The sequence below is a fragment of the Larkinella insperata genome (genome assembly GCF_026248825.1).
In the GTDB taxonomy this organism is placed as follows: Bacteria; Bacteroidota; Bacteroidia; order Cytophagales; family Spirosomataceae; genus Larkinella; species Larkinella insperata.
On sequence record NZ_CP110973.1, the window covers coordinates 6,002,403 to 6,060,073 of the forward strand.

At 54.6% G+C, this 57,671-nt stretch carries 46 protein-coding genes (2 of these 46 cut by a window edge); 27 read left to right on the forward strand and 19 right to left on the reverse strand.

Annotated features, from left to right (window positions below; translation table 11 throughout):
• The 4 genes from OQ371_RS24155 to OQ371_RS24170 form a co-directional block, all read left to right on the forward strand.
• Window positions 1-196 carry the 3' portion of a dicarboxylate/amino acid:cation symporter gene (locus OQ371_RS24155; RefSeq protein WP_265990977.1) on the forward strand. The gene continues 1,055 nt to the left of window position 1, outside the view, so the window shows 196 of its 1,251 coding nt (coding positions 1,056-1,251); the start codon falls outside the window, past its left edge; its stop codon occupies window positions 194-196.
• Between the two features lie 122 nt (window positions 197-318).
• A complete protein-coding gene (locus tag OQ371_RS24160) occupies window positions 319-756 on the forward strand; it encodes a chromate transporter (protein ID WP_265990979.1) in 438 nt (145 codons plus the stop codon).
• Window positions 757-952: 196 nt separating this feature from the next.
• Window positions 953-1,867 (forward strand): ABC transporter ATP-binding protein, encoded by a 915-nt coding sequence (locus OQ371_RS24165; protein ID WP_265990980.1) that lies wholly within the window; start codon window positions 953-955, stop codon window positions 1,865-1,867.
• 110 nt (window positions 1,868-1,977) lie between these two features.
• Complete coding sequence (locus OQ371_RS24170) at window positions 1,978-3,309, forward strand: ABC transporter permease (protein ID WP_265990981.1); 1,332 nt, start codon at window positions 1,978-1,980, stop codon at window positions 3,307-3,309.
• Window positions 3,310-3,379: 70 nt separating this feature from the next.
• On the opposite strand, the gene OQ371_RS24175 is transcribed toward OQ371_RS24170, so the two are convergent.
• Genes OQ371_RS24175 through OQ371_RS24185 form a run of 3 tightly spaced genes read right to left on the reverse strand, consistent with a single transcriptional unit; the run spans window position 3,380 to window position 5,973 of the window.
• Window positions 3,380-4,153: a LytR/AlgR family response regulator transcription factor gene (locus tag OQ371_RS24175; RefSeq protein ID WP_265990982.1), complete on the reverse strand. Its 774-nt coding sequence runs from the start codon at window positions 4,151-4,153 to the stop codon at window positions 3,380-3,382.
• 5 nt (window positions 4,154-4,158) lie between these two features.
• Complete coding sequence (locus tag OQ371_RS24180; protein ID WP_265990983.1) at window positions 4,159-5,193, reverse strand: sensor histidine kinase; 1,035 nt, start codon at window positions 5,191-5,193, stop codon at window positions 4,159-4,161.
• 12 nt (window positions 5,194-5,205) lie between these two features.
• Window positions 5,206-5,973, reverse strand: a complete 768-nt coding sequence (locus OQ371_RS24185; RefSeq protein ID WP_265990984.1) for a head GIN domain-containing protein — start codon at window positions 5,971-5,973, stop codon at window positions 5,206-5,208.
• A gap of 230 nt (window positions 5,974-6,203) precedes the next feature.
• On the opposite strand from OQ371_RS24185, the gene OQ371_RS24190 reads away from it, so the two are divergent.
• Window positions 6,204-6,689 carry a DUF4494 domain-containing protein gene (locus OQ371_RS24190; protein ID WP_265990985.1) on the forward strand — a complete coding sequence of 162 codons (486 nt, stop codon included), beginning with the start codon at window positions 6,204-6,206 and terminating at the stop codon, window positions 6,687-6,689.
• Window positions 6,690-6,748: 59 nt separating this feature from the next.
• Here the strand turns inward: OQ371_RS24190 and OQ371_RS24195 are convergent, their stop codons facing one another.
• Window positions 6,749-10,270 carry a CRTAC1 family protein gene (locus OQ371_RS24195; protein WP_310586598.1) on the reverse strand — a complete coding sequence of 1,174 codons (3,522 nt, stop codon included), beginning with the start codon at window positions 10,268-10,270 and terminating at the stop codon, window positions 6,749-6,751.
• 519 nt (window positions 10,271-10,789) lie between these two features.
• Between OQ371_RS24195 and OQ371_RS24200 the strand changes: the two genes are divergently transcribed.
• From OQ371_RS24200 to kynU, 9 genes are all read left to right on the forward strand, one after another.
• Window positions 10,790-14,032, forward strand: coding sequence for a SusC/RagA family TonB-linked outer membrane protein (locus OQ371_RS24200; protein WP_265990987.1), 3,243 nt, complete (start codon window positions 10,790-10,792; stop codon window positions 14,030-14,032).
• Window positions 14,033-14,078: 46 nt separating this feature from the next.
• Window positions 14,079-15,827, forward strand: a complete 1,749-nt coding sequence (locus OQ371_RS24205) for a RagB/SusD family nutrient uptake outer membrane protein (RefSeq protein ID WP_265990988.1) — start codon at window positions 14,079-14,081, stop codon at window positions 15,825-15,827.
• 176 nt (window positions 15,828-16,003) lie between these two features.
• Window positions 16,004-16,465: a hypothetical protein gene (locus OQ371_RS24210; protein ID WP_265990989.1), complete on the forward strand. Its 462-nt coding sequence runs from the start codon at window positions 16,004-16,006 to the stop codon at window positions 16,463-16,465.
• 82 nt (window positions 16,466-16,547) lie between these two features.
• A complete protein-coding gene (locus OQ371_RS24215) occupies window positions 16,548-18,806 on the forward strand; it encodes a TonB-dependent receptor (RefSeq protein WP_265990991.1) in 2,259 nt (752 codons plus the stop codon).
• Between the two features lie 9 nt (window positions 18,807-18,815).
• Window positions 18,816-19,394, forward strand: a complete 579-nt coding sequence (locus OQ371_RS24220; protein WP_265990992.1) for a helix-turn-helix domain-containing protein — start codon at window positions 18,816-18,818, stop codon at window positions 19,392-19,394.
• A gap of 126 nt (window positions 19,395-19,520) precedes the next feature.
• Entirely contained in the window at window positions 19,521-19,850 is a 330-nt protein-coding gene (locus tag OQ371_RS24225) for a four-helix bundle copper-binding protein (RefSeq protein ID WP_374761428.1), read from the forward strand.
• 27 nt (window positions 19,851-19,877) lie between these two features.
• On the forward strand, window positions 19,878-21,329 hold the full coding sequence (locus tag OQ371_RS24230; RefSeq protein WP_265990994.1) for a hypothetical protein: 1,452 nt from the start codon (window positions 19,878-19,880) through the stop codon (window positions 21,327-21,329).
• A gap of 32 nt (window positions 21,330-21,361) precedes the next feature.
• Entirely contained in the window at window positions 21,362-21,709 is a 348-nt protein-coding gene (locus tag OQ371_RS24235) for a heavy-metal-associated domain-containing protein (protein WP_265990995.1), read from the forward strand.
• Between the two features lie 118 nt (window positions 21,710-21,827).
• On the forward strand, window positions 21,828-23,072 hold the full coding sequence (gene kynU / locus OQ371_RS24240) for a kynureninase (protein WP_265990996.1): 1,245 nt from the start codon (window positions 21,828-21,830) through the stop codon (window positions 23,070-23,072).
• On the opposite strand, the gene OQ371_RS24245 is transcribed toward kynU, so the two are convergent.
• A complete protein-coding gene (locus tag OQ371_RS24245) occupies window positions 23,069-23,620 on the reverse strand; it encodes a hypothetical protein (RefSeq protein ID WP_265990997.1) in 552 nt (183 codons plus the stop codon). The genes kynU and OQ371_RS24245 overlap by 4 nt on opposite strands.
• Before the next feature lie 151 nt (window positions 23,621-23,771).
• On the opposite strand from OQ371_RS24245, the gene OQ371_RS24250 reads away from it, so the two are divergent.
• The 3 genes from OQ371_RS24250 to OQ371_RS24260 all read left to right on the forward strand — a co-directional run bounded on the left by OQ371_RS24250 (window position 23,772) and on the right by OQ371_RS24260 (window position 28,230).
• Window positions 23,772-24,884, forward strand: coding sequence for a TlpA disulfide reductase family protein (locus tag OQ371_RS24250; protein WP_265990998.1), 1,113 nt, complete (start codon window positions 23,772-23,774; stop codon window positions 24,882-24,884).
• 557 nt (window positions 24,885-25,441) lie between these two features.
• The gene (locus OQ371_RS24255; protein ID WP_265991000.1) at window positions 25,442-26,089 is read left to right on the forward strand and encodes a DUF1648 domain-containing protein; all 648 of its coding nucleotides are present in this window, start codon (window positions 25,442-25,444) and stop codon (window positions 26,087-26,089) included.
• 179 nt (window positions 26,090-26,268) lie between these two features.
• Entirely contained in the window at window positions 26,269-28,230 is a 1,962-nt protein-coding gene (locus OQ371_RS24260) for a KUP/HAK/KT family potassium transporter (RefSeq protein WP_265991001.1), read from the forward strand.
• Between the two features lie 171 nt (window positions 28,231-28,401).
• Here OQ371_RS24260 and OQ371_RS24265 read toward each other — a convergent pair whose 3' ends face one another.
• Window positions 28,402-29,346: an SMP-30/gluconolactonase/LRE family protein gene (locus OQ371_RS24265; RefSeq protein WP_265991002.1), complete on the reverse strand. Its 945-nt coding sequence runs from the start codon at window positions 29,344-29,346 to the stop codon at window positions 28,402-28,404.
• 105 nt (window positions 29,347-29,451) lie between these two features.
• Window positions 29,452-30,753: a sensor histidine kinase gene (locus OQ371_RS24270; protein WP_265991003.1), complete on the reverse strand. Its 1,302-nt coding sequence runs from the start codon at window positions 30,751-30,753 to the stop codon at window positions 29,452-29,454.
• Between the two features lie 412 nt (window positions 30,754-31,165).
• Here OQ371_RS24270 and OQ371_RS24275 point away from each other — a divergent pair, with 412 nt between their 5' ends.
• Complete coding sequence (locus tag OQ371_RS24275) at window positions 31,166-32,428, forward strand: hypothetical protein (RefSeq protein ID WP_265991004.1); 1,263 nt, start codon at window positions 31,166-31,168, stop codon at window positions 32,426-32,428.
• Window positions 32,429-32,561: 133 nt separating this feature from the next.
• Window positions 32,562-33,908 carry a sensor histidine kinase gene (locus OQ371_RS24280; RefSeq protein ID WP_265991005.1) on the forward strand — a complete coding sequence of 449 codons (1,347 nt, stop codon included), beginning with the start codon at window positions 32,562-32,564 and terminating at the stop codon, window positions 33,906-33,908.
• Here OQ371_RS24280 and OQ371_RS24285 read toward each other — a convergent pair.
• The 9 genes from OQ371_RS24285 to OQ371_RS24325 all read right to left on the reverse strand — a co-directional run bounded on the left by OQ371_RS24285 (window position 33,905) and on the right by OQ371_RS24325 (window position 47,215).
• On the reverse strand, window positions 33,905-34,696 hold the full coding sequence (locus tag OQ371_RS24285) for a Mut7-C RNAse domain-containing protein (RefSeq protein WP_265991006.1): 792 nt from the start codon (window positions 34,694-34,696) through the stop codon (window positions 33,905-33,907). The genes OQ371_RS24280 and OQ371_RS24285 overlap by 4 nt on opposite strands.
• Window positions 34,697-34,701: 5 nt before the next feature.
• A complete protein-coding gene (locus tag OQ371_RS24290) occupies window positions 34,702-35,430 on the reverse strand; it encodes an SDR family oxidoreductase (protein ID WP_265991007.1) in 729 nt (242 codons plus the stop codon).
• Window positions 35,431-35,656: 226 nt separating this feature from the next.
• Window positions 35,657-39,019: a VCBS repeat-containing protein gene (locus OQ371_RS24295; RefSeq protein ID WP_265991008.1), complete on the reverse strand. Its 3,363-nt coding sequence runs from the start codon at window positions 39,017-39,019 to the stop codon at window positions 35,657-35,659.
• A 29-nt stretch (window positions 39,020-39,048) separates the two neighbouring features.
• On the reverse strand, window positions 39,049-39,480 hold the full coding sequence (locus OQ371_RS24300) for a hypothetical protein (protein ID WP_265991009.1): 432 nt from the start codon (window positions 39,478-39,480) through the stop codon (window positions 39,049-39,051).
• 64 nt (window positions 39,481-39,544) lie between these two features.
• On the reverse strand, window positions 39,545-40,990 hold the full coding sequence (locus tag OQ371_RS24305) for a RagB/SusD family nutrient uptake outer membrane protein (RefSeq protein ID WP_265991010.1): 1,446 nt from the start codon (window positions 40,988-40,990) through the stop codon (window positions 39,545-39,547).
• Window positions 40,991-41,020: 30 nt separating this feature from the next.
• Window positions 41,021-44,509, reverse strand: a complete 3,489-nt coding sequence (locus OQ371_RS24310) for a SusC/RagA family TonB-linked outer membrane protein (protein ID WP_265991013.1) — start codon at window positions 44,507-44,509, stop codon at window positions 41,021-41,023.
• 29 nt (window positions 44,510-44,538) lie between these two features.
• Window positions 44,539-45,564 (reverse strand): FecR family protein, encoded by a 1,026-nt coding sequence (locus OQ371_RS24315; RefSeq protein WP_265991014.1) that lies wholly within the window; start codon window positions 45,562-45,564, stop codon window positions 44,539-44,541.
• A gap of 138 nt (window positions 45,565-45,702) precedes the next feature.
• Entirely contained in the window at window positions 45,703-46,299 is a 597-nt protein-coding gene (locus tag OQ371_RS24320) for an RNA polymerase sigma factor (RefSeq protein WP_265991016.1), read from the reverse strand.
• Between the two features lie 115 nt (window positions 46,300-46,414).
• Window positions 46,415-47,215 carry a glycerophosphodiester phosphodiesterase gene (locus OQ371_RS24325; protein WP_265991018.1) on the reverse strand — a complete coding sequence of 267 codons (801 nt, stop codon included), beginning with the start codon at window positions 47,213-47,215 and terminating at the stop codon, window positions 46,415-46,417.
• Window positions 47,216-47,560: 345 nt separating this feature from the next.
• Here OQ371_RS24325 and OQ371_RS24330 point away from each other — a divergent pair, with 345 nt between their 5' ends.
• Complete coding sequence (locus OQ371_RS24330) at window positions 47,561-48,757, forward strand: Gfo/Idh/MocA family protein (protein WP_265991020.1); 1,197 nt, start codon at window positions 47,561-47,563, stop codon at window positions 48,755-48,757.
• Window positions 48,758-48,828: 71 nt separating this feature from the next.
• Here OQ371_RS24330 and OQ371_RS24335 read toward each other — a convergent pair whose 3' ends face one another.
• Complete coding sequence (locus tag OQ371_RS24335; RefSeq protein ID WP_265991021.1) at window positions 48,829-50,025, reverse strand: PQQ-dependent sugar dehydrogenase; 1,197 nt, start codon at window positions 50,023-50,025, stop codon at window positions 48,829-48,831.
• Window positions 50,026-50,215: 190 nt separating this feature from the next.
• Here OQ371_RS24335 and OQ371_RS24340 point away from each other — a divergent pair, with 190 nt between their 5' ends.
• From OQ371_RS24340 to OQ371_RS24360, 5 genes are all read left to right on the forward strand, one after another.
• Window positions 50,216-50,512, forward strand: a complete 297-nt coding sequence (locus tag OQ371_RS24340; RefSeq protein WP_265991022.1) for a DUF202 domain-containing protein — start codon at window positions 50,216-50,218, stop codon at window positions 50,510-50,512.
• A 126-nt stretch (window positions 50,513-50,638) separates the two neighbouring features.
• Window positions 50,639-51,805: a sialidase family protein gene (locus OQ371_RS24345; protein WP_265991024.1), complete on the forward strand. Its 1,167-nt coding sequence runs from the start codon at window positions 50,639-50,641 to the stop codon at window positions 51,803-51,805.
• Window positions 51,806-51,823: 18 nt separating this feature from the next.
• The gene (locus OQ371_RS24350; protein ID WP_265991025.1) at window positions 51,824-53,011 is read left to right on the forward strand and encodes a n-acyl-d-glucosamine 2-epimerase; all 1,188 of its coding nucleotides are present in this window, start codon (window positions 51,824-51,826) and stop codon (window positions 53,009-53,011) included.
• 21 nt (window positions 53,012-53,032) lie between these two features.
• On the forward strand, window positions 53,033-54,274 hold the full coding sequence (locus OQ371_RS24355; RefSeq protein WP_265991027.1) for a sugar MFS transporter: 1,242 nt from the start codon (window positions 53,033-53,035) through the stop codon (window positions 54,272-54,274).
• Between the two features lie 177 nt (window positions 54,275-54,451).
• On the forward strand, window positions 54,452-55,033 hold the full coding sequence (locus OQ371_RS24360; RefSeq protein ID WP_265991029.1) for a DUF4136 domain-containing protein: 582 nt from the start codon (window positions 54,452-54,454) through the stop codon (window positions 55,031-55,033).
• A 95-nt stretch (window positions 55,034-55,128) separates the two neighbouring features.
• On the opposite strand, the gene OQ371_RS24365 is transcribed toward OQ371_RS24360, so the two are convergent.
• Window positions 55,129-55,809: a fasciclin domain-containing protein gene (locus tag OQ371_RS24365; protein WP_265991031.1), complete on the reverse strand. Its 681-nt coding sequence runs from the start codon at window positions 55,807-55,809 to the stop codon at window positions 55,129-55,131.
• A 220-nt stretch (window positions 55,810-56,029) separates the two neighbouring features.
• On the opposite strand from OQ371_RS24365, the gene OQ371_RS24370 reads away from it, so the two are divergent.
• Together OQ371_RS24370 and OQ371_RS24375 are read left to right on the forward strand one after the other, a co-directional pair.
• Window positions 56,030-56,500, forward strand: coding sequence for an FKBP-type peptidyl-prolyl cis-trans isomerase (locus OQ371_RS24370; protein WP_265991033.1), 471 nt, complete (start codon window positions 56,030-56,032; stop codon window positions 56,498-56,500).
• A 98-nt stretch (window positions 56,501-56,598) separates the two neighbouring features.
• Complete coding sequence (locus OQ371_RS24375) at window positions 56,599-57,192, forward strand: hypothetical protein (protein WP_265991034.1); 594 nt, start codon at window positions 56,599-56,601, stop codon at window positions 57,190-57,192.
• Between the two features lie 122 nt (window positions 57,193-57,314).
• Here the strand turns inward: OQ371_RS24375 and OQ371_RS24380 are convergent, their stop codons facing one another.
• Window positions 57,315-57,671, reverse strand: partial view of an EcsC family protein gene (locus tag OQ371_RS24380; RefSeq protein ID WP_265991036.1) — the final stretch only. The gene runs 384 nt beyond the window's last position; the window shows 357 of its 741 coding nt (coding positions 385-741); its start codon lies beyond the right edge, outside the window — the gene reads right to left on this strand; its stop codon occupies window positions 57,315-57,317.

Genomic DNA, 57,671 nt, shown 5'->3' on the forward strand with positions numbered 1-57,671 from the left:
GCTGGTGGTGATTGCCGGAACGATGGCGATGTTTGATCTGCCCCCCGAAGGACTGGCCCTGATTTTGGGCGTTGATCCGTTTCTGGACATGGGCCGGTCGGCAACGAGCGTGGCCGGTAATGCCGTCGCTACCTGCGTCATTTCCAAATGGGAAGGCGATTTTGTCAAACCCGAAAACGAGGTCTCACTCGAGTAACCAGCCGTTTGATTCGAAACAAAGCGATCTGGTGCCGTTCACACAATAGTCTTTCTTCGGCCCGCATTAAGTGAGTAAGTTTGCATTCCCTGTAAACAACATCTACTTAATTACGTCTGAACATGACACAACAAGCAATTTTAGAAACGGAGTTAGCTCCTTATTTTACTGAGAAAGCGCCCTTCCAGGTTCCATTCAGTTTCCGCGAGGGATTTGTCAGATACTGGCCATTTGTATCCCTGGTTTTTCTGATCATCGCCATTCCCGCCATTCTGGTTTTCCTCGGGTTGGGAACGGCCCTGCTTCCCGTCTCGTTTCTGGGCGGTGTTGGCCTGGGTTTGCAGTACAACATCTCCATGATTCTGGCAATTGTCGGAACCGTGCTGAGCATTGCCGCCCTGCCGGGCTTGTTCAACCGCAGACGACAGGGCTGGGTGTTGAGTTACTACGCCCAACTCATCAGCATTCTAGCCAGCCTGATTACGTTCAGTATTTTTTCGGTTATCATCGGGTTGCTCTGGCTGCTTTTGCTCTTTCAGGTGCGTTCTTATTACCGATAAAAAACTAATTCTGGCTCTTTTCTTCTTCAGGCTACCGGCAGCAAGCTGTCCGGTAGCTTGTTTATTTTATACCGTTTGTGTAGAATTAAGCTTTTTTGTCATAAACCTGTGCGGTACTCTGGGCCAATCTCTACTTTTGGTTTAGAACCAGCGCAGAAACAACCTGAATTGGAATACGCATCTTAACCACAATGGAATGAATATCCTGGAAACCCACCGCATTGTCAAACAATACGCTCAGCACCGGGCTTTGGACGACGTCAGCATCAACATCCCGCGCGGTCAGATTTTCGGTCTGCTGGGTCCCAACGGCGCCGGTAAAACCTCCCTCATCCGCATCATCAACCAGATCACCGGTCCCGACGAGGGCGAAGTATTCTTCGACGGGAAACCGCTGGGCCCCGAGCACATCGGCCGCATCGGCTACCTGCCCGAAGAGCGCGGTCTGTACAAAAAGATGAAGGTGGGTGAACAACTGCTGTACCTGGCCCAGTTGAAAGGACTCAGCCAACGGCAGGCCATGGACAAGCTGAAGGATTGGTTTATCAAATTCGACATCAAAACGTGGTGGACCAAAAACGTCGAGGACCTGTCGAAGGGTATGCAGCAGAAAATTCAGTTTGTGGCAACGGTTCTGCACGAACCGGATCTGATCATCCTCGACGAACCGTTTTCCGGCTTCGACCCCATTAACGCCAACCTGATTAAAGACGAAATTCTGGAACTGCGCCAGAAAGGCAGCACCATCATCTTCTCGACCCACCGGATGGAATCCGTCGAGGAGCTTTGCGACCACATCGCCCTGATCAACCGCTCGAAAAAAGTGCTCGACGGCCCTAAGAAAGCCATCAAGGAGCAGTTTAAAACAAATACTTACCACGTTGAATACCAGGGCCCATTGAGCGATTTAAACCCGGCCTATACAATTCTGGACAGAAAACCGGTGGAAGACGGGTATCAGCGGGCCAACATCCGGATCCCGCCCGATGCCGCCGTCAACGACCTGGTCCGCGACCTGATCGACCACGTAACCGTGCGCTCGTTCGGCGAGAACATTCCTTCCATGAACGATATCTTTATCAAAGCCGTCGGCGAAGTTCCAACCACTTAATTAATTGTGAATGAGTGGATGACAGAATAAGAGAGTGGCTTTGCAGGGAGCAGATCATTGGCGGAGCTATTCACTCATTCTATCATCCACTCATTCACGCATCGACACTTATGCGAACTATTTTCCTTATCCTCAAACGCGAGTACCTGGTCCGGGTCAAGAAGAAATCATTCCTGATCATGACCTTCGTGACGCCCCTGCTGGTTTCCTGTCTCTGGCTTATTCCGATCCTGTTCGCCATGCGCGACATTGATCAGAAGAAAGTCGAGGTGATTGACGAAAACGGCAAGTTTGCCAAAACGTTCAAAAACACGAACGAGCTGGTGTTTACGCCGGTGAAGCTGCCGGTGGAAAACGCTAAAAAGGATTTTAGCCAGAGCGGTTACGACGTGCTGGTCCACATTCCGAAAGACATTCTGGAAAATCCGAAAAGCCTGAAAATCTATGCGGAAAAGAACGTTAGCCTGGAGGTGAAAAATGGCATTGAAAACGCCGTTGAGCAGGAAATCGAAAACATCCGGCTGCTGGAAGCGGGCATTGACCGCAAAGTGCTGGAAAGCACAAAAGCCAACGTTTCCTCGGATACGTACAGCCTGAGCGATGAAGGCGAAAAAGACAGCAGCTCGGGCGCGGCCACGGGTATCGGCTACTTCTGCGCTTTCGTGATCTACATGGCCATTTTCATCTACGGTGTGCAGGTGATGCGGGGCGTTATGGAAGAAAAGACCAACCGGATTGTTGAGGTAATTATCTCGTCGGTAAAACCGTTTCAGCTGATGGCGGGGAAAATCACCGGTGTTGCCCTGGTGGGTCTGACGCAGTTTATGCTCTGGATTCTGCTCACGTTCGGCATGTCGTCGGCCATATCGAGTTTTGTGGGCCAGAGCGTGGGGCCGCAGCAACGCGTTGAAATGATGGCGCAGTCGCCTGGGCAGAACCAGACCGCCCCCGCCGAAAAACCCAAGACCGAGCAGAAAAACAACCCGATGAATTCGATTCTGAAAGCCATCGGTACGCTCGACATTCCGCTGATCATTGGCTGTTTCCTGATTTACTTCATTGGCGGTTACCTGATTTACAGCGCCTTGTTTGCGGCCGTTGGGTCCGCCGTCGACAGCGATACCGACGTGCAGCAGTTTATGTTCCCGGTCACGATGCCGCTGGTTCTTTCGTTTATCATGGCGCAGTTCGTTATCCGCGAACCCGACGGCGCGGTGGCCTTCTGGATGTCAATGATTCCGTTTACCTCCCCCATCGTCATGATGGTGCGTATCCCGTTCGGCGTGCCTTTTTGGGAAGTCGCCCTGTCGGTTTCGCTACTGATCGTCGGCTTCCTGGGTACGTCCTGGCTGGCAGCCCGCATCTACCGCGTTGGCATCCTGATGTACGGCAAAAAACCGTCGTACAAAGAACTGGCAAAATGGCTATTCTATAAAGTTTGATATGAGTTAAATTGAGAGTGATGAGTGATGAATGCGTCAGCCAACTCATCACTCTTAATTCTTAACTTCCTTACGTATTCAGCCAGGTTTTGAAGGAGTCGGCCCGCTCCCGACTGACGGACACTTCCTCTTCCGACGGGCGGTGCTTCAGCCAGATCCGGAGCCGGCCGTTAAAGTAAGGTTCGATGCGCTCGATGGCCGACAGGTGCGTGATGTATTTGCGGTTGACCCGGAAAAACAACCGGGGGTCCAGTTTGCCTTCCAGTTCGTCCAGTGTTTCGTCGACGATGTATTTGCGGTTTTGATTCGTGATCAGAAAAACCACTTTATCGTCGGCGTAGAGATACATGATGTCCGCGGTTTCGACCACGTCAAACCGTCCGCCCTGCTTGATCAGAAAACGGTTTTTGTATGAAACCGGCTTGATGCCAAATTCTTCGAGCATTTTCGCCAGGTTTTCGGAAGCTCCCGACTGCAGGCCTGCGTTCTGTTGCTGGTTCCGGAATTTTTGAATGGCTTTCGCCAGTTCTTCCTGCTCAATGGGTTTTAGCAAATAATCAACGCTGTTGACTTTAAAAGCCCGCAGGGCGTACTCGTCGTAAGCCGTCGTGAAAATAACCGGCGTCTTGACGTCCACCTGCTGAAAGATCTCGAAACTCAGCCCGTCGGCCAGTTGAATATCCATCAGCAGCAGGTCCGGAGCCGGATGGGTCTGCCACCAGCGGACGAAAGCCCGTACCGTATCAATTTTGCCCATGATCTCGGCCTCGGGTGCCACTTCCCGAATTAACCCCTCCATTCGCTTAACGGCCAGCGGCTCGTCTTCCACAATTACTATTTTCATTCCTGTCATGAATTTCCAACCGTACGATGGGCCGCCGGTTCCAGTAAAGGCAATTTAACCATAAACTCCCGCTCCGTCTGGGCGATTTCCACCGGGCGGTCGGCGGCTAGCTGGACGTAGCGGTTTTGTAAATTTTTCAACCCAATGCCCGTCGAATCGGTCCGCAACCGGCTTTTGGGCTGGTAGGAGTTCGACACCACCAGGCAATCTTTTTCGGTATAAATCTGGATCACCAGCGGCTTTTCCAGCGAACATTCGTTGTGCTTGACCACGTTTTCCAGCAACGTCAGCAGGCCCTGCGTAACAATCTGGCGGTTGCGGTCGGCTTCCGACAGATCGACGGTATAGCGGAAGCTTTCGCCAAAGCGCATCTGGTTGATAAACAGGTACGATTCGGCAATTTTCAGCTCCGTAGCGAGTTCAATGGTATTCTGCTCCGAATGCTGCAAACTGTAGCGAAAAACCTTCGAAAGCCGTTCGACAAATTGCACCGATTTGCCCGTATCTTCCGGAATCAGGGCGCTCAGAATGTTCAGCGAATTGAACAGAAAGTGCGGATTAACCTGGTTTTTCAGCGACTCAAACTCGGCTTTCAGGACGGCCTGTTTCAAGCCCTCTTCCATCAGCAGCAGAGCTTTCCAGCGCTGCACGAAGGATTTCAGCGAATAAACCGCCGTGATGCCCGCCGTGATGATGGCAAACAAACCGCAGATCGAGCAGTAATCCGTAGTACGAAAATCGACGTTGCCGAAACAATCCAGACTCAACGTGGCGACAAAACCCGTGATGGCCGCCAGAATACCGCTCGACGTGACGGTCAGCGAAACCAGCTTCTGGGGCGATAACTGTTCCGCCGAATGGTTCAGAATATACGGTATAAACCAGGACAATGCCGTGTAAATGACCAGACCGCTCCCAATGACAATGCTGATAATGGTCCATTTTAATTCCGTGGATATGCCCGATTCCGTCATCATCAATGCGTAAATCAGCAGCGCCAGCATACTCAGCAGAACGCACAGTCTCAATTTATTTCTCATGGGTGGTTTTCTCTATACTTTCTTAATGGAACCGGCGCCGGAGCTTTCAAAATGCACACTTGGCTCGCCCTGGTAATGTACTTTGCTGGCCCCGGTTGCCTCGGCTTTCAGGATGCGCGTGGCGTAAATCTGGGCGGTGCAGGCACCCGTCACCTCCACGGTGGCATCCTCTACCGGAAACTGCAGGGCGTGGAGCGTTGATGCGCCCGTCAGGTCGGCCGCCAGCGTGTTGCCCCGCCCGATGAGCGATAAGCGGGATGCGCCCGTGATGTCGATGTTCAGCAATTGAGCCTCCCCTTCCAGCGAGACGTTCGACGCCCCGGTAATGTCGATATCCAGCGCGGCCAGTTCACGGAATCCGGAAAGCTGAACGGTGCAGGCGCCCGATACGTCCAGTTTGCTCAGGTTGGGCGTGGTCAGCGTAAGCAGCAGATCATACTGCCGGTGCCAGAAGAAAAAGCCGGAACCGATTTTCAGCCATTTGCCCCGCTGCCGCACCTTTACGTTCTGAATGGCCCGGCGCGATCCCCGGGCGGTCAACGAGTAGGTGGGTCCGTCGGACACCAGCACGTTGAGCATACCCCAGATTTCCAACTTTTCGAACGCCGTAATGGGCAGCTCTTCCGTTACTTCCTCGTACGACTCCTTGTCGGTTTGCCACCAGATGGTCGTCACCAGCGCCAGCAGACCTATGGTCAGCAGGGTGAGGTGCAGGTAGTTTTTAACGGGTTCAACCGGCATTGCATCGGCAATCAGCAATACATCCAGTAAGTTACTCATTTCTAAGGCGACTGATTTTTTGACAAAGATGGCGCCCACGACACCGGGCCTACAAATGTCCACCGACGAACTAACTAAAAAGTCGGATGAGCCGTCGAAGCTACCGAAAGTTCTGTATTTTTGAAGTATGGGTTCCTACACGGAGTTGATCAGCGAACATCAGCGGTTTACGGAGAAACAACCTGATCAGCTCCCGGTGACAACCCAAAAAACTTATAATCCAACGATTTATGCCAAGCTGGTATCAGGGAAAAATTCGCTATCAATTACAGGATCCCACCGGAAAATTTAAAACCATCAACGAAGCCTACTTGATTGACGCCGTTTCGTACACCGACGCCGAAGCCCGTTTGTACAAGGAGGTAGCCGCCAACACGCCCGATTTTACGGTGACGGCCATCAACCGGATGCGGCTGGCCGACCTGTTTCATTTCGAGGAAGGCGGAGAGACCTGGTACAAATGCAAGGTCGTGTTCATTACGGAGGACGATAAAGGCCGCGAAAAACGCATTGTGAACCAGATGCTGGTGAACGCCGAGAACGTCAAGCAGGCGTACGAACGCATTGAAATCAGCCTGCGCAACATGCTGATTCCGTTTGAAACGACGGACGTTAACACCACAAAAATTCTGGATATCTTCCCCTACGCGGAGGAAGAACGGTTACCGGCCAACCTGCGCCCCCTGAGTGAGGTGGTGGAACAGGAAGAAAATTAACAGCTTTGCTTCTTCGCCTTGTACGGCAATCGTTCGGACAAGGCGAAGACTTCTTCTCGTTATTTCCGCGCCAGCGGCTGCAACGCAACCATCCGCTTCCCCCCTTTCGAATCAATGACTTCCAGGGCTTTAACCGCCTTGCCGATCGAAACCTCCCTGGCTGACTGGGAGAGAAACGATTGCCCGTAGTAAAACTCCAGCTTTTGTTTTTGCCCGTTTGCGTACTGCAGCGTGGCCGCTACGTCGGTCGGTTTCAACCGAACGGTTTGCGGAGCAGCGACCGAGCGGAACACCTTGAGCGGCCCCCGGTTCTGGGTTGCAACAACCCACGACGTCCCCGGACTGGCCCCCGACAATTGTACCAGCCCTTTGGCATTACCGGGAACGTAAAAACCGCTGGCGGCCGGATTCAGGGGCTTGAATCCACCTTTGCCGTCGCCTTTCAGAAACAAGCCGTTCAGGGCATCGAGCCGCCCCACCAGCAGTTCGTTGCTGAAATCATTCCCCACCAGCAACACGTCCGGATTACCGTCGTGGTCGAAGTCATCGGCCAGCATTCCAAAAACCGGGGCCGTCTGCGCCTGCATGGGCAAATCGTGCAGTTCAAAACTCCCGTCTCCTTTGTTTTCCACGTAAGCCGATTTCATGTAGTTGGCTTCCAGCACAATGGCATCCTTCAATTCCTCTTCCTTCAGCAGTTTGTCGATGGTGGCCTCGGCAAAGTCTTTGTTCAACGGAAACCGGGCCCGCATGGCGATGATCTGACGAATCAGATCCTCCCGCCCATTAAAGGGGTATTCCCGGCGCTTGCCATCGGCGTCCGGAAAAAAGACCGTCGGAATGGCGTCGTAAAAACCGTTGTTGTCAAAATCCTTGGCGTACACCCGAACCGGTTCGGTTTCACTGGCGCGGGCCAGGGTGTTCAGGCCCAGGTTACCGGCAATGTAGTCCATATCACCATCCCGGTCGAAGTCTGCTGCCACCAGAGAATTCCACCAGCCGGTCGGAACGGCCTTCGAGTTGGCCAGTTTGGGAGTCTGGAACGAAACGCCGTCGCGTTTATCAATCAGCAGTTTTCCCCGGTTGTTTTTCAGAATAGACAGCGGCATCCATTCTCCCGCCAGCATCAGGTCGGGCCAGCCATCGTTGTCGGTATCGGTCCAGAGCGCATCGCAGACCAAACCAATGTTTTGCAGTTCGGGCGCCACGGTTTTGGTCACGTCCGTAAACTTCGGCTGTCCGGGCCGGGAATCATTACGCAGGATGAAACTCGAAACCGGACGGGGGTATTGTTGGGGTACCACGCGACCGCCCACAAACAAATCCAGATCGCCGTCGCGGTCGTAATCGGCGGCTTTAACGCACGATTTACTCATGCGGTTTTGCGGCAGCGCCTGACCCGACACCGTAAACCGCCCTTTCCCGTCGTTTACGTAAAACCGGTCCTGGTAAGCGGCCGAATTGGGTTCCCCTTCGAAGCCCCCGCTGGCCACGTACAGATCCAGGTCACCGTCGCCGTCGGCATCAAAGAGCAGGGACCCCATGTCTTCTTCCGGTTTGGCCTCCCCCGCCGGGCCGGGTAATAGATCCTGCGGGACCAGTTTTCCGGCCGCCGTCTGCAGCAGAAAGGTGCCCTTCTGCGTTCGCGATCCTCCGATAAATAAATCATCCAGGCCGTCGCCGTTGACATCCCCCACCGAAACCGCCGGTCCGTACTGCGACAATTTATGCGGCAGGAGTTTTTGCTGGTTAAAATCGATGTACTCCGGTTCCTGATGCACAAATTTCACCTGGAGGGAGTCCGTCACATCCCGAAACAAGGTTCCGGCGGGCGGGGTGGTCGGCAACGTGGCGGTTTCGGTTGCGTTTTTCACGTCAACCGTCAGCACTTGATTGGCTTTCACGTTCCGGAGCGTTTGCGACTTGCCGGGTTTGCCGTTCTGGGCGGGCCAGCTAATCCGAACTTCCTCAATCACCTGGGCATCACCCAAGCCGAAATGGGCGGCATTCTCCATCGTAGAGAGATAGCCCCGGTAAATGGTGTGTTCGTAGACCTGCTGCTGGCCTTTTCCGTATTTGAGTTCGACAAAAGCCCCAAGACCCATTCGGTTCTGCTCGCTGCCTTTAAAGCGGATGCGGAGGTAGTTGGCCTGCTGCGGTTTCTGCTCCACCAGGTTGTTGCGGTACACAAACGCGGAATCGTTGATGTTGTTGATCACCATGTCCAGATCGCCGTCGTTGTCCAGATCACCGTAGGCCGCCCCGCCCGAAAACGCCGGGGTCTGTAACCCCCACTCGCGGGACACATCCGAAAACGTCAGGTTGCCCCCGTTATTCTTGAAGGCGTAATTGTTGATTTTGATCACCGGAATCTGGCTCAGCATAAACTCTTTGGTGGCGACCGACGAGTTGTTGGCGTAATACATCATAAAATCCCGGTCGGTAATGTCTTTGGGAAAGCCATTGGTGACCACGATATCCCGAAAGCCGTCGTGATCGAAGTCCACGGCCAGCGGAGTCCAGCTCCAATCGGTGGCGGCCACGCCCGCCATCAGGCTCACTTCGCTGAATACCGGTTCGCGTGTGCCGGGCCGAAAACCCTGGTTGATCTGCAGCGTGTTGCGCATGTACTGGTATTGGTACTGAAATTCTTCGTTGTTCAGGTAGTTCTGGTAGTTGTTCGGTGGAATAAACATTTTTTTCCGCTGGTTGTCGCCCGGTAACATATCCAGTACGACGATATCCATCAATCCATCGTTGTTTAGGTCGGTAATGTCATTGCCCATCGCCGACATACTGGTATGTTTGAAGAAAGCGCCGGCCCGGTCGGAAAAGGCGGGTCGGTCAAAGCCCCCGTTCTGGTTGTTGATGAAGAAATGATCTTCAGACAGAAAGTCGTTTGTAATGTAAATATCCTTCCAGCCATCGCGGTTAATGTCGCAAATATTCAAGCCCAACCCGTATCCTTCCAGTTGGATGCCGGTTTCTTTCGACACATCGGTAAAAACCGGATGCCCAAGTTTTGCATCAAAGTCATTGCGATAAAGCCGGTCGGTGGTGGGCGATGAGCCGTCCGTGACTTTCTTGCGGTACGCACTCGGATACTTCTCGGCCATGTTGGTCAGCACAAACAGGTCCAGATCGCCGTCGTTGTCGTAGTCGAAGAAAGCCGCGTTGGTCGTATATCCATCATCGGCAATGCCATATTCTTTGGCCATTTCCTTGAAAACCGGGATGTTGTCCTTCTGACCCTTCCAGCCCTGATTGACAAACAGCATGTTTTCCCGCTCGTGCGCGGATTTCCGGATGGTTGCCCCGACGTATATATCCAGGAGTCCATCGTTATTGATGTCGACCAGCGCCACTCCTGAGCACCATTTGCCGGCTCCGCCAACACCCGCCTGTTCCGTGATATCCGTAAACTTAAAGTCACCTTTGTTCAGATAGAGCCGGTTAGCGACCAGGTTGCCCGTAAAAAAGACGTCCTGCAGGCTGTCGTTGTTGAAATCGCCGATGGCTACCCCACCCCCATTATAAAAGTAGTCGATGTCCAGGATGCTCATGGTGTCCTTTTCGAGCATCTGATTCGAAAAACGGATACCTGTTTCATTAGCAGGCAGTAAGCTAAAAAGTGACGAGTTAGTCCATTGACAGGAGGAGAAGAAGGTGCCCAGCAACGCGAAGAGCAGCCCGGAAATAAACCGACGGAACATACTTGTAGAATAATATACCAGATTGATAAAGTACAAAAAGTCAAAAATGAATAGTTCCAAGAATTGCGAAGCCGAAAACTCACTTTTTCAGCTTGCTCAGGGTTAGGGAGAAAAAGATCATTGCGGAGACAAATTAAACGAAAATGTTGTGTTTCTGACTGCTAGTAAGCTAATAATCAATTCGTACCAAAAAATATTATCCTCTTTCTAGCTCCCGTTATCTGCTCCATAATTTGCTAACATTCAATATAATACAAGGAAATCCCGGTAACTTATAATAAAATGTTGCGACACGTATTTTTATAATATTCTTTAGAAAATTTTGAAGTATCTGATAAGACAACTTATTTTAGTACGAAAATAAAACCAATTATTACAAAACCTATTATGAAAGCACAATTCTACAGATTGTTTCAGTCTGCGTGCGTGGGTGTGTTCGTGCTGTTATGGAGCATGAATGTAATGGCCCAGGAGCGCCGAGTCACAGGAAAAGTAACAGGTGCCGACGGTCCGGTTCCCGGAGCAAACGTCGTTTTAAAAGGAACCACCACGGGTTCATCCACTGACGCCAATGGCGAATTTGCGCTCTCCATCCGGGGCCAAAATCCTACCCTAGTCATCTCCGCCATCGGTTTTAAATCGAAAGAAGTGGCCGTTGGTAACCGGAGTACCGTTGACATCGCGCTGGAAGACGATGTTACCGCCCTGAGTGAAGTGGTTGTTACAGGTTATACCACCGATAACCGCCGTGAAACGACGGGTGCGGTTTCGACGGTCAAGTCCAAAGATTTAACGGCAGTTCCTTCCGGTAACGTCGAGCAGCAGTTGCAGGGTCGTGTTCCGGGGGTGACGGTTATTACCAACGGACAACCCGGTACGGCCAGTCAGGTTCGGGTCCGGGGTTTTGGTTCTTTTGGAGGTAACAGCCCGCTGATCGTTGTTGACGGGGTTCCGGTCGGCTCATCGGACATCATTGCGCCGGACGACATTGAGTCAACAACGGTTCTGAAGGATGCGGCTGCAGCTTCCATTTACGGAGCCCGGGCCGCCAGCGGGGTAATCGTTTATACGACCAAGAAAGGATCAAAAACCGCTCGTAAATTATCCGTAACGTACGATGGCCAGTATGGGATTACCACACCAGGCCAGGGTCAGCAGATGATGAACCCGACCGATTTTGCCAACTGGACCTGGAATGCCTTCCGGAACTCGGGTTGGAAACCGGGCGACAAAGAATGGACGCATCCGCAGTTTGGCAACGGCGCGCAGCCGGTTATTCCGGATTACATCAACGTCGGGGGCCGTTCAGGTGTTGTGGGCACGATTAATCTGGAAGCGGAACGTGCCAAGTACAACATTGACCCCTCACGCGGGGCCATTTATCAGGTCGTCAGAGCCAACAAAGAAGGAACAGATTGGTACAAAGCCATTACCCGCAACGCTCCGCTGACCCGCCACACGCTCGGTTTTTCGGGTAGTTCGGAAAGCGCCCGCTACTACGTCAGCTTTACGGCTCAGCAACAGGCGGGTATCCTGAAATACAATGACTTCAGCCGCTATACCTTCCGGACAAACACGGAATTTGACCTGTCGCCCAAAGTGCGGATTGGTGAAAGCCTCCAGTTTACGTACCGTTCGGTTGTCGGTCAGATGGGAGGAAACGGAGGCCAGGGTGTTGCCGCCGACGAAAACCCGATTCTGGGTGCCTTTCGGATCCCGTCAATTATCCCGATTTATGATGAATTTGGCGGATATGCCGGAACGGCAGCCAAAGGCTTCAACAACCCGCGGAACCCGGTTGCCGAACGCGACAACCTGAAAAACAACCGGGCCTTCAACGGTAACGCGTTTGGAAACATCTATTTGGAATACGACCCAATTCCGGGACTGACCCTCCGCAGCTCCATCGGCGGTCAATATGATAATTTCTATAACGTAGGCTACAACCGTATCCAGTACGAAAACTCGGAAAATAACGGTAGCTTCGGCTACAACGAAGGAGGTGGCTACCTGTTCCGCTGGACCTTAACCAACACGGCTACCTACAAGAAAAAATTCGGTTTGCACGGTCTTGATCTGCTCGTCGGTCAGGAAGCCCTCAACGACGGTGCCGGTCGGAACATGAACGGTAACGGTTTAAATCCGTTCTCAATCGACCCCGATTACATTACGCTGTCTACAACCTCCGCTTCGGGCCGGGTTGTTAACAGTAGCTATTTCAAAGGCGTTAATTTCTATTCGCTCTTTGGCCGGGCGGTGTATAACTTCAATGACAAATACATCATTACCGGCGTAATTCGTCGGGACGGTTCGTCGCGGTTCGGTGCCAACAATCGGTACGGGGTTTTCCCAGCCTTCTCAGCCGCCTGGCGCCTTTCTTCGGAAGAATTCATGAAGAGTGTCACCTGGATCACCGACCTGAAAGTACGCGGGGGTTACGGAACCATGGGTAACTCAAACAACGTCGACCCCAACAACCAGTATAGCTTGTACGGCGCCAACATTGGGCAGTCGGCGTATGACCTCAACGGTACCAACACCAGCACGCTGGAAGGTTATTACCGGACCCGGATTGGTAACCCCGATGCCCGCTGGGAAACCAGTATCACCAAAAACATCGGTTTGGATGGTACCTTCTTCAACGGCAAACTGGATATCGTGCTTGATTTCTGGCAAAAAGACAGCAAAGACCTGTTGTTTCGCGTCCCCATTCCAGCCACGATTGGTTTCCGGGCAACGGCACCGTTCGTTAACATCGGTAAAATGTCCAATAAAGGGATTGACCTGCAAATCATTACCCGGGGACGGTTCAACAACGATTTCGGCTACGAAGTCAACCTGACGGGTGGTATTCTGGACAACAAAATTGTTGCCCTCTCTCCCGGTCAGACCTACATTACGGATGTAAACCCAGGCTTCCGGGGGATCAACCCAATTCGTAACCAGATCGGCTACTCAATCTCCTCGTTCTACGGCTACAAAGTACTTGGACTCTTCCAGAATCAGGAAGAAGTTACCGCTTCACCTGAACAAGCAGGAAAAGGGGTTGGTCGGTTCCGGTATGCTGACCTGAACGGCGACAACGTTATCAACGATGCTGACCGGACCTACCTGGGCAGCCCGGTTCCGAAATTCAGTGGCGGTTTGAACCTGAAACTGACCTACAAAAATTTCGAAGTGGAGACGTACATGAACGCATTCCTGGGCAACAAGATTTTCAACGTTTCGAAACTGTTTACCGACTTCTACCCGACATTCTCGGGAGCAGCCATCAGCGAACGCGTGAAAAATTCCTGGACGCCGACCAATACGAACACGGATATCCCCATTTTCGAAAGCGCTTCGAACTTCAGCACCAACTCGCAGTCCAACTCGTTCTTTGTGGAAGATGGCTCGTACATGCGGATGCAGAACATTACGCTGGGCTACCGCTTCTCACCGGGTCTGATCAACAAACTCAAAATACAACGTGCCCGGGTATTCGTTTCAACCAATAACCTCTTCACCATCACGAAATACCAGGGTCTGGATCCAGGTGTAGGGGGAAATGCCGATACGAATTTCGGGATCGATGTGGGTAACTACCCGATCACCAGAAGCTTCACCGCCGGTTTGAGCATTGGCTTCTAATTTGTACCCATCTACAGTTTGATTTAGTATAAGCTACTTACAAAAAATGAAAAGAATATATAACAAAGTGGCTGTCACCACAGCCGTTACCTTAACGCTCACTCTGGTAGGGTACTCCTGCAAGGACTCGTTCCTGGAGGTGTTGCCAACGGGTCAGGTGAGCAGTACCCAGCTCACCACCAAAAAAGGGTTGGATGGTGCATTGATTTCCGTCTATGGGCAGCTGAACGGGCGCGAACAGCGGATGGCGAGCCCTTCCAACTGGGTTTGGGGCAGTATTCGCGGGGGAGACGCCAACAAGGGAACAGACCCTGGTGACTTCAGCGACATCAACCCCATTCAGCGTTTCGAATACCTGCCGAGCCAGGGGGTTATCCTCGAGAAATGGCAGGGAAACTACGAAGGAGTCGCGCGCGCCAACGCTATTCTGCGTTTGCTGCCCAACGCCGGTCCTGACGTCAGCGCATCGGACAAAACCCAGATTGAAGCCGAAACCCGCTTCCTGCGTTCGCATTTTTACTTTGAACTGAAACGGGGTTATAACAACGTCCCTTACGTAGACGAAACCGTGGATTACGGCACGGGCATCGAGAAAGTAAAGAATGATCAGGACATCTGGCCGAAAATTGAAGCTGACATGAAGTTCGCTTACGAGAGTTTGCCGGAAACACAGGCCTCTGTAGGACGGGCCAATAAATGGGCGGCAGCGGCTTATCTGGCGAAAATTTACATGTACCAGAAAAAGTTCACCGAAGCCAAAGCCTTGTACGACCTAATCATTCCCAATGGAAAAACGTCTAACGGCAAGAAATATGGCCTGGTACCCCGTTACGCCGATCTGTATCGTCCCGCTAACGACAACAACGAGGAGTCGGTCTTTGCGGTTCAGTCGGCTTCAGGAACGGGAAGCGTCAACAACGCCAACCCCGAGTTCGACCTGAACTATCCGTACAATACGGGTCCGAACGGTCCGGCGGGCTGCTGCGGATTCTTTGCGCCGAGCTTCGAATTGGCTAACTCTTACCGTACCGACGCGAACGGTTTGCCCCTGCTGGATAAGTCGTATAACCTGCCAGCTAACGCGCTGAAAAATGACATGGGCATCAAGTCGGATGTAGCGTTTACACCCGATCCCGGCAACGTTGACCCGCGTCTTGACCATACCATCGGTCGTCGGGGTATTCCCTTCCTGGACTGGATCGTAATGCCGGGCTACGACTGGATTCGCAACCAGCCTAACGCTGGTCCTTACATTACGAAAAAATACGTATGGTATAAGGCTGACGAATCGCTGGTCGACAAAAGCTCCTGGACCCCCGCTTACACGGCCATGAATTACACCATTATCCGGTACGCTGACGTGTTGCTGATGGCGGCTGAAGCGGAAATTGAAGCAGGTTCTTTATCTAAAGCCCTTGAATACACGAACATAGTCCGTAAACGGGCGGCCAATCCGGAGGGCTTCGTTGTAAATGCAGGCAAGCCCGCAGCGAAATACGTCATCAGTGAGTATCCAGCTTCGGCTTTCGCTACCAAGGATGCAGCGCGGGCCGCCGTGCGGTTTGAACGGAAACTGGAACTGGCCATGGAAGGCCACCGGTTCTTTGATCTGGTACGCTGGGGAACGGCGGAGAAAGAGGTTAACGATTACCTGAAATACGACAGCCAGTTCCTGCCAGGTGCGCTCGGCAGTGGTGCCAAATTCACCCCGAACAAAAACGAGTACCTGCCGATTCCGCAGAGCCAGATCGATATTCTCGGGGCCGATGTGCTGAAGCAGAACGCCGGTTATTAATTCGTCACGTACTAATTATTGTATCAATAAAGAGGTGGAACGCTTGTTTCACCTCTTTTTTTGTCTACTTTCAGGTTGGTCGCTCTGGCTAACCAGTCAAAATCACAAAATCCTGTACGGTATCGCAAAATCCTGCACTTGTTTTTGCCAGCGGGAAGCTCTACTTTTGAACTGTCATGAAAAACACGCTCTTCCGATACGTTAACCTCCTGATGGCCTGCATCGTGCTGCTGAGCAGTACCGGTATTGGCCTGATTGAGCATACGTGTCAGATGCGCGGCAAAAAAGTGTCCCTGGCCATCCAACCGGAAACCAAAGCCGGCTGCCCGGTTCACAGCAAGAAAACGTTTGCCGTATCGAAGAGCGCGTCCATCGGTCCGGTGGTCAAACGAACGGATTGCTGCAAGGAAGAGCAACGGTACGAGAATGTTGACTTTTCGTCGTCCATTACCCAACTCGTTGCCAAATTCCTCCAATCAATCGCTGAAGTGGCCGGTATGGGCGCCGTAGCCCTGGTTAGCTGGTTGATTCATGACCTTCTTCCGGCTGAAACCGACGCGGCCGCAATCCGGATTGATTCTCCTCCCCTTCCCTACGGACGCGATCTGCTCTCGTTTGTCCAAAGTTTTTTGCTTTAGAAAAGTCTTTTGTGCTGAATAAGGGTCTGTGCTGGTAGAGGCATGGGCTGCTCCTGATTTCTTCATCACAAGTCGACTTGTTATGCAATCACATTCCATCCATAAAACGGGGTTAGCGACACTGCTGCTATCCATCATTACATTCTTTTACGCCAATGCGCAAACCATTACCGGAACGGTTTCGGAGCGCGTCAATTCCCAAACCGCCCCACTGGTGGGCGTCAACATTTACTGGGCCGGAACCACGGTTTCCACCACTTCCGATGCGGAAGGGAAATTCGAAATTGCCCGCCCCAACGACACCCATCAACTGGTGTTCAGTTTCGTCGGCTTTCAAGCCGACACAATTGCGGTTACCGACCAAACCGCACTGAACGTTGTGCTAACCAGCCAGAATACCCTGCAGGAAGTAACCGTTCAGGGGGCCTCGTCGCAGATTGACCGTATTTCACCCATCCAGAACGAGATTATTACAACCCGAACACTGGCCAAAGCCGCCTGCTGTAACCTTTCGGAGTCGTTTGAAACCAACGCGTCCGTCAACGTGTCGTACAGTGATGCCGTGACGGGGGCCAAGCAAATTCAGATGCTGGGCCTAAGCGGTAATTACGTGCAAACCAATGTCGAGAACATTCCTACCATCCGCGGGCTGGCTTCAACCTTCGGCCTGAACTTTATTCCCGGCACCTGGATTTCGGCTATCGACATCGGCAAGGGCGCGGGATCGGTTGTGAACGGCTACGAAAGCATGTCGGGGGCCATGAACGTAGAATTGCAGAAACCCGATGCGCAGGAACGCGTACTGGCCAATGCTTACGTCAACAGTTTCGGGCGCGTGGAAGGCAACCTGAATCTGTCGAAACCGTTAACGGAAAAATGGAGCGTCGGCTTTCTGGGTCACGCCAGCACCCTGCAAAACCGCATCGATCAGAACGGCGACAACTTTCTGGATTTACCGCTCTACAACCAGTATAACGGGATCATTCGGGCCAAATACGGCACGGAACGGTTTATGACGCAGTTCGGCGTGAAGGCGCTGCACGAAGACCGGACGGGGGGCCAGGCCACCGAAAGCCGGAGCAGTGGCCCGACGTACCGGTTTACCAACACCACCAAACGGCTGGAAGCGTTTTCCAAAACCGCCCGTCTGTACCCCGAAAAACCGTACCGCGGCCTGGGCCTGATCCTGAACGCCGTGCACCACGAGCAAAACTCGGTGTTTGGCTTTACGCCCTACGACGGTCGGCAGCAGTCGCTGTACGGAAACCTCATTTACCAGTCGATTATCGACAACACGGCCCATTCGTTTAAGCTGGGCGCGAGCTACCTGCTCGACGATTACCGCGAAAAATACCGGGATACACTCATGACGCGAACCGAGTCGGTGCCGGGCGTTTTTGGGGAATACACCTACAAATACCTAGACAAACTAACGCTGGTGGCCGGTGCGCGGCTGGATTTCCACAACCTGTTCGGCACGCAGTTTACCCCCCGCATCCACGCCAAATACGACTTGAACCCCAACCTGACGCTCCGGGCGTCGGCGGGCCGGGGCTTCCGGACGCCCAACGCGCTGGCCGAAAATTACGGTTACCTGGTCAGTTCGCGGACGGTTTATTTTGACGGCAAACCCCAGGCCGAAGTATCGTGGAATTACGGAACCAGTCTGGCGCAGGAGTTTATGCTGTTTGGACAGCGGGCGTCGCTGGTGCTGGATTATTACCGCACCAACTTCCAGAACCAGTTGATTGCCGACCTGGAACACCCGCGCGAACTCCATTTTTATTACCTGTCGAGCCAGTCGGCGCCGGGGGTGAAAGCCCGTTCGTTTTCCAACAGCTTTCAGGCCGAGCTTAATTACCAGCCCATCAAGCGTATGGAAGTCAAACTGGCGTACCGGCTTTTCGACGTTCGGCAGTCGATGGGCATGACCTTTGGCGAAAGCCTGCTGCTGCCGCGCATGATGGTGAGCCGCGACCGGGTGCTGTTCAATGCCGGGTATGCCCTGCCGTACGACAAATGGAAGTTTGATTTCACGGTGCAGTGGAACGGCCCGCGCCGGATACCGTACCTACGGGAAGGCTACGAACACACCGGCTACCAGAACATGCCCCGCGAAAATGCGCCTGGTTTTTACAACATCAACGCCCAGGTCAGCAAATCATTCCGGTTGTGGGAGGTGTACCTGGGCGGTGAAAACCTCGGTAATTTCCGGCAGGCCAACCCCATCGTGGGCGCCAACGATCCGTTCGGACGGGATTTCGACGCGGCCGCCCGCGTCTGGGGTCCCATTACGGGCCGGATGATTTACGCGGGTTTTCGCTACAAACTTAAAATCTGAACAAGACGTATGAAGCTATACATCAAACACATGGTCTGCGGCCGGTGCAAGCGCGTTGTCCGCGAGATTCTGGAAGAACTCGGAATCCAGGTTCAGCACGTGGAACTGGGGGAAGTGGAGATTGGCGAACTGCCCGCGACGGTTTCGATGGACCAGATCCGGCAGGCCCTGGCCGAAAACGATTTCGAGTTGCTGGAAGACCGGAAGGCCGTGCTGGTAGAACAAATCAAAGCCATCGTTGTCAACGAAGTACACCACGACCGGCGCGAACGGCCGGAACACCAGAACCTGTCGGATTTCCTGACGCAGAAGATCGGTTACGACTATTCGTATCTGAGTCATTTGTTCTCGGCGGTGGAAGGCCTGACCATCGAGAAGTACGTCATCGCTCAGAAAATTGAGAAAGTAAAAGAGTATTTGCGGTATGGCGAGTTAACCCTGAGTGAGATTGCCTGGCGGCTGGGTTACAGCAGCACGCAGCACCTGTCCAATCAATTCAAGCAATTGGTGGGACTAACCCCAAGCGATTTCAAACGGACGGAAGCCGCCTACCGCACGGAAATTGATAAAGTGGGCCAGCCAAAATGATGCACAACCTGACCCAAGTTATGTACGTTCATCACTAGCCGCCGTCCTAATTTTGTATTACCTGCCGTACCGTAAGAACCCGTAAATCAATTGTTCACTCATATAAACTGAACCGGTATGGAAACCATGCAAAATCACACAGAGCACATTCAGATTTGTTTCGATTGCGCAGCCGCCTGCGAACATTGTGCCACGGCCTGTCTGCAGGAAGAACACGTCATGATGATGCGGGACTGCATCCGGCTTTGCCGCGACTGCGCCGATTTTTGTAAACTGTGCGCGAGCCTCACCGCCCGCCATTCTGACTACATGATGGACTTTATGGTCCTCTGCGCCGAAGTGTGCGACGCCTGTGCGGAAGAATGCAGCAAACACGACCATGACCATTGCCGGGCCTGCGCCGAAGCCTGCCGCCGGTGTGCCGACGACTGCCGGAAACTGTCGGCCAACGCGTAACGCCCTTCACCTACTTGCTTCAATGCCATGAATACAACCGTAAAACCGTTACTTGTTCTTGCTTTTTGCAGTCTCTTCGGGTTTGCCCGGGCGGACGGCTTTCCGGCCGACACCAGCCGGAAAGCCAAAATGCCCCCGGCCCGGAAGATGATGCGGCAGGACAGCATGGACCATGCCGCCATGAACCACGCCATGCACAACATGATGGCGATGCACCAGGGCATGTCGATGATGTCTCACCTGTATTCGCGGAACCTGCCCATGAGCCGGAACGCATCCGGAACCGCCTGGCACCCCGACCAGACCCCCATGTACATGTACATGGGCCACCCAACCGATCGGGCCGGTCGCCCTTGGATGACCATGCTGCACTACAGTCTTTTCATTCGCCACACCAACCAGAACTTCAACAACCCCGGCAAACAGGGCCGGGCAACGGCTTTCGACGCGCCCAACTACATGATGGGCATGGCCCAGCGCCCGGTCGGACGGCGGGGTTTGCTGGCCATTAAAGCCATGCTTTCCCTCGACCCGTTCACGGTGGGGAGCAACGGGTATCCGCTGCTGTATCAGTCGGGTGAAACCTACAACGGCCAGCGGCTGGTCGACCGCCAGCACCAGCACGATCTGTTCTCGGAACTGTCGGTGGGGTATTCCTACGCGCTTTCGCCCAACGCGGATGTGTTTGGTTACGTGGGCTATCCGGGTGAACCGGCACTGGGACCACCGGCATTCATGCACCGAATTTCGTCGTTCAACAACCCGGATTCACCGCTGGGGCACCACTGGACCGACGCCACCCACATTACTTACGGGGTAGCCACGGCTGGTTTCCGCTACAAAATTGCCAAGCTGGAAGTCTCGAGCTTTACCGGTCGCGAACCCAACGAAAACCGGTATGGTTTCGACCGCCCGCGTTTCGACAGTTATTCGTACCGGCTTTCGGTCAACCCGTCGCCCTCGCTGGCCCTCCAGTTTTCGCAGGGATTTCTCAAAAGTCCGGAAGCCATCGATCCGGACCACAACGTGACCCGCACCACGGCATCGCTTTTGCACAGTAAACCGCTGGGACGGCCCGACCGCTACGTGTCCTCGGCGCTGGTTTGGGGCATGAATACGCACGACGGTGTCCACGAAAATGCGTATCTGGCCGAAACTAGCCTGCAACTGGGCCGGACGGCTTTGTACGGACGCTACGAAAACATCACCAAATCCGTCGACGAGCTGAACCTGCGGGACTATTTTTTTGATTACCAAACCGACGAAACGATGCTCGTCAACATCAACAGCCTAACGTTGGGCATGAACCACCGGCTTTTGCAACTGGCCCGCACGGATCTGGTTCTGGGTGCGCAACTGACGGGGAGTCTTCCCGCCAAAGCCCTGGAACCAGTTTATGGTAAAACACCGTTATCAGGACAGATTTACCTGAGAATTACGCCCTCGCTCATGCCGATCATGATGCCGGGCAAACCCTAAACCATTCACCGTCACTAAAACTCTCTATAGCAATGAAAAAGCACGTAGCTGGATTGATCACCCTCCTGTTTCTGACCTTTGGCCTGACCGCTCAGGCGGGTGACGACAAAGAAAAAGAGGTTAAAATAAAAACCTCGGCCATTTGTTCCATGTGCAAAGAGCGCATCGAGCGAAATCTGGCGTTTGAAAAAGGCATCAAGGAATCCAATCTGGATTTGAAAGATAAAGTGGTGACAGTGAAATACAACCCGAAGAAAACCGACGTTGCCAAAATTAAAGCCAATATTTCCAAAACCGGCTACGATGCCGATGAAGTAACCGCCGACGAAAAAGGCTACGCCAAACTCCCCTCCTGCTGCAAAAAAGGCGGACACATGTAAGGTAAGAATTAAAAGTTGAGAGTTAAAAATAGGCACTGCCTGGGAAGGGTACTCTTTAACTGCTGACGGTTTTCATTGCCGTACTTTTAAGGTTTACCTTTTCACTTTTAATTCATGTATGGAGAATTCGTTGGCGTTTGCCCGGCGGCTGGATCAGGCCGATCCGCTTCGGTCGTACCGTGACCGGTTTTATATTCCCGAGCGCGCCGGGAAACCGCTGATTTACTTTTGTGGTAACTCGTTGGGGTTGCAGCCCAAATCCGCCCGGCAGGCGCTGGACCGGGAGTTAGTCATCTGGCAGCAGCACGGGGTAGAAGGCTGGTTTGAAGGCGAAAGCCCGTGGCTAACCGTTCATCAGCGTTGTAAGCAGCCGCTGGCCCAGATTGTGGGCGCCCAGCCGTCGGAGGTTTGTCCGATGAACAACCTCACGGTCAATATGCACCTGCTGCTGACCTCGTTTTACCAACCCGGCGCCGGACGCACCAAGATTCTGACCATCGGCGGTGATTTTCCGTCTGACCAATATGCGCTCGAAACGCATCTGCAGACCCGCGGGCTGAACCCGGCCGACGCCCTCCTTGAAATCTTTCCCCGAACCAGCGAATACACCTGGCGGACGGAAGACATTCTGACTGCTATTGAGGAACACCGGGATTCGCTGGCGCTGGTTCTGATGAGCGGTTTGCACTACTACACCGGCCAGGTATTCGACATGGCCGCCATCGCCCAAAAAGCCCGCGAGCTCGGTATCCCGGTGGGCTTTGACCTGGCGCACGCCGTCGGGAATGTTCCCTTGAAACTGCACGACTGGGGCGTTGATTTTGCCTTCTGGTGCTCCTACAAGTACCTCAACTCCGGGCCGGGGGGCGTATCCGGAATCTTTGTTCACGAAAAACACCACGATGCTTCCCTTCCCCGACTGGCCGGATGGTGGGGCTACGACGAAACCCGGCGGTTCGACATGACCAAGGGCTTTGTTCCGATGACCGGGGCCGACGGCTGGCAACTCAGTACGCCAACGGTGCTGGCCGTGGCCGTTCACCACGCGGCTTTGCAGATTACCGCCGAAGCGGGTCTGGAAGCCTTGCGGCAGAAAAGCGAGCTCTTGACGGGCTTTCTGGAATTCGTGCTGCGGCAATCCGGCCAACCGATGGACATCATGACGCCCGCCAGTCCCGCCGGGCGGGGTTGTCAGCTATCCCTGCTCATCGAAAACGACGGGAAAGCCGTTTTCAACCGGCTGACCGAACAGGGCATCATCGGCGACTGGCGCGAACCCAACTGCATCCGGCTGGCCCCCACTCCGTTGTACAACACCTTTGAGGAAGTCTGGCGGGTCGGGCAGGTGTTTCAGTCTTCCTAGAGCGGGTCTTCAAACCGCATCTGGCTTTGCGTGATAGAGCCCCCGTATCCGTTGATTATCATTGTCTTACTGGTAATAGAGGAAATCTCCTTTGTTGCCTGACGCGCCCAGGGGCAGCTTTGTTGACCCGGATCAAACACGTATCGGTTGCCGGTGGCTAAATCATCAATCGCCATTCCGACCACCATATCTTCCGTTTCTTTCAATCGCAACAGGTGCACGTCGGCTTTTTCAATACTTTTGATAAGCAGGTGCTGCGGTTTTTCCCGGTCCAGGATATATTCAAACTGCTCTTGTCCTTTCGCATAAACAGTTGCCCGGATGCTCCCGTGCGGTTCCAGCCGAATCCGTACGGACCCGGATAGGCTCGAAATATCGTCCAGGGGCGTGGGCGTGTTCCATTTAGGAAACCCGTCTTTAGGCCATCCTTCGGGCACCTCCAAAACCTCGCTGGTGAACTGGCACTGCATCATCACCAACAGACTCATCAGGGCTACACCCCTGCTCAACAAACCAGATTTTTTCAACGGTAATGCGATCGATTTCATGCACAAGAAGGGTTGAATGTGGAGGATACCAATTCTATAATCACATTGTCAAGATAATATACTTCCTAAAAACAATACAATAACTACATTTATCGTTAAAAAGTATAAAAAAAATACTTAATTTATCTTTCCAACACAAAATGAGATAGATATGTACCGGTTTACGTTTCTTTTCGCGCTCTTTCTGGCTGGAAAGGTTTTCAGCCAAGCCCCCTCGGTCCGGTATTCTATTAAAGGGTATCTGACGAATTTGAAAGGGCGTACGGTTTATCTGGCTCCTCCTTTTCATCCGGAGAACGGCCCGATTGGTTTTGTGCTGGATTCGTGCGTTTCAACCGATGGCCATTTCTCGTTTCAGGGGAGCATCGGGGAAGCCAAATACATTTCGTTACGGATTAAAGGGGGGAAACAGGACCGGTTAAAATTGTTTATTCTCGACAACACTCCTACCACGATCATTGGTAATGCCGATTCGCTTGAACAGATATCCATTCTGGGTTCCCCGGCTTTACAGCACCAAGTGATTCTTGACAAGTCACTGGAATCTTATCTTACAAGGCTAAAGGAGCTCGAACGATTGAGGGGCGAAGCAATTCAAAAGGGTGACCAGAATCAGGATATCATCTACGCTCGTCAATACCAGAGCTTGAACCAGGATATTACGGCTATAAAATCAGCTTTTATTGAGTCCTACCCGAAATCGCTGGTCAGTCTTTTCGAATTAAACACGATCCTTCCTTTCCTCCCAAAAGAGAAAGCACAAACGCTCTGGAATCAACTGGAGTATTCGCTACAGCAGCATTCGGTGGGAAAGCGCATTCACGACCAAGTATTCGACCGGAAGAAGGAAGCCCGGCAGGATTTTCCCAATCTGATTCTGGCCGACCAAAAGAACAAACCCGTCAGTCTGCTCAATTACAAGGGTAACGTCGTACTGATCGATTTCTGGGCAAGTTGGTGCGACCACTGCCGTCAGGAGCATAACCGGCTTAAGTCTCTGTATAAGCAATACAAGGACAAGGGCCTCCAGATCGTCAGCATCTCGGTCGATGAAGATACCAACGCCTGGAAAAAAGCCCTCCAGAAAGCGGGTTTACCCTGGACGCAGCTCTCCGACCGGGTTGGCACCCGCAATGTGGTCGGCACGCAATACCGTGACGGATCCATTCCCATTAACCTGCTAATTGACAAAGATGGCTATGTGATTCGCAAAGGACTTCACGGCCCGGAGCTGGAAAAACAGCTGGCAATAGTCTTCGACTAATTTCTTACACAGGCCGACTCGCGCCAGGGTGCCCATCCGTTCAGATGACGTCTCACCGACCAGCCGAAAGCAAAACAGCACACCCGATTCGCTGGTGTGCTGTTTTGCTTTATAAGGCCCCAATTAACCGTACTCCAACTCCGACTGGTTAGCCCGGCGCTAATGTCAACTTGCAATCTTTTTCAACTTGAAGTATGAACCGTTTTCCAAACCCTTGCTCGACGCATCCGATCGCAAGGATAGGGTTCAGGATTCCAGGATCGACAAGCAATAAACCGGCATCCGCTGCCCCAGCCATTTCCCTGAGCTAGCTCTTTGTTTCTGTTTTTAAACTACTGAACTGCTGCAAACCACCACACCGCTCTCTTTCCCGTACCACTCAAACCGAAAACCGTCACCTTTTCATTTTGAAAAAACACCCACCCAAAATGGTATGGTTTTCCATCGCCTTTCCGGCTCATCTCTTTTCTATCAAACTGTTTATCAATGGCCTGACTATTTACGGTCTGGCGTGGCATTATTGTTGACACCGCGCAAAGGGTTCTGATCCTGTCTCTGTGAAACGAAGGTATATTGTTATCAGCCTCCTGATCGTGTGCCTGCCGCTGCTGGCGGTCGGTCTGCTGTGGGAGCATCTGCCGCTTCGGTTACCCCTGCATTTTACCAATCAGGGACGGCCGGATCGCTTCGGGGATCGGGTGCAATGGCTCGGGATGCTGGCATCCACCACCTTGTTTTTAGCGGTCATTTTCCGCGTGATGATCCACTTTCTACCCCACCGCCTGGTGCTGCACCCGTTGCGGATTGGGGCGGTTTACATGCTGTCGGCGGTTTTTATCGCCAGCCTGACCCTCCTGCTTATCCTGAAAACCCTGTTTGTCACGCCGGTATTTGCGGACCTTACCCCGGTTTTACTGACTTTATACGGCAGTGGGCTGGTGTACTTCAGCCTGCCTTCGTTTTTACCCCTGACGGACGAAACCGTCAGCCGCCGACTGTCGCTTGGCCGTCTGCAGGCTCTGCAAAAAATTTACCGGCTATCGCGGTCGGTGCTGGTCCGGGTTAACGCCGTCATTGCCGTAGTGATGATCCTGGCCCGCCCCGACGACCGCTGGACGCTGCTTTTTCTGGCTAACTTACTGGCCCTTGTGATGTTACTGCTGTGGGTCTCCCGGTTGTATCGAAAGGCCCCGGAAACATCGTGAATAAACAAATCGTATTTTCTTTTCTGGTCAGACTAGGTTATTATCAAACATTTTCACATACCATTACGCCGGAATTAAACAAACCAAGACGTGGTACACTTATTGACTTAAAATCAGCTAACTCCATCTTATAATTATCAAAATCTGACAATCGTCCTGCACTAGAACAGGTGCTCTTTATGGAACACAAGCAACAATTGGATAAAGTAACAGCGGCCGGTTTGCTGGTCGCCATGGGCATTATTTACGGAGATATCGGTACCTCCCCACTCTATGTACTTTCGGCCATCATTGGGCCTAGTCAGCCCATTCGGGCCGATGTTGTCCGGGGCGCCATCTCCTGCATCTTCTGGACGCTCACCCTGCAAACAACCGTTAAATACGTGATTCTGATCCTGCGGGCCGACAACCGCGGGGAGGGCGGCATTTTTGCCCTGTACGCCCTGGTGCGCCGGCACGCCCGCTGGCTGACCATTCCCGCCGTAATCGGTGGCAGCGCTCTGCTGGCCGACGGCATTATCACCCCTCCCGTATCGGTTTCCTCAGCTGTCGAGGGCCTGGAGCTGCTGTATCCGCACATCCCCACCGTGCCCATCGTTATCGGTATTCTGACCTTTCTTTTTCTGATTCAGGCCCTGGGTACCAGCGTTGTGGGAACGGCATTCGGCCCCGTTATGGTGCTGTGGTTTGTGATGCTGGGCACGCTGGGAATCATTCACATCGTCGACGCCCCGTCTATTCTGGCGTCCATTAACCCCTACTACGCCTGGTGGCTGCTGACCGAATATCCGGGCGGCTTCTGGCTGCTGGGTTCGGTGTTTCTCTGTACGACCGGGGCCGAAGCCCTGTATTCCGACCTGGGCCACTGCGGGCGGGGCAACATCCGGGTCAGCTGGATCTTTGTTAAAACCTGCCTACTGCTCAACTACTTCGGGCAGGGCGCCTGGTTGCTGACGATGGAAGGGCAGTCGCTGGGGAAACTCAAGCCCTTCTACGCCCTGATGCCCGACTGGTTTCTTATCGCCGGAATTGCCATTGCAACAGCTGCGACGGTTATTGCCAGCCAGGCCCTGATTACCGGTTCGTTTACGCTGATCAGCGAAGCCATCCGACTGAACTTATGGCCCAAGGTCGTTTTGCGGTATCCTTCGGTGCAGAAGGGGCAGCTCTACGTACCGAGCATCAACCTGTTGCTCTGGCTGGGGTGCGTGGGCGTGGTGCTGTATTTCCGCGAATCGTCCAACATGGAAGCTGCCTACGGTCTGGCCATCACGCTCACCATGTTGATGACCACCCTGCTGATGACGTATTACCTCTACAGCCACCGGTACAAAGCCTGGGGCGTCATTCTGTTTCTGGTAGTCTACGTGGGGCTGGAAGGTGCTTTTCTGGTGGCCAACCTCATCAAGTTCCCGCACGGCGGTTGGGTGTCGCTCTTCATTGGTTCGGCCATTGCGGTGGTGATGTATACCTGGCTGCAGTCGTTCTACATCAAACTACGCCTGACTGAGTACGTCCGGATTGATCACTACCTGAAGCCGTTGATTGAACTGAGCCGCGACATCAGCATTCCCAAATATGCCACGCACCTGGTATTCATGAGCAATGCGGCCCGGCAATCCGAGATCGAATCCAAGATTATCTACTCCATCTTTCAGAAGCGGCCCAAGCGGGCGGATATTTTCTGGTTTGTGCACGTCGATACCACCGACGATCCGTATACGATGGAGTATAAGGTGAACACCATTGCTCCGGATGATGTCTACAAAATCACCTTTCGACTCGGTTTTCGGGTTGAGCAGCGGATTAACCTCTTCTTCCGCAAGGTGATCGAAGACATGGTAAAAAACAAGGAGGTGGATATTACCAGCCGGTACGAATCGCTGGGCCGTCAGCACGTTATCGGTGATTTCCGGTTTGTGGTGCTGGAGAAATTTCTCTCTTTCGAGAACGACCTGCCTTTCAGGGAGCGGATGATTATGAACCTGTATTTCTTCGTCAAAGGCTTCACCACCTCAGAAGACCGCTGGTTTGGCCTTGATACCAGCTCCGTGAAAATTGAGAAGGTGCCGCTGGTCATTAGACCCGTAGAAAACATCAAACTCAAGCGTATAGACAGTCCCGTTCAGCGGGACTCGTAGTCTATTTTCTTAAAAACAAACTCAGCCTCTACGGTGTCAGCTATAGTATGATACCGTAGAGGCTGAGTTTTAACTAGTCAACGCGAAAAAGGCCGGTTGACGGCTTTTGCTGGCACCCTGCTTTTAACCGCTCAATCGTTCCTCCTTTATCAGTTGCAGTTCAGATAGGGTTTACGGAATGGTTACCCGCGAAACCGTAAACGGCAAAGTCGGTCCTGGAGCGCCCATTCGCCGGTTCAACTGCCCGTTGACAACCAGGAAATACGGACCCGCCTTGGCCATGGTGGTGTTGAACAGCAGGTTGTCGCCAAAACCGGCTCCGACGCTTCCCTGCGAATAGTTATTGATGAGCGTAACGGGAAAAATCTTATTCATGGCATTCCGCGAAACGTACAGGATATTGTTCTCGAGCCACAGACCGTCGCCCGCGTTCACCGGCGTGTCCAGTTGGATTTCATTAATGACTTTGTTCTGAATATCAATCCGGTATAGCTTACCCGAAGAAGACACCACGATGATCAGGTAGCCCCCTTCCGGCGTGATGACGATCCCGTTGGCGTTGACGGCATTGGGCACGTAGGGAATCTGATCGTCGGTAAAGGTAAGCCACCGTTCGATGTCGCCCGGCTGCGAGGTAGCCACGCTGGTCCGGTAGATCTGTTTGTTCCAGGAATCCGTAAAGTAAACGTACTGCCCATCCAGAACGCAGTCGTTGATAAAGCCGGTGGCGGCAAAAGCCGTCAGGTCCCAGTTTTTTAACAGCGAACCGTCCGGATTCAGCACCTGAATTTTATTCTGGGTTCCCCCACAAACCCACAACCGGCCCTGACCGTCCAGTTTTAAACCGTTGCAGGTTGGCCGACCCTGTGCCGCACCGGAAGCAAACAAACTGCTGGCTCCGGTTTGAACATCCACTTTCAGGATATCCCCGTTGCCAATACTGCCCGTATAAAAAACGCCCTGGTTTGCGTCATAGGCAATTCCCTCCGGAAAAAATGTGTTTCCTGGGATGATGTAACTTTCCTGCCGAACTTCAATCGGATCGACATCATGGTCTTTTAAGCAAGCACTACAAACGGCAAAAACCAGCCCCAAAAAGAGCAAAGAACGATTCATATGTTGTGGAGTTAGCGTTAACTACATACGTAACCGGAAAGGAGAAAAAGCGTTTGACCGTTCAAAAGATTTCTGGACAATTTTTCGGTGTACGTACGGTTGCGGCTAAGCGGGCAGGTAAATACTGAACGTTGCTCCTTCACCCGGCCGACTCCGGGCGGAGATGGCGCCCCCGTGGTTGTCGACCACTTTCTGGCAAATCGCCAGCCCGATTCCGGTGCCCTCGTACTGGCTTCTGCCGTGCAGACGCTGGAAAACCTGAAAAATCTGATCGGCGTACTTTTCATCAAAGCCAATGCCGTTGTCCGAAATCTCCAGACTGTGGTAACGGGCCGCGACCCGGGTGGGGCGCAGACCCGGGGGCAGCTCCCCGGCAGCCACCAACCCGTACCGAATCCTGATTTGGGGAGATCGACCTGAGTGACGAAACTTCAGGGCATTGCTCAGCAGATTCTGAAATAACTGTCCCAGTTGGAGAGCATCTCCGTGAAGGGTCGGCAAACGATCCACGTCAATGATCGCTCCCGTCTCGCCGATGATCAACTCCAGGTCCGTCAGTACCGAATCAATAACCCGGTTTAACGCGACGGCATCCATGGAATCTTTCTGGGTAGCGATGCGGGAAAACGTCAGCAAATCCCGGATGAGCGCCGACATTCGGCTGGCCGCCGACCGCATGCGATCCAGGTAAGCCACGCCCGGCCCCAACTGGCTGGCGTACTGGCTCTTGAGCACATCACCAAACTGCTGCACCTTGCGCAACGGCTCCTGCAAATCATGGGAAGCCACGTAGGCAAACTGTTCCAGATTCAGGTTGGTACGGCTCAGAAGCTGGTTCGACTCGGCCAGACTATCGTTCGTTGCCGACAGTTCTTCGTTGACGGCAGCCAGTTCTTCATTCGCGGCTTCCAGTTCCTGGGTTCGCTCCTCAACCTGCTGCTCCAGTTGCGCCGTCAGCGTCCGGTAACGTTCTTCGCTTTCTTCCAGCTTCTGGCGGTTGAGCATTTCTTCGGTCACATCCTGAACCACCCCGGCAAACCGCACAACCTGCCCCGCTTCGTTGAAATAACTCCGGCCCGTCGACCGAATCCAGCGAATTTCCCCATTTTCCCGAATCGTGCGGTAAATGACTTTATAAATCCCACTCGACCCGGGCGTCATGGCTTGTTGAGCCGCCTGCTGGATCCGGCTTACATCGCCGGGATAAACGTAATTCAGGGTCTCATCAAAGTCAAACTGGCTGGCCCGGCTGATGCCAAACAGTTCCCGACACCGATCGTCCCACTGAACCCGGTTCGTAACCGGATCCAATTCCCAGACACCCAAACCGGCGGCCTGTAACGCAAAATCGATATCTAACCGTTCGGTAAGTCCCTTTCTGTCAAAGGATTTGCTATCTTCACTCATCAGTGTCGTTGGAGTTGATAGCGCAAGTTAAAAACTTGCTTATAACTCCACGGATCCCCCGCCATAAAATTCAACTTCAGATCGACTCCCAAACCGACTGGTTTATTAAAAGCTGGGGATGTATCCCAGATAGAGTCTTTCTGTCAGCGGTATATTTTAAATTCGCCAGCCTCATGTTATCTTTACTCGACGCATTCCTACCACTGGTTGCCCGTAGTCCTGAATCGGGTCGTAGCAGGCCGCAGCCGGGCCTAACGACCTGTGTTGAAGGTGGCCAGACGGTTATTTCGGTTTGCTCTGATTTCTTTATCATTACCGGTATGAATTGCCCAAAATCAGGAAACTTCTCAACCCGTTTTTGATGTTACCTAATTGTACTTTACCCAACTAAACCGTACCAGAAAACCAGTCAATGATCATGGCACTGGGGGCTGCTTTCCATCTGAATGGCCCCACAACTACCCTGAAATGCCGTCAACCCTACTCCTTTGAACAAGCTCAGGCCGCTAACGATGCCTTTGATGCCGCCGTTAAAGATTTCCTTCGTACCTGGATTGAGCAGGGAACGGTTTCGCCCAAAAGCCTGGAAGGGAGCGCCGACACGGAGGATTTTGTTGAACACGGCGCCCTACGCAACTTCTTCAAGTACCGGGAGGACGCCTTCGAACGCATTCTCGCTCAGGAAAACCTGGCCCGGCACCTGCTCCGGTCCATTGATGAGGTGTATTTCCAGGGCGACGCCTACGAGCCGCTGCTGGCTAAATACGAACGACGTATATACAACATAGCCGCTTCCCGTGATCACCTGACCGTTCCGTTTCGGTACAGCCCCTTCAGCCGCCAGGGGGATTATGGCGATACCATTCAGCTCACGGATGCAACCGGCCAAACCGCCCCGGAAGACATTGGTGTGTACTTCGGGACCCGCCGGGCGGATAATGTCGCCCTGACGATTCTGGCGCATCAACTGCGCTGGGAAGCACTGGCTCCTTCCCAATTGCCCGTTCACGTTATTACGGAGGGCTACATGGAAGATTCCCTTCGCCGGGTCAGAGCCCTCACCGAGCAACTCGGTGAGCAGGGAGTCGACGACGCTCAGTGCTTTGTTATCCAGCGACGCCACGCGGCCGACGACCGTCACCTGGGAACGGCCCTGCTGGTGATGCATCCGCACAGTCCGGGCCTGCCTCAGCGTATTGTTTTTTGCGACACCCTGCGGCCGGGCTCTCAGCCGCCGTGGTGGGACAAGTTCAAGGCTAAAATAGACGCCGTTTTTCCGCAACCGGCGGGGTATCCACCGGCTTCCGGGAAAGTGGAGGACGGCGGGGTCCAACTCCAGCGCCTGCACGACGGTGTGCCGGTCCGCCATCAGGATATTGACTGTGCGTTCTATACAGCCTCGATGGGTCGCGCCCTGATTCAGTTGGCGAAAACGGAACCGGATGTCATTCTGAACGGTTCCATCGAAGCCGTGTTTAGCCAGATGACGGCCCGGATGCCGGAATATTACGAACAGCCTAACCAACCGAAAGAGCCCGCGCTGGTGCGGGAGTTCAACGTGATTCAGCGGTGGAATACCGGCTGGCAGGCTTTAAAAAACATGATGCAGAACCAGTTGACGGGCCTGGCCGCCCAACTGGCGATGCCCGTCGAACACCCTTTGGGGTTTTCGTAAAGCGTCTCTTGAGTTTGCCAAACGCGCTGAAAAGCCAGACCGGTACACCGTGCTGGCTTTTTTAACGCCTGACCTTATTTGACGATTCCGCGTTCCGTACCTTTGACGCACTTTATCTTCGTTTTACTAATCCATGTCCGGAGAGGCTGTACTGTTTGTGTATCTGGGATCGGTGGGTGCCATCTTCCTGCTGAACGCCGTCCAGTGGAGTTTCTTCCGCGACTGGGTCTACGGCCTTTTTACCCTCCAGACCCTGATCTGGTTTGCACACTCAGCTTTCAATCGGCTTTCCGGAGATAATATCCCCCTCAGCGAGTCGCAGAACATGGCCGTTTACGCGGCTGAGTATGGCCTGGTCAGACTTTTGTACGTTGGGCTGATTTACCGCCTATTTGATCTGAGCCATTCTTCGCTTCCCCTGACGAACTGGCTTCGTTGGGTGCAACGATTTCTGGGCATCTTTTTACTGGCCGAAGTCGGGATAATGCTCCTGCACGAAAACTGGCACCTGTCGCCATCGGGGCGGATTGTTTCGACGGTCTATTGGTGTCTGCTCATGAGCACGAGCCTCATCGGAAGCTGGGTTGCTGCCCAACGGCGGGATGCGGTCGGGATGCTGTTTCTGATCGGCAGCGTGCTGCTGCTCGTCAATGAAACCAACAACCTGTTTTATTATACGGGCTATCCGTGGACGCTCAACCGTGAGCCCTCGGCGGTGCAGTGGCACATCCGCATCCTGGGCGCGTCGCGCATTCTGCAACTGCTTTGTTTTTCCCTCTGCCTGATGTTCCGCCAGCGCCAGCTCGCGGTATCCGAAGCCGTCGAGCAAACCCGCCGGGAACAGCAGCTGATTCAGCAACGGCTGGAAACTCAACTGGCTTTTCAGCGGCTGGAACAGGAAAAAACCCAGGTTCAACTCCGGGCGTTGCAGGCCCAGGTCAATCCCCATTTTCTGTTCAACAGCCTTAATTCCCTGTCGTCGCTGATTGACGACAACCCCGAACAAGCCAGCCAGTTTGTCGATCAGTTGAGCCAGGTCTACCGGTATTTGCTGAAAGCCAACGAACAGCCGCTGACCACCCTGGCCCGCGAACTGGACTTTATCCAGTCGTATTCCCATTTGCTGAAAACCCGTTACGAGCGGGGATTGACGGTAGCCGTGCGGGTCGACCCGGCTTATGCAGCCTGGCAACTGCCCCCGATGACGCTGCAATTGCTGGTCGAGAACGCCGTCAAACACAACGTTATCCTGGCCGCGCAGCCTTTACAAATCGATATTCAGACGGACGACCAGGGTCACCTGGTGATTCAAAACAACCTTCAGCGCAAGCGGACCAAAGTGCTGTCGAATGGCGTCGGGTTGTCGACCATTCTGGCGCAGTACCAAAAACTTCACCACGCGACACCCGAAGTCATCGAGGCTCCAACCACGTTTACGGTCCGGATTCCCCTGATTGAACCCGTTCCCGAACGGGTTTAAGAATCCCCTTTTTGGGCCATCTCCGCGCGGCCCTGCGTCCCGAAGATGGAATGAACGAGCTCCTGCATCCGGCGGAAATGCGTGCCCTCCCAATAGATTTTTCCGCAGGTGGGACACTGAAAAAATGTCTGCTGAAACGCCTGCACCAGCGGAGGCAACTGGTCGAAAACGGTTTCTTTCGCCACCGGCTGAAGCAGCCCGTTGCAATTCATACACCGTTGAAAAGGCTTCAGGTGCTTGTCCAAACCAAACCGGTCTGCAATTTCATGAAGCTGTTGACGGGGTTGCGTATGACGAACGAAATACCCGTATTCAACGGAATTGCGCATCAACAGGCCCCGGTCGCGGGTCAGCAGTACCCGGTTTTCACTGGCGGACACGCGCGCCAGCTCCGGATCAGCGTAATCATTTCGGTAAAGCGTATCGAAACCGAGCATTCGCAGATAGCCCGCCAGCTTACCCAGGTGGCAATCCAGCACAAACCGGAGCTCGGATAAAGGTTTGGGCAGCACCCGGGAGAGCGACGATACCTCTAAGATATTAAACGTGGCGGGGTAAACACTCACAAAATCACCAGCTTCCACCCCCACCGAAAAATCGACCGACTGGCCGTTGACCAGCAGTAACCCGACTTCCGGATGCGGTACCCCGAACAATTCAATGGTATCTTTCACCGACATCCGGTGCAGAAACGACCCTTCAAACGCTGTTTGTTTCCGGTCCGCAGGCAGAAAGTCGTTCAGGGAACCGTAGAAGCGAAACGTGGCCTTATACATGGCGGGCATCATTCCGGCTAGGTGGTTCCGTTCATTCTGCTAAACGCATTCCGCAGCTCATCCGGCGTTGCCTTCACCATGTGATCGCTGAACCCAAAGGAGATCTCGGTTTTCCCCTGCTCCAATTGATCGAACACCGCCTGAATAAAATCGCTGACGGGTGGAGCGTGATCGTGGAGTCCCTTGCCCCCCAGATCGGTATTTAAGGCGGGCGGAATCAGCTCGATCACTTCGATGTTTCTGGATTTCACCAGTGCCCGCAACGACAGCGTAAACGAATGAAAAAAGGCTTTGGTCGCCGAATAGACCGGTACTTTGGTAAGCGGTACAAACGCCAGCCCGGAAGTTACGTTCAGGATGGACGTTAGCGCGGGTAGGTTTAGAAAAAGGGACGTCAGGTGCAGCGGGGCTTCAATGTTGATCCGGATTTCATCGGTAGCCCGCTGAAAAAAATCCGCGTCGGCCATGTTAATCCACTGCTGAATCCCGGCGTTATTAACCAACACCGTCAGGTCGGGGTGTTCCTCGGCGATCCACTGGTAGAGTTCCTGCCGTTCCTCGGCCTTCGATAAATCGCAGACCCGGGTAATCACGGACGGCAACTGCTCCGAAACCTCCCGGAGCGCGGCCTCCCGGCGACCGCAAATGATGACGGTATTATTCTCCTGAACAAAACGCCGGGTGAGCCCCAGGCCGATGCCCGACGCCCCGCCCGTGATCAGGATTTTGTTGTTTGAAAGATTCATGCTGCTGGTTTCTGGATGATCGGTGTTGTAACTTCCGGCCGGTTCAATAAGTTTTGCGCCCACGCCGGTTCGGCCGGCAAAACCGCTCAGACTGTTCGTAAACCACCAGAACCGGCCCTCCCTTGTTATCCAATGCCTTTCCTGGCTCGTTCCCGACAATCCCTCAAGTCCAGCGACAGGAAGCCGTACCAAGTGGGGCCGTTCTATTTAGATAGAGTGTCGCAGTTTATTTTTTGCCGCTCGTCCGGTTCGGCCAGACAAACGCTTTCAGGGGGCCGTCGTTCTGAGCGGCCAGAACGAGTCGGCGGCCGTCCGGCAGAATGACTTCGGCCAGTCCGCGCGCATCACCGCCGACCCAAAAACCGCTTTCCCGCGCCGGAATGGGCGTAAAGTTACCGTTGCCGTGTCCTTTCAGTAGCAGACCGATGGAGGCATCGTAACGGCCAGTGATCGCTTCGGTACCGTAAAAATTACCGCTGATGAGCAGGTCCAGTTTGCCGTCGCCGTCAAAATCCCGGGCCAGCAAGCCGTTGAGGGGCGCCTGTTGGGCCAGCGTCGGCAACGGGCGCAGGACAAACTTACCGTTGCCCCGGTTTTCGAGGTAAACACTCTGGAACGTTTCGCTTCTGGCCACGTAAGCCGTGCTCAGTTCTTCTTTCGTGAATACATCAGTCAGTTTGGCTTTGGCGTAATCGGCGTACCGCGGAAACTTCTTACGCAGGTAATTCATCTGGCCCGTCATCTCGTCTTTGGGATGCACCGGATACAGCTCGTCGCCAATGTACTGACTAATCACGGGGTCAACAGTGCCGTTTTTGTCGAAATCACCGGCAAATACCGTCACCGGTTTTTCGGGCGACGTGCGCCAGTCGTTGTTCAGCCCGAGGTTTCCGGCCACGTAGTCCGGATCGCCATCGCCGTCGAAATCACCGGCCACCAGACTGCTCCACCAACCGTGGGTGTGCGTCAATCCGGTCGATTGGGTTACGTCCACTAATTGGCCCCGGTTATTTTTGAAGAAGGTCAACGGCATCCACTCCCCCAGCGCGATCAGGTCCGGCCAGCCGTCGCCGTCAAAATCCGTCCAGAGGGCCGAGGTCACCATGCCGAGCTTCGTCAACTGGGGGCAAACAGCCTGCGTCACGTCCGTAAACCGGCCACCGTCGTTGCGGAGCACGTAGCTTTGGGTGGGCAAGGGATACTTACCCGGCGCAAGCCGTCCACCGACAAACAAATCCAGATCGCCATCCCGGTCGAAATCCGCCGTCTGTACCGTCGAACCGCTGGATAACATGCGCGGCAGGGCTTCCGGGTCCGGCGAGAAATGGCCCTTCCCGTCGTTGCGGTACAACCGATCCTGGTAATACGGCGAATCGGGCGCAAATTCGCTGCTGCCACTGACCACGTACAGATCGCCGTCGCCGTCGCCGTCGGCATCAAACAGCAACGCGCCCAGATCCTCTTCGTATTTTTTACCCTCGGTGAGCGCCCGGCTGCGGAATTTCCCGTCGGCTTCCGCGAAAAACAGCATTCCGGAGTGGTTGAACGCTCCACCCACAAAAAAATCCTCGCGTCCGTCGCCGTTCATGTCGCCCACCGCCAGACCGGGGCCGTTCTGTGAAAGCAGGTGTGGCAATAGCGGCTGAATTTTGAAATCAATGTAAAGCTCCTCCGTGTGTTTGTAGCGAATGCCGAGCGATTCCGAAACCTCGCGAAACAACGGCATCGGTGGTTCCTGAACCGGCAATTTTTCTGCAACAGCCGCCCGCTGATCGATGATCAGTACCTGATTCGCCTTAATTTGGGTCAGTAGCTGACTTTTCCCGTCCAGCCAGGTTACCCGGATGGAATCAACCTGCGAAACCTTACCCAATCCGAAATGCAGTGTGTTCTCGACCGTCGACTGGTAACCGCGGTACGGTGAGTGTTCCAGAAACTGCTGCTGCTTGCCGTAGTAAACCGCTACTTTGGCGCCAAAGCCGTACCGATTGTTTGAGTTGCCCTTCAGCCGGATGCGCAGGTAGTGGTTTTTGGTCAGGTCGTTCGCCCGGTTGCGGTACACGAACGCTTGTTGATTCAGGTTGTTGATCACCAGATCCAGATCGCCGTCATTGTCCAGATCCGCGTAAGCTGCGCCGTTGGAATACGAGGGCGTATCGAAACCCCACGGCGCTGACTGGTTGGTGAAGGTCAGGCTGCCGCCGTTGTTGCGGAACAGGTAATTGGGCACATGCGCGCCGTCCACATCGTGCAGAGCTTCGGTGAAAGTACGTCCGTCCACCGCTCCCGCCTGCTGCTGAAGCTGAAACTGCGCCATGCGGTAGACCACAAAATCGCGGTTGGTAATGTCTTTCGGGTAGCCATTGGTGATCATCAAATCCCGGAAACCGTCGTTGTCGTAATCGGCCAGCAGCGGGCACCAGCTCCAGTCGGTGGCCTGCACCCCGGCCAGTCGGCCGATTTCGCTGAACGTGGGGTGGTTCGCGCCCGGCGTAAAGCCGTTGTTGTGCTGGAGCGTGTTGCGCATAAACTGCGGCTCGTAGCCCGCCCGCAACTCGGACAGATAGCGGTCATAATTCATCAGCCCGAACATGTTCCGGCGTCGTTCGTTGCCCTCGGGCAGCATGTCCAGCGTGATGAAATCGGTCAGGCCGTCGTTGTCGATGTCGGCGGCATCCGTGCCCATCGCCGAGTAACTCTGGTGTTTGAAGTACTCCGTAATCTGGTTGGTGAAATACCGTTCGCCGGAGCCTTTGGCCTGGTTGATGTAAAGAATGTCATTGGACAGGTAATCGTTGGCGACGTAGACATCCGGCCAGCCGTCGGCATTCACATCCACAATGGAAATACCCAGTCCGTAGCCTTCCAGCTTGATGTTAGCGGCCTCCGAAACGTTTGCAAAATGCCCGTTGCCGTCGTTGCGATAGAGCCGGTCGGTACTGGGGGCCGAACCGTCGGTGAGCTTGGGGCGGATGACATTCGGGCCGGTTTTGCCCATCACGTTGGTCAGGATGTATACGTCCAGATCGCCGTCGCGGTCGTAGTCGAAAAAAGCCGCCTGGGTGCTGAAACCCGTATCGTCCAGCCTGTAGGAGTTGGCTTCTTCCCGAAACGTGAGGTTGCCCTGGTTAATGTACAGCTGGTTGGCGCGGTGTTCGGGTCCGTGGGGTCCCGACCGGCACACGTAAATATCCAGTAGCCCGTCGGCATTCAGATCAACCATTGAAATACCGGTCGCCCAGCCATCTTCCGTGTGGATTCCGGCTTTTTCGGTAATGTCTTCAAACTTGAAATTGCCTTTGTTGAGGTACAGCCGGGAAGGGGTCATGTTGCCGCCCAGAAACACGTCGGTCAGGCCGTCGTTGTTGATATCGCCCAGACCGACGCCCCCGCCGTTGTAGAAATATTCGAATGTCAGGATGTTCAGCCGCTCGTCTTCTTTGAGCGTATTGGCAAAGTGAATACCGGTCTGCTCGGCGGGCAGCAACTCAAACAGTGCGCCCTCGCTGGGGGCATCACGTTTCGACTGACAACCCGCCAGCACCCCGATGGTCAGGAGAAACAGGTATTTCAAAAGGAATTGATGCATACAGACCCGGCCTGAAACCTTCCGGAGTTTTAATGTTGATGAGCATCCGGCAGGCTGTCGGACGAAACCTTGGTAAAGAAGCGAATTTCGTAGAGCTGCTGGTTTTTACCGGACAAAAACGGCTTGTGGGTCTTTTTCAGCACCAGTTTTTCTCTGTCCAGCTTCAACACGGAAAAGCCGCTCAGAACCGTGCCGGCCGAATCGGTGTACACCAGTGAGTCGGCGGAAACAAGCTGGTACTTCAGGGCACGCTGCTGGCCGAACTTGTGCTCGGTCAGGACACCGTCCTCGCTGTATTCAAACAGCGGCCAATGCTCATCCGGAACGTTCAGGGTTTCGGTAAAACCGTTGACGTAGTTAAAAATGGAATCGGTTTTCCAGACGCCCACCAGTTTCTGTTCGGGCGACTGGCAACCGCTAACCGCGAGTAGCAGGGCCAGCATTCTAAAAAACGCTTTCATGAATACGGGGGTACGGTCAAAAACAAATCGCTCCGCCCGGCGTTCGGGCGGAGCGACGAGAGATTTAATAATTCGGATTCTGGATCAGAACCCCGTTGCTAAGGTCAATCTGACGCTGTGGCAGCGGGAAGTAATAGTGCTTCGGTTTGACGAAGGTCCGGCCGGGTTTAAACGGTCCGCGGTCTTTCTTGTAGTGGGCCACAATGTCAATCAGCTTGGCTTTGTCCCAGCGCATGAGGTCCTGGTGCCGCTCGTTTTCGCCCGCCAGCTCCACCCGGCGTTCGTGCATAATATCCAGCACCGTCGCGTTGGTTTTGGCTTTCAGACCCGCCCGGGTACGAACTGCGTTCAACTCGGCATCCCCGCTCTGCCCCGCCCGGATTTTCGCTTCGGCCACCAGCAGATACACATCCGCCGACCGCAGGAAGGGCGCGTTCAGGCTCTGGCTCATGTCGCCCTCGGGTGTAAAGTTGGTGTATTTGCGGAAGGCATACCCCGTTACGCGCGTCAGGTCGGCCGTAAATTCGGTGGTTCCCTGCGGCCCCCGCTCCACCTTGTCGCCCGGCTTGAAAACCGAGTACGACAACCGCGGGTCGCCCGCTTCAAACTCGTCGACCAGATCCTTGACGGGTTCGTGAAAACCCCATCCGCCGAAGGACTGCGGGGTGTGGTAGTAGGCCGGGGAGTTGTCGGTGGTCCAGCCGGTTTCGTACTGCAGCGAATACAGAATTTCCGGGTTATTTTCGGTGGTCAACTGAAAGTTCTGTCCGTAGTCGCTGGCCAGTTTGTAAGCCGCGTTCGAGGTTACTTTGGTACCGGCCTCGATGGCTTGCGGCCATTTTTCCTCGTAGACGTACAGCTTCGTCAGGAATCCGTTGGCCGCCCCCTGCGATACCCGGCCCGCGTTGGCGGCATCGTAGGAAACCGGCAGCAGACTGGCCGCTTTTTGCCAGTCGGATTCCACCTGCGCCCGGACTTCGGCCAGCGTAGCCTTCGGCTTATTGTAGTTGTTGGCCACCGCGTCGGCTTCCAGAATCAGGGGTACTTCACCGTAAATCAGCGAAAGCCGCCAGTAGACAAAGCCGCGCAGGAAATAGGCTTCGCCCAGCGAACGGTTCCGCAGAGCCTCGTCCATTTGGACTTTCGGCGCGTTGATCAACACGGCGTTGGCCCGCGAAATCACCTCGTATTTGGTCGACCAGGTCAGCAGCAGGTGCGAGTTCGACGCATCAAACGTGAAGAGTTCGAGGGGCGTTTCGTCGGCGTGGTCACCCGCGCGGTTCATGTCGTCCGAGCAGTTGTCGAAAGTATACTCCGTGTGGGCAAAACCGTCTTCGTTCAGCAGGGGCGCGTAAATGGCGTTGGTAGCCGCCACCACGTCATCGCCGTTCCGCCAGAACTGCGCCGAGGTTAGCTGACCGTAGGGCGTCGATTCCAGCAAATCTTCTTTACATCCGGAAGCCAGCGCGGCAAAGGCGAGCATCCCGGCTATTCCAAGTATTTTTTTCATGTCCATTAACTTCTGAATCAACGAAATGAGTTAGAAAGTGAGCGTAGCGCCGATGGTCCAGGTCCGGGCCTGCGGATACTGGGCGTAATCCACGTTCTGTTGGGTGTATTCACCATTGGCCCGGTTACCGCCGACGTACCCCAGCTCCGGATTCAATCCGGAATAGCCGGTAATCGTAAAGACGTTCTGGCCCGTTACATACACCCGCGCCTGCGACATCCGAACGGCCTTCGCCACGTTTTTCGGCAGGCTGTACCCCAGCACAAAGTTTTTCAGCCGCAGAAAATCGCCCCGCTCGATGAACAGGTCCGACGGCCGGAAGTTGCGGTTCGGGTTTTCAATGCTTACGCGCGGAATGCTGTTGCTGGTGTTTTCGCCGTTCCAGCGGTTGGCCGCGTCGGCGTACAGGTTGAAGGAGTAACTGGCATCGAGTCCCTGCATCCGGTCGGCATTGTATACATCCACCCCGCCTACGCCCAGGAAAAACAAGGTCAGGTCGAAGCCTTTGTAGCCCATGCTCGCGTTCAGACCGTAATTGACTTTCGGCTGCGGACTGCCCAGGATGGTCCGGTCACGGTCGTCGATCAGGCCGTCCCCGTTCAGGTCCTTAAACCGCACATCGCCGGGCAGAATCTGGCCCTGCGTCCGGCGGGTGTCGTTGGCAATGTTCGGATCGGCGTCAATCTGTCCCTGGTTCTGGTACAAACCGTCCGACACGTAGCCGTAAAACGTTCCGTAGGGCTGTCCTTCGTAGGTGCGCGTAATCTCCTGCTGGCCCCGGCCGTAGAGCTGTCCCGCCAGAAAGCCACCCGGCGTGGCCAGTCGCGTGATTTTGTTTTTGATAAACGTCGCGTTTCCACTGACCGTAAAGGTAAACTCGCCCACCGTTTTGCGGTACGACGCTTCCAGTTCAAGCCCCTGGTTGCGCATTTCGCCAATGTTCTGGTCGGGAATAGTGGCCAGACCGATGGTACCGACCGAGGGCGGAGACAGCAGCATTTTCTTGGTATCCTTGATGAAGTAGCTGGCCGCAAAGTACAGGCGGTTTTGCAGGAAGCCCGATTCCAGGCCGAAGTTGCTCATCTCGGCGGTTTCCCACCCTATGTTCAGGTTTGGAAGGCGGCTCTGGGCCGATCCGGCCACCTGATTCTGCGTGCCTCCTGATCCGAACGCGTAGCGGTACGACGGGTTGATGAGGGCCAGGTACTGAAGCGGGTCGATGTTCTGGTTCCCCAACTGCCCCCAGCCACCGGTCAGTTTCAGGTTACTGACGGCGGGCAGGGCTTTCTTGAAAAATGGCTCCTCCGACAACCGCCAGCCGAGCGAAAAGGCCGGAAAATAACCCCACTGATTGCCCGGTGCGAAACGGGACGATCCGTCGGCCCGGAACGTGACGGTTGCCAGATAGCGGTCTTTCAGCGAGTAGTTGGCCCGCCCGAACCAGGACGCCAGCGCGTCGTAGCTCCGGCCGCCGTCTTCTCCGGCCACCGACACGATGGTTCCGGCGTATTGCAGGTACCGCAACGTAGGGTCTTCGCTGGCAAAATCGCGGCCCCGCTGCGTCGAGTAAATACCGTTGAAGGTCTGAGACGTGTAACCGGCTACTACGCCCAGGTTGCTTTGCCCAAACTGCCGGTCGTAGGACAGGAAATATTCCTGAAGAAACGACCAGGCCTGACTGTGGTTGAGCGTTAACTGGTTGAACGAGTTGGTCCGGAACTGCTCGGTAACTTTTACGTCAAACGTCCGGCCCTGCGTAAAGGAAGCATCCATGGCGACGTTGGCCCGGGCTTTCAGGCCCTTCAGGATTTCGTACTCACCGGATACATTGCCCAGAAAACGGTTGCGGGCGGTGTTCTGATCCTGCGTATCGACGGTATAAATGGGGTTGTTAATGTCCCCGAACGCGCCGATACCTTTGGTAGAACTGTAGCTGCCGTCGGCGTTGAAAATGGGCAGACCGGGGTGAAACCGAATGGCGCTCCAGAGCAACCCCGTCTGCGAAGACGTGGTGTTGGGGGCGTTGTCGTTGGTGTTCGTAAACTGAAAATTCTGCCCGATCCGGATCCGTTCGCCGATTTTGTGGTCGGAGTTGACCCGGAACGTGTAGCGTTTGTAATACGATTTGCCGATGATCCCGTCTTCGTTGAAGTAACCGCCCGAAATCGAAAACGAGGAATATTTACCCCCGCCCCGCAGCGCTACGTCGTAGTTCTGGGTGGTTCCCTGGCGAAACAGGGCATCCTGCCAATTGGTGCGCTGGGTCTGGTACCGCGAATCCTGCCAGATGGCCGGAACGTCTAAACCGTCGTTGCGGTAGGCTTCCTGTTTCAGACTGGTCAGCGTCGGCGCATCCAGCACGGGCAGGATTTTGATGCGGTCGGACACGCCGACGTAGCCGTTCACCGACACGCTCAGCGGGTTGTCAAACTTGCCCCGTTTCGTGGTGATGATCACTACCCCGTTGGCCGCCCGCGTTCCGTAGATGGCCGACGAAGACGCGTCTTTCAACACGTCAATCGACTCAATATCATTGGGATTAACATCGTTGATGCTGCTGGCCGGAACCCCGTCGATCACGATCAGCGGATCGGCGTTGTTGACCGTTCCCAGCCCCCGGATCCGGATGGAACCGGCATTGCCCGGCGCGCCCCCATTCCGCACGACGTTGACCCCGGCGGCCCTGCCCTGAAGCGCCTGCTGCGCCCCACCCGAAGGCAGGTTCTGAATATCGGCCCCTTTAATTTCGGCCACCGAACCCGTTACGTCTTTCTTTTCCTGCGTACCGTAGCCAACTACCACCACTTCACTCAGCACCTGCGTATCGGTTTTCAGGGTGATGTTGATGGTGGCCTGATTGCCGACCGGTACTTCCTGCGTCACGTAACCGATGAACGAAACCACCAGCGTACCGGAACCGTCCGGAATGGACAACGTGTAGGCACCGGTAGCGTCCGTGGCGGTTCCCGTGGTGGTTCCTTTCAGAACAATGCTGGCGCCCGGCACTCCTTCGCCTTTCTCGTCGGTAACCCGTCCCTTGACCACAAAAGCCACGGAGCGAATCTGGGAAACGCCCTCCCCCGCCGTCGTCAGCAAGGACTGACCAAGGGTCCCATCCAGCCAGTTTCCCACCGATGCCGTCGTAGCGGCTTTACTGGTTTTCAGCGGCTTTACAATGAAGACGTCTTTTTTGACCTGCCGATACGTCAGCTTCAGGGGCGTCAGCAAGACTTCCAGGGCCGACTTGAGCGAACCAGCCTGCGCCCACTGATCCGAGGAGACGTACACCTGATCCAGGGCGTTGGGTGCGTAGCCAAAGGTGACGTTGTACTTGACTTCCAGCGCCTTCAGAGCGTCTTTTGCCAGCAGAGTCGGTTTTGCTCGCTGCGCCAGAACAGCGGATTTGTGTACCGCCAGCATCTGGGCTTCCGCCGGTGCCGTGGTCAGCAAACTACAACAAAGAAGTGGAACGAGCCCGAGCGGACTACGATGCCACGGAATGCGTACTTTGTGAATCATAGGTGGTGAGTGAAGTGGGTTATTAGGGATTACGGCAGCGGTTTAGGACTCAACAGAATACGGTTTTTCTGACGCGTAATTTTTAGGTCGTGGGTTTCCGCCAGCACGTTGAGCAGCAAATCCAGGTCGCGGTTCAGCGCCTTGATGGTCATGGTGTTCTTTTTCAGGACGGGGTCGGAAAACTCCACCGAATAGCCAAAATTGCTTTCAATCAGGTCGGCGATTTCTTCCAGGGATGTGTTGTCAAAAATAAACTGGTGGTCTTTCCAGGCGCTGTAGACTTCGGGCCGGACCTGCCGCCGGACAATCTTGCGCTGTTCGTCTTTCGAAACCTCCACCATCTCGCCCGGTTTCATCAGCAGCGGCTGGGTGCGGTTTTTGACGTACAGCCCCACCTTGCCGGTATTCAAGACCACCCGCGTTTTGGTTTTCTCTCTGGCTACGGTAAACGTGGTGCCCAGCACCTCCACCCGCACACCATCCGAGGTCTGAACGACAAACTTCTGGTGGCTGGTCAGATGCCGAACCGAGAAGAAAGCCTGGCCCTTCAGCGCAATTTCACGGGGCTGATCGGGCGGCCACTGTTTCGCGAATGAAATGGCCGAATTCGCGTTCAGCACCACCGTAGACCCATCCGGCAGTTGCACCGTGCGGGTTTCGCCCTCAGCCGTTGCGTAACGCGTGGTTTGTAGCGCGTCGACCAGCCAGACCGCCGTGGCTACCACCAGGAGCGTGCCCAGAAAAACGGCGGCCCATCGTCCGTACGACTGCCAGAACGTTCTTCTTCCGAGGGCTACCGCTTCGCGGACGGTTTCCTGACAACCGCCCTGGATGGCCTGCCACACCTCGGTCATGGCGTCCGGTGCCGGAGCGGGTTGTGTTATCTGCCAAAGCGAAAGCAACTGTCTGGCCAGCGCCACCTCCCCCGCTTTTTCGGGATGCTCGTTTACCCAGCTTTCCCAGAACGCCTGATGGTCCGGGTCGGACTGCCGGACCCACGCAATAAAAGACTCTTCTGCCGCAAAATCCCCGGCCTTGTAATGATTGTACTTCATGCTTTTTTCAGGGGAACGGACGGACAATCTGGTCCGGTACTCCCCTTCCCAAAGAGCAATGGCGATTCAGGACCGGTTTTACCAGCCTTTTCTTAAAATTTTTAAAAATTTAGGTAAAAAGCCGAATGGGCCGCCGAATCAGGGATACAGCAGGTACCCAACGGTCAGCCAGATGGCGGTGGCGGGCTGGTTCAAATACGCTCGCAGATTTTCGAGAGCCGTGTGCACCAGGTTGTAGACGGTCCGGACCTTAAGGGTCATGATCTCCGAGATTTCGGCGTACGAAAGTCCTTCGATGTAAAGCAGGGTAATGGCTTCCTTTTGTCGGTTCGACAGCCGGTTGATGGCCTGCTCAATCTGTTGCCGCTGCTGGGCGGAAATCTCCGACGCGATGAGATTGAACTCGGGTGAGAAGTTGACTTCTGTGTCGTACGTGTCGGTAAGCGGGTCAATCGAGAGCAGGGGCTTATCCCGCCGGACGGTCTGGTAGAGCTTCCGGCGCATGGCCCGGAAGAGATAAAACTTGATGGAGGTGGTGGCGGATAAGTTCTGACGACTTTTCCAAAGTTCGATAAACAGGTTCTGAATGCAGTCTTTGACCAGGTTTTCGTCGCTGGCAATGTGGTAGCCGTAGTGATACAACACCTTAAAGTACGCGTTGTAAATTTCGGTGAAGGCCGTTTCGCTGCCCCCCCGGAATGCGAGCCACACGGCTTCTTCATTACGCTCAGTCATCAATGCATTGGTTGCCGGCCCTACGGTGGTCAGGTCGTACGCTTTGGTTGCAATATACGGTGATTTAGTCAGAGTTTTTCAGGTCGTCAATTTCCGGTGACACTCCCGGTTCCGGCTAGCGCTGAAAGAACGGATCAAACTCGGAATCGATCTGAACATACTGAATACCGTACGATTTCAACCGACGGATGTCCTTTTTTGCCACTTCCATTAAGTCGGGCACCCGTTGATAGGCCCATTTGTTAATGGCAGCCACCACCATGATTCCGTGGCGACGGGCCCACTGCACCGACTCCTGCGTGAGGGTTTTGGGGCCTTCAAAAAGAAAATAATGAGCAGCCCGGTAGCCCGGCTTTTTCATGTTTTCTTCCAGTTGCTGCCGGGTACAGCTCAGCTTCACTTTGCCGGTGAAATAGGGCGTCGACTCATCCGTGCCAATCATCAGGGCCTTTTCCTGCAACTTGTACTGGCGAAGCAGGGCCACCACCCGGGCAAACAACAGCGTATCGAGCCCTTCGATCTTGTTGTCAAGCATAACCTGCAAATTCTGCTCCTGGCATTCCTGCAACATGCGCTCCAGTGTCTGCGGGGTGTTTTGATCGACGTTACTCACCAGCCCGGCCATGTCCTGCCAGCGGGTCTGGCCGACGGTGCCGGGCTGGCCGTAGAAGCGGGTCAACGTTTTGTCGTGCTGGGCAATCAGTACGCTGTCTTTCGTGAGCCGCATATCGAGTTCGACCATCCAGTAGCCGCGCCGGGCCGCTTCCCGCAGGGCCGAAAGGCCGTTTTCGGTATGGGTGCTATCGACCACCCCGCCCCGGTGACCAATCAGGTTACGGTCAAACAGCTGCGCCTGGCAGACGGATGCGATCACACTAAACGAGAGCGTCAGACGAAAAAAGCGGGTAAGCCACATGGTACAAAACGGTTGGTCGGGTTACGGAAAGATACTCAATCTTTGTAGCCGTTGCCGGGTAAAATACGACAAAGCAAAGGGGTAAATGTACAGGAAACGACAATCCGGCGGGTAACGCCAATGTTAAATTTCGGTTTGTGAACCAAAAAACCGACCCGTCATGGTTCGGTTTGGTTGAGTCAAAGGTCGGCACCTTCCCCAGCAATGCCTGTTTTGGGAAGTGCCGGGGCGCGGGCTGTTGGCTTTTCCGATGCCAGCTGATCCGAACATTTGCCTTTTCTGCGGGTTACAGCCTATAACTATCATTGCTTCAGCATCCTTTTGTAAATCCATTTCAACGCTGTTATGAAATATCCTTTTTTTTCACGTCGTCATTTTATCCACCAGTTAGGAGCGGCTGCCTTCATGGCGCCCGCCGTCGGCTCCCTGGCCCTGCAGAGTTGTCAGGGCAAAAGCGGTGAATCGAAGGCCGAAGAAGCCAGTTCGGAAACCACCAAAACCGGTGCGGAACGCAAACTGGGCATTGCGCTGGTCGGACTCGGCCAATACAGCGAAGGCGAACTGGCCCCGGCTCTGGAAAAAACCGTCAACTGCCGGTTGGCCGGAATCGTGACCAGCACACCCGAGAAAGCCGAAAAGTGGAAAAAGAAATACAACATACCCGACAAAAACGTCTACGATTACAAGACGTTCGACCAGATTGCCGATAACCCCGACATCGATATCGTTTACGTTGTTTTGCCCAACTCGATGCACGCCGAATACACCACCCGGGCCGCCAAAGCCGGGAAACACGTGATTTGCGAGAAGCCGATGGCCATGAATGCGGAGGAGTGCCAGCAAATGATTGACGCCTGCAAGCAAGCCAACCGCCAGTTGTCGATCGGTTACCGGCTGCACTTCGAACCGCACAATCAGGAGATGATGCGCCTGGGCCAGAAAGAAGTCTTTGGAAAAGTCAACCGGATCATTGCCCACAACGGTCAGGTGCAGGACGCCGAAAACCTCTGGCGGCTCGGAAAAGGCATCGGTGGCGGGGGGCCGCTCCGCGATGTCGGTATTTACTGTTTGCAGGGAGCCATTTATACGAAGGGGCAGATTCCCATTGCCGTCTCCGCCAAACTACACCCGGTGACCGATCCCGAAAAGTTCAGCAAGGTAGAAGAAGGCATGGATTTTAGCCTGTATTTCGCCGATGGCACCGTAGCCGAATGCCGAACCAGCTTCAACGATAAATACAATCAGCTCCGGGCCGAAGCTGCCAACGGCTGGTTTGAGTTGTCACCGGCCTACGCCTACGCCGGACTGGAAGGCAAAACCAGCAAAGGCAAGATGGACATTGAGAATGTGCCGCAGCAGGCCCGCCAGATGGACGCTTTTGCGAACTGCATCCTGACGAATACTCCCACCACGGTTCCCGGCGAAATGGGTATGCGGGATGTGCAGCTGATTGAAGCCATTTTCAAGGCGGCAAAAACCGGTCAGAAGGTTCCGACCAAGGATGTGCTTCAGGTCATGGACAAATCCGCCATTCCGAGCTAAACGAACGCTAGAACTGATGATTGAAAGCACCAGGGGCGGGTCGCCCCTGGTGCTTTCAATCATCAGACGGCTTATTTCGGGTTGTAACGTACCTGATAGACCACCCCGGTGGCATCTTCCGCCACGAGCAGCGAACCGTCGGGCATCTGCGCCAGTCCGCAAACCCGGGCAAACTGCCCCCGCTGGTTATCGGTCAGAAAACCGGTGACAAAATCCTCAATCTGCTTGGGCTGGCCTTGCTCAAAGCGCACCCGGACAATTTTGTACCCCGAAGGTTTGGCGCGGTTCCAGGAACCGTGCATCGTCACCAGCGCATCCCCCCGGTAGTCGGCCGGAAACTGCGATCCGGTGTAAAACAGCATAGACATGGGAGCTGCGTGGGCATCGTAGAGCAACACGGGTTTGGTGGTTTTGCGGGCGTATTCTTCGTGCGTCATGCCCTGGGGATCGAAGTGCATCTCAAACTTCCCATCGGCGTAGACGTAAGGCCAGCCGTAATCGGCCCCGTCGGTGATGCGGTTGAGTTCTTCCTTCTGCTCATCGTCGCCCAGCCAGTCGATGCCGTGATCGAATCCCCAAAGTTCTTTGGTTTGCGGGTGCCAGTCGAATCCAATGGTGTTGCGCAACCCTTTGGCGTAAATCCGTCGACGGCTGCCGTCGGCTTTTGCCTGAATCATGGTGGCACTCTCCCCGCTGGTTTCCTTGCAGGCGTTGCATGTGCTGCCTATCGAAACGTAAAGCATCCCGTCCGGCCCAAAATGCAGCGTCCGGTTGCCATGCTGCCCGCCATCAGGCAGCCCTTTCATGATTTCCTGCAGACTGCCCAGCGTTCCGTCGGGTTTGATGGCGGCCGTGTACACCTCGTTGACAGTAATCAGGTACAGCTTGTTATCGCGGATTGTAATGCCGTGCATGTTTTTCCGGCGGGCAACGGTTTTGACCACCTCGGCCTTGCCGTCTTTGTTTTTATCCTGCAGCAGCGTTACGGTTCCGGCTTCCCGGTCGGTCACGTACACGGAGCCATTGGCCCCCACCGCCATCATCCGGGGCTTCCCCAGCCCTTCCGCAAATTTATGGATGGTAAACCCCGCTGGTACAGTAAGCTGCGCCACGTTGGCCGGGGTCGCCTGTAATTGTTTGGGACGGAAGATGTGCCCTTCCATTTCCTGGGCGATCACTTCCTTGTTGCCTTCCTGGGCGATGGACAGAGAAGCCGTCAGCAGAACACCCGCCAACGGCGTTAACAAACGCGCGGTACTTGACTTCATGATTGGTTGATTGATGATTGACTGGTCTCCAAAAACCGCTCTCCGGAACGGGAAACGGGCGCTGGAACATCTACCTAACCGACGGCTTCTCCAAAGGTTTAAATACCGACTAGCGGGTCCTGACCGGGCTTACGGCTGGCCGCTTCATCAACCTGGAAGGACTTTCTGGTCTGCTCCGTGTTATATTGGTATGAAATCATCGGAATTATCCCCTAAAACAACGCTCACGCTCACCGAAATCCTGGCCGCCGACCGCACGCGACTGGCCAACGAGCGTACGCTGCTGGCTTACGTCCGAACCGCGCTGGCGCTGATCATCAGCGGAACCGGCTTTAGCCAGTACCTGGAAACCCCCTGGCTGCGCACGGTTTTCATCGTCTTTATTCCCACCGGCGTTCTGATTTTACTCCTGGGACTGCTGCGGTTCTGGCAGCGCAGGAAAGTCCTGGATCGGTATTCTGAAACGGGCCGGCCGCCGGTTTCTTAGGCGGTGCTGCATCTTTTCAAACGGTTTTAATGCATATTGCGGAACGGTTTTGAGGAACCCAAGACGTTCCGCAACGCCGTGCGCAACCATTTTGAAAACCGTTTTCAACGCTTGTTCTGATCACCCATGATGCTCCTGTCGTTCCTGTCGGTTTGGGGTCTGCTGGCGGGCCAACCGACCGAAACCGCCCCTCCGCCGGGTGAAGTAACCGTTTTTCGCAACGGGGAAAATGGCTACCAGTGTTACCGGATTCCGGCCATTGTGCAGGCCCCGGATGGGAGCCTGCTGGCCTTTACGGAGGGTCGCCGGACCAACTGCGGTGATTTTGGCGATGTAGATATTGTGCTGCGAAAAAGCCGGGACGGCGGGAAAACCTGGGGAACGCCAACCCAGGTCGTGGACTTCGGCCCCAATCAGGCGGGCAACCCCGCCCCGGTTTTTGACCTGACCGACACCCGCTACCCCAACGGACGGCTTTTTCTGCTTTATAACACCGGCACGGCTTCCGAAAACGAAGTGCGCAACGGCAAAGCGATCCGGGACGTTTGGTACAAAACCAGCACCGACGGCGGACAGACCTGGTCCGACGCCGTGAACATCACCCCGCAGGTAAACCGCCCGAACAAGCCCGAGGCCAATCCGGCGTACCGGTTTGCGGAAGACTGGCGCTCGTACGCCAACACGCCCGGCCACGCCCGGCAACTCAGCCGGGGAAAACACCGGGGCCGGATTTTTGTGGCCGCCAACCATTCCTCCGGACCGCCCAAGCCGCAGTTTCGGGATTACCAGGCCCACGGCTTTTACTCCGACGACCACGGCCAGACCTGGAAGCTGAGCCCCACCATCGATTACCCCGGCGGCAACGAAAGCACCGCAGCCGAAACCACCGACGGCGGTGTGCTGATGAACATCCGAAACCAGTCGGGCGACGTAAAAAACCGGCTGCTGGCCCGCTCCCCGAACGCGGGCGAAAGCTGGCAACCGACGACGGTGGCCACCGCCCTGCCCGACCCGGTTTGTCAGGGCTCCCTGATCAACTACCGAACACCCGCCGGGAAAGCCGTGCTGCTGTTTGCCAATCCGAACAGCACAACCCGGCGCGAGAAGCTGACGGTACGGGTCAGCGCCGACGACGGAAAAACCTGGTCGGCGGGTCAGGAAATCTGCCGCGGATCGTCGGCCTATTCGGACCTGGTCGTGATTTCAAATAACATGATCGGGCTTTTATATGAGCGCGATGATTACACTCTGATTAATTTTTCTTACTTTTCGTACGACTGGCTGGAACGCTAGAACCGTACCCTACCCCGCATGAATTCGGCTGACACCTACGCTTCGCTGTACCGGGATGCGCTGCTCAACGACGTAATTCCCTTCTGGCAAAACCACTCCCTCGACCGCGAAAAAGGCGGCTTTTTCACCTGCCTGGACCGCACCGGTCAGGTCTACGATACCGATAAATTCATCTGGTTGCAGGCCCGTCAGGTCTGGACCTTCGCCATGCTCTACAACCGCGTTGAACAGCGACCCGACTGGCTCGACGTATCCCGGCACGGCGCGGAATTTCTGCAGCGGTTTGGCCGGGCCGACGACGGCAGCTGGTACTTCTCGCTGACGCGCGACGGGCAGCCGCTAATTCAGCCGTACAACATTTTCTCCGACTGTTTTGCCACAATGGCCTTCGGACAACTTTCCCTGGCGACGGGCAGCGACGAACAGGCGAACCTGGCCGAGTCGACATTCCGGCAGATTCTGTCCCGGCGCAACAATCCCAAAGGTCGCTGGAGCAAAGCCGTGGCCGGAACGCGCCCGCTGAAGAATTTTGCCCTGCCGATGATTCTCTGCAACCTGGCGCTGGAAATTGAACACCTGCTGGACAACGCACTCGTTGAACAAACCATCGACGAATGCATCCACGAAGTGATGAACGTATTTTATGATCCGGCGCTCGGCCTGATTCGGGAGAATGTCACCCCCGACGGGCAGGTTTCGGATTCGTTCGAAGGGCGGCTTCTGAATCCCGGCCACGCCATTGAAGCCATGTGGTTTATCATGGACCTGGCCGTTCGGCGCAACGACCGCGCGCTGCTCGACCGCGCCGTTCAGATCACGCTTCAGACCCTGGAGTATGCCTGGGATGCGGATTTCGGGGGACTTCTGTATTTCATGGACGCCAACGGCCACCCGCCCCAGCAGCTCGAATGGGACCAGAAACTCTGGTGGGTTCACGTTGAAACGCTCGTCAGTTTGCTCAAAGGCTTCCAGCACACGGGTGATGGGCGCTGCTGGCAGTGGTTTGAAAAAGTACACGACTACACCTGGAAGCACTTCCCGGACCCGGAAAACGGCGAATGGTTTGGGTACCTCAACCGCCGGGGGGAAGTTCTGCTGCCGCTGAAAGGTGGCAAATGGAAGGGCTGTTTTCACATTCCGCGCGGGTTGTATCAGGGCTGGAAAACGCTGGACACCCTTGCAAATCAGCCCGCTATAACCCACTAACCCCGAGAACTGCCCAACCGAATGGCCAATCTACCTACTCAACCTACCGATCTGGCTGAAGTTCCCGACGGTGTCCGGCCCAACTATACGCCCGCGCTTGCGTCACTGGCGGTGCTGTATTTTATGATGGGGTTTATTACCTGCCTGAACGACACCCTAGTTCCTTTTTTCAAAAAAGGTTTCAACCTGAACTACGCCCAGTCGTCGCTGGTGCAGTTTTACTTTTTCCTGACTTACGGTATTATGTCGATTCCGGCCGGAAAAATTGTGGAGCGCCTGGGGTACAAAACGGGGATGGTGCTGGGGTTTGCCGTTGCGGCTTTGGGGGCCGTGCTGTTTTATCCGGCTTCGGCCCTGCACCAGTACGCCCTGTTTCTGGCGGCTCTGTTCGTTATTGCCATCGGGATTGTCTTGCTTCAGGTGGCCGCAAATCCCTACATCACCATCCTGGGTCCGGCCCAAACGGCGTCGGCCCGGCTGACGCTCATTCAGGGGGTGGGTTCTGTGGGAACAACGGTTGCTCCGCTGTTCGGGGCGGTTTTCATTCTGGCCCCGCTGGCCAGTGCTTCCAGCGATGCCATTCGCTATCCGTACCTCGGCATAGCCGCCTTGCTGGCCACAATTGCTCTGGTGCTGGGGCGGCTCCGGCTGCCGGTTTTGAAAGCCGGTGCCAACTCCGAAGCCCTGCCGGATTCGGCCCGCAACCGGGTGTTCAGCTTTCGGAACCTGCGGTTGGGCGTCTGGGGAATCTTTTGCTACGTGGGGGCGGAAGTCGCCATCGGTACGTTTCTTACTAATTACATCGCCGATACGCTGAGCATATCCGAAAAAGAAGCCAACCCACTGGTGGCATTTTACTGGGGCAGTATGCTGATTGGTCGTTTTGCGGGCGCGTTTCTGTTGAAATCGGTTAAAGCATCCACCATGCTGTCTGTTTGCGCCGTTCTGGCGATAACGCTGGTAACGGTTTCGATCGCTGCGACGGGCTATGTGGCAGTCTGGACGATGATCGCCGTCGGCCTGTGCAACTCCGTGATGTTTGCCATTCTTTTCTCGTTGTCGGTTCAGGGTCTGGGACGGCTGACCGACCGGGCGTCGGGCTGGCTGGCCACGGCCATCACCGGCGGGGCCGTGGTTCCGTTTGGACAGGGCCTCCTGATCGACCGGTTTAGCTGGCCCGTGGCGTTTCTCCTGCCCATTGCCTGCTACGTCTACATCCTGTTCTACGGTTTGAACGGCTACAAAACCACCGTCCGCTCCTAGGTTTGCCGTACTCCTCCAACCAGCCCCAACGCCTGAGACACTGTAGTTTATCGCAGACGCCATTTCGGTATTTCTGCTTTCGGCACATCGGAGCCTTTTCCTAATTGTTTTCGCCGTAGGCAGGAACAATACGATGTGGGATCGGTTGAAATAGAAACTATCAACAAACTCAACGTCATGAAGAAAGTATTGATGCTTACCGGATGGGTCCTGCTCATCTGCAGTTGTTCGCGTGTTGCAGTGGACTACAACTCAAAGACCAATTTCAATAAGTATAAAACCTACGCCTGGATGGATTCGGATGTAAAAGCAGGCCAAAATCCGGTGTACTATAATCAACTGGCAACCCAGAACGTCGAAAATACGGTTGACGAGAAACTGGCCGAAAAAGGCTTGAAGCGGAACGACTCCGACCCGGATTTACTGATCGGCTACCACTTTTTTGTTGAAAAGAAAACCCGAACCGTCAGTGACCCTTATCCCTACTATGGCCCTTACATGGGCTGGGGCCGCTGGGGCTGGCGCGGCTGGGGACCGGCCTGGTGGGGCTGGGGCGGCAATCAGACGCGGCAGGAACAATACACGGAGGGAACTGTAGTGGTGGATATGGTGGATACTAAAACCCGGAAGCTCGTCTGGCGGGGGGCGGTCGAAAATGCCATCAACGAACCAACCCGGATTGCCAGTCAACTGCCTAAAGAAATTGACCGGATTATCGAAAAATACCCCGAACGCGGCCGGGCCAACCGGAAAGGATAACCCCTATTGTAGGTAAGAGTTAAAAGTTAAGAGTGATGAGTTACTTTCGCAACGCGAATTTTCAACTCATCACTCTTAACTCTTAACTCTTAACCTTATTTCCCTTTTGGCATCAGGACCGTGTCGATGGAGTGAATGGTGCCGTTGGTGGCTTCCAGATCAGCCCGGTTGACGGTGGCGGAATTGCCTTGCTCATCAGTGATGGTGATAGCGTCCCCCTGTTTGCCGACCGTGAGCGTTCCCCCAGTGACGGTTTTCAGCTTCTGACCATCCTGTAGCTGATCGGAGGCATAATTGCCTTTAACAACGTGGTACGACAGCAACTTCACCAGCTTCGACTTGGCAGCAGGCTGCAACAAACCGTCGAGGGTTCCGGCGGGCAGTTTATCAAACGCTTCGTTCGTTGGCGCAAAAACCGTGTAAGGCCCTTTTCCGGCGGCCTGTTCCGACAGACCCGATACCCGCAGCGCCCGAAACAGCACGGTGTGTTCGGCTGATTTGGCCGCACTGATGGCCAGATCCCGGCCCGTTGATCCCCCTGGTTTCATGCCGCCCCGCGACTCCCGACCGGTTCCCATCGGCCCGTAGGCGTTCGTGTTGCTTTGGGTGGAAACCGAGGTACTGCTTCCCAGAACCCCCGATTGCGGGGTGGTTGTGGCGGGATTCGCGGTTGAATTCGTCCGCGAGGTGGAATCCTGGACGGTCTGTGCCCAGACGGTTTCACTGGCTCCCATCAGCAGCCCTAGCGCCAGGGCGAAAAGTGCTTTCTTCTTCATACTTAGAATGGTTAGGTAGATAAAAACGTTGAGATAATTCCGACATCTTTTAACACAATTCGTCCGGAATTGTTGTCATGATGTTGAGGGACTAACGGGAGGGGCTTGTTGAATATTTTGTTCTTGACCAAAACAGACCGGTAATCTTAGCGTAGACCGGGCGAGCCATTGCATCCTTTAAAAAAAGTGTCACCTTTGTTCTTTATCCAATTTCATTACCATGCAAATTTCAAAACACAAAGTTGCCGGCATTCACTACACCCTGCGCGACAACGACGGCAATGTTCTCGATTCCAGCGAAGGACGCGATCCACTATATTATCTACACGGTGAGGGCAACCTCATCCCGGGCATGGAAAACGGTCTGGACGGTAAAGCGCCCGGCGATAAATTCCAGATTAAGGTTGCGCCCGAAGAAGGCTACGGCGTCCGCGACCCGCAAATGATTCAGGACGTTCCCAAAAGCGCATTCGGCGGTCAACCCGTGCAGGTGGGTATGCAGTTTCAAACCAATCAGGGCCAGGTTGTAACGGTTACGGAAGTTGGAGCCGATCAGGTAACGATCGATGCCAACCACCCGCTGGCCGGTCAGGAGCTGAACTTCGACGTGGAAGTTGTCGAAGTCCGGGAGGCAACCCAGGAAGAAGTTATGCATAAACACGTACACGGACCCGGTGGTCACCACCATTAATCTGTGCCCAAAACCGTTGGTCGGTCCCTGCTTTTTTCTACCTTTAAGGCGGAAGACGGGTGACCAGCCAACGGCCCCTTATCCTTCCCCTATAACCCATGAAAAAGTTTACGCTGCTGCTTCTGGCCGGTTGCTGCGCCACGTCGGTGTTTGCCCAAACTACGGCCCCTACCCCCGATCTTCAGATCAAAACGGCTGTTCTGGCCGCTCCAGCCGACAAACGAGACGGCGCGACCGTTTACGGGTATTCCGGCAAAAATGAATTTATTATCCTGCGCAAAGGCACCAATGAATACGTCTGCCTGGCGGATGACCCCGCCCAAAAAGGCTTGAGTGTATCGTGTTACCACAAGGATCTGGAACCGTTTATGGCCCGCGGCCGGGAGTTGAAAAAGCAGGGAAAATCCGCGGGTGAGGTCATGAAAATTCGGGAAGAAGAAGAAAAAGCCGGCAAGTGGAAAATGCCCAAGCAACCCTCGACACTGTTTGTTTATTCGGCGCCGGATTCCAGCTTCAATGCCACCACAGGTGATGTTAAAAATGGCTATCTGCGCTACGTGGTGTACATTCCCTACGCCACCGCCGAAAGCACTGGCCTGCCGCTAAAACCCGAATCGCCGGGTATGCCCTGGATTATGGATCCCGGCACCCACCGCGCCCACATCATGATCAATCCTCCGGCCGGAAAATAATGCCTCTGGCCTAGCCCATAAAGCAAACCGGGGAAGACTCCATCCGTTCTCTTCCCCTGCTTACGACGTTTGCTTATCTACCAATTTCGATTGGCCCGGTTCCACTCTGGCGTCTTTTTCGGTTACTTCATTTCCAATTCCCGCGACTCGGCCCACCGCATCCGGTAGGCATTCATGGCGGTTTTGCCGAGGGCATCGAGCAGCCGGTAATTGACCACAAGCCCAACGGCGGCCCCGATGCCGGGCACCAGCTGGGCCATTTTAGCCAGGTCAATGTAGTCCCGGTACTCCTGCTGAAACGTGCGCCAGTCGAACTGGTTGATATCTTCAGGCAAAAGCTGGCTCTTGACCTGCCAGTTGGTCATTTGCTCATACACCGCCTGCCGCCGTTCCTGGCTCGAAAACGCGAGCTGGAAGATGTGCATGATGTAAAGGCGCTCCTTGTATTCGTTGATGGGATACCCGTAAATGGCCGCAAT

Excerpts from the sequence above, each read along its gene's own strand:
- OQ371_RS24160 (WP_265990979.1), top strand. The coding sequence starts at position 319 with ATGACACAACAAGCAATTTTAGAAACGGAGTTAGCTCCTTATTTTACT.
- OQ371_RS24165 (WP_265990980.1), top strand. The coding sequence starts at position 953 with ATGAATATCCTGGAAACCCACCGCATTGTCAAACAATACGCTCAGCAC.
- OQ371_RS24170 (WP_265990981.1), top strand. The coding sequence starts at position 1,978 with ATGCGAACTATTTTCCTTATCCTCAAACGCGAGTACCTGGTCCGGGTC.
- OQ371_RS24175 (WP_265990982.1), bottom strand. The coding sequence starts at position 4,153 with ATGAAAATAGTAATTGTGGAAGACGAGCCGCTGGCCGTTAAGCGAATG.
- OQ371_RS24180 (WP_265990983.1), bottom strand. The coding sequence starts at position 5,193 with ATGAGAAATAAATTGAGACTGTGCGTTCTGCTGAGTATGCTGGCGCTG.
- OQ371_RS24185 (WP_265990984.1), bottom strand. The coding sequence starts at position 5,973 with ATGAGTAACTTACTGGATGTATTGCTGATTGCCGATGCAATGCCGGTT.
- OQ371_RS24190 (WP_265990985.1), top strand. The coding sequence starts at position 6,204 with ATGCCAAGCTGGTATCAGGGAAAAATTCGCTATCAATTACAGGATCCC.
- OQ371_RS24195 (WP_310586598.1), bottom strand. The coding sequence starts at position 10,270 with ATGCTCGAAAAGGACACCATGAGCATCCTGGACATCGACTACTTTTAT.
- OQ371_RS24200 (WP_265990987.1), top strand. The coding sequence starts at position 10,790 with ATGAAAGCACAATTCTACAGATTGTTTCAGTCTGCGTGCGTGGGTGTG.
- OQ371_RS24205 (WP_265990988.1), top strand. The coding sequence starts at position 14,079 with ATGAAAAGAATATATAACAAAGTGGCTGTCACCACAGCCGTTACCTTA.
- OQ371_RS24210 (WP_265990989.1), top strand. The coding sequence starts at position 16,004 with ATGAAAAACACGCTCTTCCGATACGTTAACCTCCTGATGGCCTGCATC.
- OQ371_RS24215 (WP_265990991.1), top strand. The coding sequence starts at position 16,548 with ATGCAATCACATTCCATCCATAAAACGGGGTTAGCGACACTGCTGCTA.
- OQ371_RS24220 (WP_265990992.1), top strand. The coding sequence starts at position 18,816 with ATGAAGCTATACATCAAACACATGGTCTGCGGCCGGTGCAAGCGCGTT.
- OQ371_RS24225 (WP_374761428.1), top strand. The coding sequence starts at position 19,521 with ATGCAAAATCACACAGAGCACATTCAGATTTGTTTCGATTGCGCAGCC.
- OQ371_RS24230 (WP_265990994.1), top strand. The coding sequence starts at position 19,878 with ATGAATACAACCGTAAAACCGTTACTTGTTCTTGCTTTTTGCAGTCTC.
- OQ371_RS24235 (WP_265990995.1), top strand. The coding sequence starts at position 21,362 with ATGAAAAAGCACGTAGCTGGATTGATCACCCTCCTGTTTCTGACCTTT.
- kynU (WP_265990996.1), top strand. The coding sequence starts at position 21,828 with ATGGAGAATTCGTTGGCGTTTGCCCGGCGGCTGGATCAGGCCGATCCG.
- OQ371_RS24245 (WP_265990997.1), bottom strand. The coding sequence starts at position 23,620 with ATGAAATCGATCGCATTACCGTTGAAAAAATCTGGTTTGTTGAGCAGG.
- OQ371_RS24250 (WP_265990998.1), top strand. The coding sequence starts at position 23,772 with ATGTACCGGTTTACGTTTCTTTTCGCGCTCTTTCTGGCTGGAAAGGTT.
- OQ371_RS24260 (WP_265991001.1), top strand. The coding sequence starts at position 26,269 with ATGGAACACAAGCAACAATTGGATAAAGTAACAGCGGCCGGTTTGCTG.
- OQ371_RS24265 (WP_265991002.1), bottom strand. The coding sequence starts at position 29,346 with ATGAATCGTTCTTTGCTCTTTTTGGGGCTGGTTTTTGCCGTTTGTAGT.
- OQ371_RS24270 (WP_265991003.1), bottom strand. The coding sequence starts at position 30,753 with ATGAGTGAAGATAGCAAATCCTTTGACAGAAAGGGACTTACCGAACGG.
- OQ371_RS24275 (WP_265991004.1), top strand. The coding sequence starts at position 31,166 with ATGATCATGGCACTGGGGGCTGCTTTCCATCTGAATGGCCCCACAACT.
- OQ371_RS24280 (WP_265991005.1), top strand. The coding sequence starts at position 32,562 with ATGTCCGGAGAGGCTGTACTGTTTGTGTATCTGGGATCGGTGGGTGCC.
- OQ371_RS24285 (WP_265991006.1), bottom strand. The coding sequence starts at position 34,696 with ATGATGCCCGCCATGTATAAGGCCACGTTTCGCTTCTACGGTTCCCTG.
- OQ371_RS24290 (WP_265991007.1), bottom strand. The coding sequence starts at position 35,430 with ATGAATCTTTCAAACAACAAAATCCTGATCACGGGCGGGGCGTCGGGC.
- OQ371_RS24295 (WP_265991008.1), bottom strand. The coding sequence starts at position 39,019 with ATGCATCAATTCCTTTTGAAATACCTGTTTCTCCTGACCATCGGGGTG.
- OQ371_RS24300 (WP_265991009.1), bottom strand. The coding sequence starts at position 39,480 with ATGAAAGCGTTTTTTAGAATGCTGGCCCTGCTACTCGCGGTTAGCGGT.
- OQ371_RS24305 (WP_265991010.1), bottom strand. The coding sequence starts at position 40,990 with ATGAAAAAAATACTTGGAATAGCCGGGATGCTCGCCTTTGCCGCGCTG.
- OQ371_RS24310 (WP_265991013.1), bottom strand. The coding sequence starts at position 44,509 with ATGATTCACAAAGTACGCATTCCGTGGCATCGTAGTCCGCTCGGGCTC.
- OQ371_RS24315 (WP_265991014.1), bottom strand. The coding sequence starts at position 45,564 with ATGAAGTACAATCATTACAAGGCCGGGGATTTTGCGGCAGAAGAGTCT.
- OQ371_RS24320 (WP_265991016.1), bottom strand. The coding sequence starts at position 46,299 with ATGACTGAGCGTAATGAAGAAGCCGTGTGGCTCGCATTCCGGGGGGGC.
- OQ371_RS24325 (WP_265991018.1), bottom strand. The coding sequence starts at position 47,215 with ATGTGGCTTACCCGCTTTTTTCGTCTGACGCTCTCGTTTAGTGTGATC.
- OQ371_RS24330 (WP_265991020.1), top strand. The coding sequence starts at position 47,561 with ATGAAATATCCTTTTTTTTCACGTCGTCATTTTATCCACCAGTTAGGA.
- OQ371_RS24335 (WP_265991021.1), bottom strand. The coding sequence starts at position 50,025 with ATGAAGTCAAGTACCGCGCGTTTGTTAACGCCGTTGGCGGGTGTTCTG.
- OQ371_RS24340 (WP_265991022.1), top strand. The coding sequence starts at position 50,216 with ATGAAATCATCGGAATTATCCCCTAAAACAACGCTCACGCTCACCGAA.
- OQ371_RS24345 (WP_265991024.1), top strand. The coding sequence starts at position 50,639 with ATGATGCTCCTGTCGTTCCTGTCGGTTTGGGGTCTGCTGGCGGGCCAA.
- OQ371_RS24350 (WP_265991025.1), top strand. The coding sequence starts at position 51,824 with ATGAATTCGGCTGACACCTACGCTTCGCTGTACCGGGATGCGCTGCTC.
- OQ371_RS24355 (WP_265991027.1), top strand. The coding sequence starts at position 53,033 with ATGGCCAATCTACCTACTCAACCTACCGATCTGGCTGAAGTTCCCGAC.
- OQ371_RS24360 (WP_265991029.1), top strand. The coding sequence starts at position 54,452 with ATGAAGAAAGTATTGATGCTTACCGGATGGGTCCTGCTCATCTGCAGT.
- OQ371_RS24365 (WP_265991031.1), bottom strand. The coding sequence starts at position 55,809 with ATGAAGAAGAAAGCACTTTTCGCCCTGGCGCTAGGGCTGCTGATGGGA.
- OQ371_RS24370 (WP_265991033.1), top strand. The coding sequence starts at position 56,030 with ATGCAAATTTCAAAACACAAAGTTGCCGGCATTCACTACACCCTGCGC.
- OQ371_RS24375 (WP_265991034.1), top strand. The coding sequence starts at position 56,599 with ATGAAAAAGTTTACGCTGCTGCTTCTGGCCGGTTGCTGCGCCACGTCG.